This window comes from Phocaeicola faecicola, assembly GCF_013618865.1.
GTDB classification, from domain to species: domain Bacteria; phylum Bacteroidota; class Bacteroidia; order Bacteroidales; family Bacteroidaceae; genus Phocaeicola; species Phocaeicola faecicola.
The window spans coordinates 57,672-106,716 of record NZ_JABSOE010000006.1 but is presented as its reverse complement, the minus strand read 5'-3'; the positions used below and the strand labels follow the sequence as shown (position 1 = coordinate 106,716).

42 protein-coding genes and 1 pseudogene (1 of these 43 running past the window's edge) are annotated in these 49,045 nt (G+C 49.4%); 18 read left to right on the top strand and 25 right to left on the bottom strand.

Going from position 1 to position 49,045, the window contains the following annotated elements:
* Positions 1-113 (top strand): annotated as a pseudogene (locus H3001_RS19845) (ISAon1 family transposase); the annotation flags it as partial.
* A 134-nt stretch (positions 114-247) separates the two neighbouring features.
* Here H3001_RS19845 and H3001_RS03265 read toward each other — a convergent pair.
* From H3001_RS03265 to H3001_RS03250, 4 genes are all read right to left on the bottom strand, one after another.
* Positions 248-1,780, bottom strand: a complete 1,533-nt coding sequence (locus H3001_RS03265) for an arylsulfatase (protein WP_178244688.1) — start codon at positions 1,778-1,780, stop codon at positions 248-250.
* 86 nt (positions 1,781-1,866) lie between these two features.
* Positions 1,867-2,838, bottom strand: a complete 972-nt coding sequence (fmt, locus tag H3001_RS03260) for a methionyl-tRNA formyltransferase (RefSeq protein WP_181214066.1) — start codon at positions 2,836-2,838, stop codon at positions 1,867-1,869.
* Positions 2,839-2,857: 19 nt separating this feature from the next.
* On the bottom strand, positions 2,858-4,657 hold the full coding sequence (locus H3001_RS03255; protein WP_178244686.1) for a chloride channel protein: 1,800 nt from the start codon (positions 4,655-4,657) through the stop codon (positions 2,858-2,860).
* Positions 4,658-4,676: 19 nt separating this feature from the next.
* Positions 4,677-5,240, bottom strand: coding sequence for an L-threonylcarbamoyladenylate synthase (locus H3001_RS03250; RefSeq protein WP_178244723.1), 564 nt, complete (start codon positions 5,238-5,240; stop codon positions 4,677-4,679).
* Between the two features lie 110 nt (positions 5,241-5,350).
* Here H3001_RS03250 and dinB point away from each other — a divergent pair, with 110 nt between their 5' ends.
* The 4 genes from dinB (at position 5,351) to H3001_RS03230 (ending at position 9,243) form a co-directional block, all read left to right on the top strand.
* Entirely contained in the window at positions 5,351-6,439 is a 1,089-nt protein-coding gene (dinB, locus tag H3001_RS03245; RefSeq protein WP_178244685.1) for a DNA polymerase IV, read from the top strand.
* A 144-nt stretch (positions 6,440-6,583) separates the two neighbouring features.
* Entirely contained in the window at positions 6,584-7,444 is an 861-nt protein-coding gene (locus H3001_RS03240; protein WP_022278282.1) for a sigma-70 family RNA polymerase sigma factor, read from the top strand.
* A gap of 165 nt (positions 7,445-7,609) precedes the next feature.
* Positions 7,610-8,020: a hypothetical protein gene (locus H3001_RS03235; protein WP_178244732.1), complete on the top strand. Its 411-nt coding sequence runs from the start codon at positions 7,610-7,612 to the stop codon at positions 8,018-8,020.
* Positions 8,017-9,243: a clostripain-related cysteine peptidase gene (locus H3001_RS03230; RefSeq protein ID WP_181214065.1), complete on the top strand. Its 1,227-nt coding sequence runs from the start codon at positions 8,017-8,019 to the stop codon at positions 9,241-9,243. The genes H3001_RS03235 and H3001_RS03230 overlap by 4 nt, the downstream gene beginning before the upstream one ends.
* 211 nt (positions 9,244-9,454) lie before the next feature.
* Here the strand turns inward: H3001_RS03230 and tpx are convergent, their stop codons facing one another.
* Complete coding sequence (tpx, locus tag H3001_RS03225; protein WP_246368448.1) at positions 9,455-9,931, bottom strand: thiol peroxidase; 477 nt, start codon at positions 9,929-9,931, stop codon at positions 9,455-9,457.
* A gap of 138 nt (positions 9,932-10,069) precedes the next feature.
* Positions 10,070-12,001 carry an NAD(+) synthase gene (locus H3001_RS03220; RefSeq protein ID WP_181214064.1) on the bottom strand — a complete coding sequence of 644 codons (1,932 nt, stop codon included), beginning with the start codon at positions 11,999-12,001 and terminating at the stop codon, positions 10,070-10,072.
* 305 nt (positions 12,002-12,306) lie between these two features.
* Between H3001_RS03220 and H3001_RS03215 the strand changes: the two genes are divergently transcribed.
* Both H3001_RS03215 and H3001_RS03210 read left to right on the top strand, forming a co-directional pair.
* Positions 12,307-12,726 (top strand): Fur family transcriptional regulator, encoded by a 420-nt coding sequence (locus tag H3001_RS03215; RefSeq protein WP_178244736.1) that lies wholly within the window; start codon positions 12,307-12,309, stop codon positions 12,724-12,726.
* 68 nt (positions 12,727-12,794) lie between these two features.
* Positions 12,795-13,349 carry an NADH peroxidase gene (locus H3001_RS03210; protein WP_178244780.1) on the top strand — a complete coding sequence of 185 codons (555 nt, stop codon included), beginning with the start codon at positions 12,795-12,797 and terminating at the stop codon, positions 13,347-13,349.
* A 446-nt stretch (positions 13,350-13,795) separates the two neighbouring features.
* Here H3001_RS03210 and secG read toward each other — a convergent pair whose 3' ends face one another.
* The 10 genes from secG to rlmN all read right to left on the bottom strand — a co-directional run bounded on the left by secG (position 13,796) and on the right by rlmN (position 24,880).
* A complete protein-coding gene (secG, locus tag H3001_RS03205; RefSeq protein ID WP_178244737.1) occupies positions 13,796-14,164 on the bottom strand; it encodes a preprotein translocase subunit SecG in 369 nt (122 codons plus the stop codon).
* A 4-nt stretch (positions 14,165-14,168) separates the two neighbouring features.
* Positions 14,169-14,975: a tetratricopeptide repeat protein gene (locus H3001_RS03200; RefSeq protein ID WP_181214063.1), complete on the bottom strand. Its 807-nt coding sequence runs from the start codon at positions 14,973-14,975 to the stop codon at positions 14,169-14,171.
* A gap of 9 nt (positions 14,976-14,984) precedes the next feature.
* The gene (locus H3001_RS03195) at positions 14,985-15,512 is read right to left on the bottom strand and encodes an LptE family protein (protein WP_178244739.1); all 528 of its coding nucleotides are present in this window, start codon (positions 15,510-15,512) and stop codon (positions 14,985-14,987) included.
* Positions 15,499-16,800: a sigma-54 interaction domain-containing protein gene (locus tag H3001_RS03190; protein ID WP_181214062.1), complete on the bottom strand. Its 1,302-nt coding sequence runs from the start codon at positions 16,798-16,800 to the stop codon at positions 15,499-15,501. The genes H3001_RS03195 and H3001_RS03190 overlap by 14 nt, the downstream gene beginning before the upstream one ends.
* A 68-nt stretch (positions 16,801-16,868) precedes the next feature.
* Positions 16,869-19,502, bottom strand: a complete 2,634-nt coding sequence (locus H3001_RS03185; protein WP_181214061.1) for a DUF5686 and carboxypeptidase-like regulatory domain-containing protein — start codon at positions 19,500-19,502, stop codon at positions 16,869-16,871.
* A 233-nt stretch (positions 19,503-19,735) separates the two neighbouring features.
* Positions 19,736-20,425 carry a CDP-alcohol phosphatidyltransferase family protein gene (locus tag H3001_RS03180; RefSeq protein WP_178244742.1) on the bottom strand — a complete coding sequence of 230 codons (690 nt, stop codon included), beginning with the start codon at positions 20,423-20,425 and terminating at the stop codon, positions 19,736-19,738.
* A 206-nt stretch (positions 20,426-20,631) separates the two neighbouring features.
* Positions 20,632-21,663 carry a lysylphosphatidylglycerol synthase transmembrane domain-containing protein gene (locus tag H3001_RS03175; RefSeq protein ID WP_181214060.1) on the bottom strand — a complete coding sequence of 344 codons (1,032 nt, stop codon included), beginning with the start codon at positions 21,661-21,663 and terminating at the stop codon, positions 20,632-20,634.
* Positions 21,653-22,747 carry a 4-hydroxythreonine-4-phosphate dehydrogenase PdxA gene (pdxA, locus tag H3001_RS03170; protein WP_181214059.1) on the bottom strand — a complete coding sequence of 365 codons (1,095 nt, stop codon included), beginning with the start codon at positions 22,745-22,747 and terminating at the stop codon, positions 21,653-21,655. Before pdxA ends, H3001_RS03175 begins: the two co-directional genes overlap by 11 nt.
* Positions 22,748-22,756: 9 nt before the next feature.
* Positions 22,757-23,821 (bottom strand): DUF4837 family protein, encoded by a 1,065-nt coding sequence (locus H3001_RS03165; RefSeq protein WP_178244745.1) that lies wholly within the window; start codon positions 23,819-23,821, stop codon positions 22,757-22,759.
* Positions 23,822-23,836: 15 nt separating this feature from the next.
* Entirely contained in the window at positions 23,837-24,880 is a 1,044-nt protein-coding gene (gene rlmN / locus H3001_RS03160) for a 23S rRNA (adenine(2503)-C(2))-methyltransferase RlmN (RefSeq protein ID WP_178244781.1), read from the bottom strand.
* Positions 24,881-25,186: 306 nt separating this feature from the next.
* Here rlmN and H3001_RS03155 point away from each other — a divergent pair, with 306 nt between their 5' ends.
* A complete protein-coding gene (locus H3001_RS03155; protein ID WP_178244746.1) occupies positions 25,187-25,627 on the top strand; it encodes a hypothetical protein in 441 nt (146 codons plus the stop codon).
* 274 nt (positions 25,628-25,901) lie between these two features.
* On the opposite strand, the gene H3001_RS03150 is transcribed toward H3001_RS03155, so the two are convergent.
* The 8 genes from H3001_RS03150 to H3001_RS03115 form a co-directional block, all read right to left on the bottom strand.
* On the bottom strand, positions 25,902-26,426 hold the full coding sequence (locus tag H3001_RS03150) for a nitroreductase family protein (RefSeq protein ID WP_181214058.1): 525 nt from the start codon (positions 26,424-26,426) through the stop codon (positions 25,902-25,904).
* Between the two features lie 316 nt (positions 26,427-26,742).
* A complete protein-coding gene (locus H3001_RS03145) occupies positions 26,743-29,643 on the bottom strand; it encodes a chondroitinase family polysaccharide lyase (RefSeq protein ID WP_181214057.1) in 2,901 nt (966 codons plus the stop codon).
* Positions 29,644-30,093: 450 nt separating this feature from the next.
* Positions 30,094-31,137, bottom strand: a complete 1,044-nt coding sequence (gene ilvC, locus H3001_RS03140; RefSeq protein ID WP_181214056.1) for a ketol-acid reductoisomerase — start codon at positions 31,135-31,137, stop codon at positions 30,094-30,096.
* A 49-nt stretch (positions 31,138-31,186) separates the two neighbouring features.
* Positions 31,187-31,930 carry an acyl-[acyl-carrier-protein] thioesterase gene (locus tag H3001_RS03135; RefSeq protein WP_178244750.1) on the bottom strand — a complete coding sequence of 248 codons (744 nt, stop codon included), beginning with the start codon at positions 31,928-31,930 and terminating at the stop codon, positions 31,187-31,189.
* Between the two features lie 3 nt (positions 31,931-31,933).
* Positions 31,934-32,494: an acetolactate synthase small subunit gene (gene ilvN / locus H3001_RS03130; RefSeq protein WP_178244751.1), complete on the bottom strand. Its 561-nt coding sequence runs from the start codon at positions 32,492-32,494 to the stop codon at positions 31,934-31,936.
* Between the two features lie 19 nt (positions 32,495-32,513).
* A complete protein-coding gene (gene ilvB / locus H3001_RS03125; protein WP_178244752.1) occupies positions 32,514-34,214 on the bottom strand; it encodes a biosynthetic-type acetolactate synthase large subunit in 1,701 nt (566 codons plus the stop codon).
* 67 nt (positions 34,215-34,281) lie between these two features.
* Entirely contained in the window at positions 34,282-36,084 is a 1,803-nt protein-coding gene (gene ilvD, locus H3001_RS03120; protein ID WP_178244753.1) for a dihydroxy-acid dehydratase, read from the bottom strand.
* A 282-nt stretch (positions 36,085-36,366) separates the two neighbouring features.
* Positions 36,367-36,531 (bottom strand): hypothetical protein, encoded by a 165-nt coding sequence (locus H3001_RS03115; RefSeq protein ID WP_181214055.1) that lies wholly within the window; start codon positions 36,529-36,531, stop codon positions 36,367-36,369.
* A 154-nt stretch (positions 36,532-36,685) separates the two neighbouring features.
* On the opposite strand from H3001_RS03115, the gene H3001_RS03110 reads away from it, so the two are divergent.
* On the top strand, positions 36,686-37,276 hold the full coding sequence (locus H3001_RS03110) for an FKBP-type peptidyl-prolyl cis-trans isomerase (RefSeq protein ID WP_178244754.1): 591 nt from the start codon (positions 36,686-36,688) through the stop codon (positions 37,274-37,276).
* A 119-nt stretch (positions 37,277-37,395) separates the two neighbouring features.
* Here the strand turns inward: H3001_RS03110 and H3001_RS03105 are convergent, their stop codons facing one another.
* A complete protein-coding gene (locus H3001_RS03105) occupies positions 37,396-38,148 on the bottom strand; it encodes a TapB family protein (protein WP_181214054.1) in 753 nt (250 codons plus the stop codon).
* 603 nt (positions 38,149-38,751) lie between these two features.
* Here H3001_RS03105 and H3001_RS03100 point away from each other — a divergent pair.
* From H3001_RS03100 to H3001_RS03060, 9 genes are all read left to right on the top strand, one after another.
* A complete protein-coding gene (locus tag H3001_RS03100; protein ID WP_178244756.1) occupies positions 38,752-39,456 on the top strand; it encodes an SIMPL domain-containing protein in 705 nt (234 codons plus the stop codon).
* Positions 39,457-39,626: 170 nt separating this feature from the next.
* A complete protein-coding gene (gene rpsA, locus H3001_RS03095; protein WP_178244757.1) occupies positions 39,627-41,414 on the top strand; it encodes a 30S ribosomal protein S1 in 1,788 nt (595 codons plus the stop codon).
* A gap of 83 nt (positions 41,415-41,497) precedes the next feature.
* Positions 41,498-42,412, top strand: a complete 915-nt coding sequence (locus H3001_RS03090) for a ribonuclease Z (RefSeq protein ID WP_178244758.1) — start codon at positions 41,498-41,500, stop codon at positions 42,410-42,412.
* A gap of 71 nt (positions 42,413-42,483) precedes the next feature.
* The gene (locus H3001_RS03085; RefSeq protein WP_181214053.1) at positions 42,484-43,032 is read left to right on the top strand and encodes an RNA polymerase sigma factor; all 549 of its coding nucleotides are present in this window, start codon (positions 42,484-42,486) and stop codon (positions 43,030-43,032) included.
* Positions 43,033-43,079: 47 nt separating this feature from the next.
* Positions 43,080-43,454, top strand: a complete 375-nt coding sequence (locus tag H3001_RS03080; RefSeq protein WP_181214052.1) for a hypothetical protein — start codon at positions 43,080-43,082, stop codon at positions 43,452-43,454.
* A 12-nt stretch (positions 43,455-43,466) separates the two neighbouring features.
* Positions 43,467-43,898, top strand: a complete 432-nt coding sequence (locus H3001_RS03075; protein WP_178244761.1) for a PX domain-containing protein — start codon at positions 43,467-43,469, stop codon at positions 43,896-43,898.
* Between the two features lie 218 nt (positions 43,899-44,116).
* The gene (locus H3001_RS03070) at positions 44,117-45,406 is read left to right on the top strand and encodes a histidine-type phosphatase (RefSeq protein ID WP_181214051.1); all 1,290 of its coding nucleotides are present in this window, start codon (positions 44,117-44,119) and stop codon (positions 45,404-45,406) included.
* 200 nt (positions 45,407-45,606) lie between these two features.
* Positions 45,607-48,261 carry a TonB-dependent receptor domain-containing protein gene (locus tag H3001_RS03065; protein WP_178244763.1) on the top strand — a complete coding sequence of 885 codons (2,655 nt, stop codon included), beginning with the start codon at positions 45,607-45,609 and terminating at the stop codon, positions 48,259-48,261.
* Between the two features lie 36 nt (positions 48,262-48,297).
* Positions 48,298-49,045, top strand: the 5' portion of a protein-coding gene (locus tag H3001_RS03060) for a right-handed parallel beta-helix repeat-containing protein (RefSeq protein WP_178244764.1). The gene runs 641 nt beyond the window's last position; only the first 748 of its 1,389 coding nucleotides appear in the window; it begins with the start codon at positions 48,298-48,300; the stop codon falls past the right edge of the window.

Below are 49,045 nucleotides of genomic sequence, written 5' to 3'. Positions count from 1 at the left end.
TTGCTGAATCATTCAATGCTAAAATCAAACTCTTTAGAGCGAATCTCAGGGGAGTTGTTGACAAGAAGTTTTTCTTATTCCGCATTGCGAACTTATATGCATATCCCCACTAAAAAGCTACTGACCCCAAAAAAGCAGCGAAAAACCGATGTAATTCCATCACAACCGGTTTTCCGCTGCTTTTCTATTTATCAGACGATATTGCAATTATCAGACAATACCCCGGACTTCCTGCAACCTCATGTATTTACAGCGCAGGCAAAGTCACCGGGAAGAGTGCATTTTCACGATGCTCACGCAAAATGATGTCTACCAGTTCCTTTACGATTTCCGGATGACTGCCCGCCACGTCGGTATCCTCATGAATATCTGTAGACAAGTCGTACAAATGAGGCACTCCCTTTTTCACCACCAGCTTCCAGTCGCCCTTGCGCACCCCAATCTGGTCGGTCTCATGAAACTCCCAATACAGAAAATCGTGCTTCTGCTGCGCCTCATCCTTTCCCAGCAACGTAGGAGCAAAGGAGATTCCGTCAAAGCAGTCGTTCTCCACCTTCTTATTCAGGTATTTTTTCGGGAAACGCTTGTCTCCCATCAGTTCGCAGACCGTAGGCAGAATATCATAGAACGCAAGCTGATGATCGTTTACGCTGCCGGCAGCAATGGTACCTTTCCAGTAAGTGATGAACGGAATTCTGATTCCTCCTTCGTAACACTGCCTTTTCAATCCCCTCAGTTTGCCGTCACGACCGAAAAATTCAGGATCGGCCCCTCCTTCTTCATGAGGACCGTTGTCACTGGTAAAGATCACCAGCGTGTTCTCGTCCAGTCCTTTTTCTTTCAGTTTGGCAAGAATTTCTCCGACGTACGTATCCAGACGGGTAATCATACCGGCAAACTGAGCGTGGGTATGTACCACTGCATTGTAACGGCTGCCCTCACTGCCTCCCCAGGTCTTGTCTTCGAAGAACTGTTTCTTGTAGTGCGACAGGATGGAATCTTCCGGCTGAGCCAGCTCTGCATGCGGCAGGGTGTAGGTAAACAGACCGAAGAAAGGCTTCTCTCCGTTTTGCCCCTCCAGCCAGTGCATGGCCTCCTGATGAATCAGGTCGGCAGAATATTGAGTACGTTTCTTGTATTCGTCGCCAAACATCGGATGCGGGATATTTTCATCCAGCGTAATACGGATAGTAGCCGTATCTCCTTTCGATTTACTGTAACGGTTCAGGAAATTCGGATAATACAGATGAGCCTGGAACTGGCAGACATATCCGTAGAACTCATCCACCCCACGCTTGTCGGGAGTAGATACCGAGCCCTCATATCCTCCGGCCCATTTTCCGAACATACCGGTGGTATATCCGTTCTTCTTCATGACCTCAGGCAAGATAATATGGTTGGGATCATAAGGCTCCTGTCCCACTACTGTCCAGTCCTGATTCTCACCATAATACATTACAGGGGCATCCTTCCAGTATTCACGGTTGCCTCTCACATGTCCGTGGCCCGAATGCTGTCCTGTCATCAGGGAAGCACGAGACGGAGCGCTGACCGGACTGCCGGCATAGGCCTGGGTGAAACGCATTCCTTCCTGAGCCATCCGGTCCAGATTAGGAGTCTGGATGTATTTTTGACCATAGCATCCCAAATCGCCGTATCCCATGTCATCGCACATAATGATGAGAATATTCGGTTTTTTATTCTCTGCCGCATACGAGGTAACAGTGGCTACTGCACTTAACATACCGGCACTAAAAAGCCATTTTACAGAATTCTTCATGTATTAAATTTAAGTGATTAATGATTTGATACTATATTCAACAACCACAGTCGGCTTCCACGGAAAACCGACTGTGAAATAGGGTATTATTGCACAAACGCCTGTTCCGAATTGCGGTAACCGCGCAGGAAATCGGCTACAGACATCCGTTTCTTACCGGCCAGCTGCAAAGACAGCACGTTGACAAAACCGTCTGTCGAAGCAATCCGGAAATACGTCTTCCGGTCGGTATCGATGGTACCGGGCACCAGGGAATGATGCTCGAACTGTTTCTCTGTTTCGTAAATCTTCAATGTCACCGGTTCCATACCCTCCTGTCTCAGTTCCGTCCATGCAGCCGGATACGGAGACAATCCGCGTACGAAGTCGTACACCTTCTTCACTCCCGCACTCCAGTCGATGCGGCAAGTTTCCTTGAAGATTTTAGGAGCCGGACGCAAGTCCTCGAACCGTGCCAGTTCTTCCTGAGGAGTCGTCTTTACATTGCCCTCCAGGATGGCATCCACTGTTTTCAGCACCAGGTCGCCTCCCAGCGTCATCAGGCGGTTGTACACCACTTCCACATTGTCCTTGTCGGCAATCGGAACACGGACCTGATCAATGATCTCACCCGTATCAATCTCATGCTTCAGGAAGAAAGTAGTGATTCCCGTTTCCGTATCTCCGTTGATCACCGCCCAGTTGATCGGCGCAGCTCCGCGGTACTGCGGAAGCAGGGAAGCATGCAGGTTGAACGTACCCAGACGAGGCATGTTCCATACAATCTCCGGCAGCATGCGGAAGGCCACAACAATCTGGAGGTCAGCCTTCAGTTCCCGCAATTCGGCCACAAAAGCCTCATCCTTCAGTTTTTCCGGCTGCATGACCTTCAAGCCTTGCGAAACGGCATACTGCTTGACCGGACTGGGCTGGAGCACACTGCCGTGCCGCCCCATCGGCTTATCGGGCATGGTAATCACGCCGACTACATTATATCCTCCCTCTACCAGTCGCTTCAGACTTTCAACGGCAAATTCGGGAGTACCCATATATACGATTCTTAAATCCTTCTTGTCCATAAATCCGTTTTTAAAATGATTACTCTGCTGAAAAATCCACCAGTACCTGACGGTAAGCATTCAGCATTTTTGATTTTGATACGAATCCGATGTATTTCTCATCTTCATCCACCACCGGAAGGTTCCAGGCCTTGGTATCGTCAAACTTCTTCATGACGGTTTCCATAGAGTCAGTACTGATAATCTTGGCCTTAGGGGTTGTCATGAAGCTGTCTACACGGAACCGGTGATACAATTCCTGACGGAACATGATATTTCGGATATCGTCCAGCACCACCACTCCTATCAGTTTGTCGTGTCCGTCGACTACCGGAAAGAGGTTACGGCTGGATTTGGATATGGTCTTTACCATCGCTCCCAGATCCATGTCCGGACGTACCGTAAGGAAATCAGTTTCCACGATACTCTCGATGTTCATCAGGGTCAGTACCGCCTTGTCCTTATGATGGGTAATCAGCTCACCGTTCTTCGCAAGACGCATGGAATAAATACTGTGCGGCTCAAAGACGATGATGGTCAGATAGGCCGATACGGAAACAATCATCAGCGGGAGGAACAGTCCGTAACCACCCGTCAGTTCGGCAATCAGGAAGACCCCGGTAAGCGGTGCGTGCATCACTCCCGACATCAGACCGGCCATCCCCATCAGGGCAAAGTTCTTTTCAGGAATGTACGTATTTCCGATATTGAACTGGTTGCATACGTAAGAAAAGACAAATCCGGAGATACAGCCCAGAAAAAGACTCGGTGCAAAGATACCACCACATCCCCCTCCTCCGTTGGTCGCACTCGAAGCAAACACCTTGAAGAGGATGATCAGCAACAGGTAAAGCACCAGCAAGCTGCCGCTTCCGTAGAACAACGAATTGTTCATTACCGTATTCCATTCCGCCTGAGTCGTTCCGTTCAGCAGCAGACCAATGGTATCGTATCCTTCACCGTAGAGTGGAGGAAACAGGAAAATCAACACACTCAGCATCGTACCTCCGATGACAAACTTCACATACGGATTGGAGTAACGGCGGAAGATGTTCTCAATCCAGTTCATGGAGCGGGTAAAATACCAGGCAACCAGTCCGCAGAACACTCCCAGTGCAATGGCATAAGGAATACGCTCCAGTGCAAAAGGATAGTCCAGATGGAACTGGAACATCGCCTCGGTACCCGTAAGCAGGTAAGAAACGGAAGCAGCCGTCACACTGGTTATCAGCAGCGGCAGCAACGAAGCCATGGTCAGGTCAATCATCAGCACCTCCAGCGTGAACACCAGTCCGGCTATAGGCGCCTTGAAGATTCCGGAAACCGCTCCTGCGGCCCCGCAGCCCACCAGCAGCATCAGCGTCTTATGGTCCATCCGGAAAATACTTCCCAGATTAGAGCCGATGGCCGAACCGGTAAGCACAATCGGAGCCTCGGCTCCTACCGATCCACCACAACCGATTGTGATGGCCGATGCACAGACCGACGACCACATGTTATGCCGCTTGATACGGCTCTGTTTCCGCGATATGGCATATAAGATTTTCGTAACTCCGTGGCTGATATCATCACGTACCACCTTCCGGATAAACAGACTGGTCAGAAAAATACCCACTACCGGATACACCAGGTAAAGCCAGTTCACTCCGGTCGAATCAAAGTTCTCTGTCAGAAACTCCTTGATATATTCCACCAAAAACTTCAAGACATAAGCAGCCAGCGCCGTGAAAATACCTACCAGAAAACTCAGTATCAACACAAACTGTTTGTCTTTGATATGTGTCTCTCTCCAACGCAGAAAACGCTGGAGAAGACCAAAACGATCTCCTTCTGTCTTCATTAAAAGTATCTTTTATCTCTTATTCTCTGATTATTTTCACTTCACCCTTGCTTCCCAGTTTGATGATGCTGGAAGGCTTCGGATGTCCGGTTTCATCCCGGCGGAAATCCACCACATAATCTACTGCCTGCTTGATTTCCTCGCTGATTTCGCTGAATACAGCCGGGGCAGGCTCACCGCTGATATTGGCCGATGTAGAAACAATCGCCTTGCGGAAACGGAAACAGAGTTCCTTGGAAAAAGCCTCCGAAGTAACCCGGATGCCCACACTTCCGTCTTCGGCCAGCAAGTTGGCAGCCAGATTACGGGCACCGTCGTAAATGATAGTCAAAGGCTTCGTGGTCATTTCAATCAAATCCCACGCAACCGGAGGTACCTCACGGACATAAAAATCCACCTTTACCGGACTGTCCACCAGCACCAGCATCGCCTTGCTGTCGGCTCTCCGCTTAATGTCATATACACGCTTCACAGCTTCCTCATTGGTAGCGTCACATCCAATGCCCCACACCGTATCGGTAGGATACAATATCACGCCCCCCTTCTGCATGACCTCGCATGCTTTCTTAATTTCATCTTTCATCATAATGACTATCTTTGCAAGTTACACAAATCAGACAAAAGTACAAATCATTTTTATGATGACCTAAAAACTTTCCGTATTTTTGCAATCCGAGAATACAGAAAGCAACGATGAACCGAAAAATCATACATATTGACATGGACGCCTTCTATGCCTCAGTGGAGCAGCGGGACCATCCCGAACTACAAGGAAAGCCTGTAGCCGTAGGCCATGCCGAGAAGCGGGGAGTCGTAGCAGCCGCCAGTTACGAGGCCCGACGCTACGGGGTACATTCGGCCATGTCATCGGTCAAGGCCAGGCAACTCTGCCCGGAGCTCATCTTCGTTCCCGGCCGGATGGAAGTCTACAAAGAGGTTTCCGCACAGATACACCAGATATTCCATGAATACACCGACCTGATTGAGCCCATTTCACTGGATGAAGCCTTTCTGGATGTCACGGAAAACAAGAAAGGCATGGACCTGGCGGTTGACATCGCCCGGGAAATCAAGACACGCATCCGTCAGGAACTGCACCTGATTGCCTCTGCCGGGGTATCCTACAACAAGTTTCTGGCCAAAATCGCTTCCGACCTCCGGAAGCCCGACGGACTGTGCACCATCCATCCCGACCAGGCCGAATCCTTCATCGCCCATCTCCCCATCGAAGCCTTCTGGGGAATCGGCCCTGCCACTGCCCAGAAAATGCACAGTCTGGGCATCTACAACGGAGAGACCCTGCGCGCCTGTTCCGAAGAAATGCTGAAACGGCAGTTCGGCAAAACCGGTACGCTATATTACCAGTTTGCCCGGGGCATCGACCTGCGCCCCGTAGAAGCCGTCCGCATCCGGAAATCCATCGGTTGCGAACACACCCTCGAGAAAGACATCAGCCAGAAATCGGCCGTCATCATCGAGCTCTATCACGTAGCCTGCGAACTGACAGAACGGTTGCAGAAGAAACAATTTTCGGGAACCACCCTCACCCTGAAAGTCAAGTTCCACGACTTCACCCAAATCACACGCAGCACCAGTGTCGGCCACAACCTGTCTACCCTGCAGGAAATCCTTCCCCTGGCCAAGAAACTGCTGCAGGGAGTCGACTACCCCCAGCATCCCATCCGCCTGCTGGGCCTCACCGTATCCAATCCCAAAGAAGAGGCTGCAGACGAAAAAAACGGAGAAAAATGGATACAGTTGGAACTTCCGTTTAAAAAATAACTAAAAACTGCATAAATAACGAACAAATATCCATCCGAAAGCATTTTAATTATAAGAAAAAGATATTTATCAAAAAACTTTCGCTATAGAAAGTCAAATATCAAACTTTTTTCATAACTTTGTGACCAAATCCGTTATATAATAATGAGACAATTAAAGATTACCAAAAGTATCACTAACCGAGAGAGCGCTTCTCTGGACAAGTATCTGCAGGAAATCGGTCGGGAGGACTTGATTACTGTAGAAGAAGAGGTAGAACTCGCTCAGCGTATCCGCAAGGGAGACCGTGTTGCGTTAGAGAAACTTACACGTGCCAACTTACGTTTCGTAGTATCAGTAGCCAAACAGTATCAGAACCAGGGACTGAGTCTTCCGGACTTGATCAACGAAGGAAACTTGGGACTGATCAAAGCAGCTGAGAAATTTGATGAAACAAGAGGTTTCAAATTCATCAGCTACGCCGTATGGTGGATCCGACAGTCAATCCTTCAGGCTTTGGCCGAACAGTCACGTATTGTCCGTCTGCCGCTGAACCAGGTTGGCTCACTGAACAAAATCAGTAAAGCTTTCTCTAAGTTTGAACAGGAAAACGAACGCCGTCCTTCTCCGGAAGAGCTTGCCGATGAACTGGAGATTCCAGTCGACAAGATTTCGGATACACTGAAAGTTTCAGGACGTCACATCTCAGTAGACGCTCCTTTTGTGGAAGGAGAAGACAACAGCCTGCTGGACGTGCTGGTGAACGACGACTCCCCTATGGCCGACCGTTCTCTGGTTAATGAATCACTTTCGAGGGAAATTGACAGAGCGCTTTCTACGTTAACGGAAAGAGAGAAGGATATTATCCAGATGTTTTTCGGTATTAACACGCAGGAAATGACGTTAGAGGAAATCGGCGACAAGTTCGGGCTCACACGTGAGCGTGTCCGCCAGATTAAAGAAAAAGCTATCAGAAGATTAAGACAAAATTCTCGTAGCAAGCTGCTCAAATCTTATTTGGGATAAAATAAGATAAAGTTTCATTTCTCAAAAAAACAAGATGCAATTTCATGGATTCCACTCCTGAAATTGCATTTTTTATTTATACACGCATTCCATAAAAAACCTTTATTCTTTTTCAAATATTCAAGTTTTCGCTATTTTTGTACCCTAAATTCAACATTCAAAGTCATGAAATACATTAAATTAATTTGTTTACTGCTCATCGCTTCGTTTGTTCTCCCGGCCATGGCACGCAAGAACAAGGACAAGCGACACTACGGAGTATACATCAGTGGGGTATCCGCCTCTTTTACCGACTCATTGATTTACTTTACCGACATCCAATACCTGGACAGTGCTTCCCTGAACGACAAGGGACTGCTGGACGGACGTTCGCAATACAGCATCCAGCTGAAAGACTACCTTGAAAGCCGGATGGACGGAAAGAACCGTACCTGCTTCATCTTCTTCCACCGCAAGAAGAAAAACCTCCAGAAAGAAATGTCCAAGCTGAGACAGAAGTACCAGAAGAACAGCACACTGGTTGTAAAGGAGGTAAACCCCGATTTTAAATTTGAAAAGGCAGAATTATACGAATGAAAAAATTCCTGATATTCTTTCTGACTGTCGTCCTGCTGGCAGCATGCTCGAACGAGATTCCCGAACACCACCAGCCGGTTCAGGCCAAACGTACCATTCTGGCCTACCTGGTGGCCAACAACAACCTCGACGGAGACCTGATGGACAATGTAAAATGGATGTATGAGAGTCTGGCGACCGCAAAGGATACCTGTACCCTGCTGGTTTATTACAAACCCAACCAATATAACCAGTATCTGGACAAGACTACCATCCTGGAATTCCGTACAAACGGATTCGGGGAAATCAACAACCAACCGGTACTGCAGGGATACGATGCCACTGTGGGCAACATCCTTGCACAGGCCATACAGCATACGGCCGACCCGGGATCGGCGGTATCCCGACAGGCAATCATCAACAACCTGAGCATCATGCAGGAGATTGCACCGTCACAGAGCTACGGACTGATTTTCGGCTCACATGCCAGCGGTTGGCTGCAGGCAAGTCGCCGGGTATCAACCTATGCTTTCGGCGATGACGGAGGATATTCGATTGATATTCCGGAACTGGGAAGCGCACTGACAGCCAGTTTCCCTCAGCACAACCTTGACTTCACCCTTTTCGATGCCTGCATGATGGGTACTACCGAGGTTTTTCACGAACTGCGGGATGCCACTCACTACTGCATTGCTTCGGTGATGGAGACTCCTGCCATGGGATTCCCCTACCATCTTTTCCTGACTTCCCTGTACGAGAAGGAAATCGACTATGCGCAGTTGTGCAAGACGGTCATCGACTTCAACAAGCGGGAGAATTCATGGGGTACCTATGCCGTTGTCGACTGTACGAAGATGGATGACCTGACAGCTGCCATCCGTCAGGAACTGAGCCTCATACCGGACAAGCTCCAGAACATTCCCTACGAGGAAATCCAGCAATACGGTGTGTCTGATCCAGACAGAGACTACCGATATTTCTCATTCGATGTAGCAGATATCTTCCAAAGGTTGAACGGAGAGGTTCCCGCTTCCATACAGCAGGCACTTACCCAGACGGTTATCGCAAAGGAATGCATTACCGACTACACCAGTTCTCCATTTGGTCAGATACTGAGAGACAAGAACCGTTTCTGCGGCATCGGCATGTACCTGCCCTACACCATCGGAAAAAAACAGTGGGACCAGTATTACGAGACCCTCTCCTGGTATCAGGCAGCGGGATGGAACAACCTGAAACACTGAATGAATCATCGGGAGATATCCGATATACCGGACTGCCCGAACTGAAAACATAGGAACATAAAAGAAGCGGCAGCATCAGTATCCTTTCACGGAATTTCTGATGCTGCCGCTTTCTGTTGGCAGAGATACCCTGTGGGCTCTCTGTGTATTTCTCTTTATTCAATATCCTTCTTTACCGGCTGCTCCATTACGAAAGCCACTGCCTGCCCGATTACTTCAGCACGGCGATGGCCTGCTCATAATCCGGTTCGTCCGAAATATTGTGCACCAACTGCCGGTAGACAATCTTCCCATTCTCATCGACGACAATGACCGCCCGGGCCATCAGTCCCCTCAGAGGACCGTCCGCCAGCTGCAGTCCGTAGCCCTTCGCAAAGTCCTCACTCCGGAAGAGCGAAAGCGGAACCACATTCTCCAGTCCCTCTACCGTACAGAACCGCGACTGCGCAAAAGGCAGGTCCATGGAAAGACACAGCACCACCGTATTATCCAGTCCGGCCGCATCGGCATTGAAATGCCGGACCGAAGCCGCACAGGTAGGCGTATCCAGACTCGGGAAAATATTCAGCACCACCCGCTTTCCACGGAACTTACTCAGAGAAACTTCACTCATGTCTGCTCCCACGGCAGTAAAAGCAGGTGCCATGCTTCCCACCTCCGGAATCTTGTCTGAAGTATGCGCTTCCATTCCGCGACAGATTACCACTTCTCCCTGCACGCCCTCTGCGGCAAGAAGTCCGTTTCCACTCCATACTCCACAACCGGCAAACGCCAGCAGCCAACAAGCTAATTTTCTCTTCATAATCCAGTCTATTAATCGTTATTGTTATAAATAATCACATTCACGCAACCACAGTGCCACGCTGGCATCACTCGGCATACGCCAGTCGCCGCGCGGACTCAGTGAAACCGAACCCACCTTCGGGCCATCGGGCAGACAGGAACGCTTGAACTGCTGACTGAAGAAACGGCGGAAGAAAGTCGTCAGCCATTTCTTGATGGTCTCCTCATCGTGTACTCCCTCGAACGCAATCCGTGCCAGGTAATAAATCTTGGTCGGACGAGATCCATAGCGAAGGAAGTGATACAGGAAGAAATCATGCAGTTCATACGGACCCACCAGATCCTCTGTCTTCTGCTTGATGTTTCCGTGCTCATCCGCCGGAATCAGTTCCGGACTGATCGGTGTATCCACGATATCCAGCAGGGTCAGACGCGACTGCTCATCCACACCCGACTCAGCCACCCAGGTTACCAGGTAACGGACCAGGGTCTTCGGAATACTTGCATTCACCCCATACATCGACATGTGGTCACCATTATAGGTCGCCCAGCCCAAAGCCAGTTCAGACAAGTCGCCCGTACCGATTACCAGCGCCCCAATCTTGTTCGCATAGTCCATCAGAATCTGCGTACGCTCTCTCGCCTGACCGTTCTCGTAAGTCACATCGTGCTTCTCCGGATCCTGACCGATATCCTTAAAATGCTGGATACAGGCCTCCTTGATACTGATCTCGCGCTGAGTTACCCCCAGGGAAGTCATCAGGTCGAGCGCATTACGGTACGTACGGTCCGTCGTTCCGAATCCCGGCATCGTAATACCCACGATACCCTCACGCGGCAGTCCCAGCTTGTCGAACGTCTTCACACACACCAGCAGCGCAAGCGTAGAATCCAGTCCCCCTGAAATACCTACCACCACCGTCTTGCACGACGTATGCACCAGACGCTTGGCCAGTCCCGCTACCTGGATGGAGAAAATCTCCTCACAGCGTTCATCCCTCAGTCGGCCACCAGCCGGCACAAACGGATGCGCATCCACCTTACGTGTCAGCACCAGTTCCTTACCCGAACAAAGTTCGGTAGCTACATGCTTCACCGGCACCGCAGCATATTCCCTTACTCCGGCCGCATACGTCGTATTCACCAGACGTTCCGAACGCAAGTGCTCCACATCAATCTCACTGATCACCAGTTGCTCTTCAAAAGAAAAACGCTCAGAAGCCGCCAAAAGTTTACCGTTTTCATAAATTAACGCATTTCCGCCATACACCACGTCGGTCGTCGACTCTCCGAAACCGGCCGAGGCATACACATATCCCGACAGGCAACGGGCCGACTGCTGCGAGAGCAAAGCGCACAAATAATTATGCTTGCCGATGTTCTCCGTGCTGGCCGACATATTGAACACTACTTCCGCTCCCTTCAGGGTCAGCAGCGAACTGGGAGGTACCGTAGCCCACACATCCTCGCAGAGCTCAATGCCAAAACACATGCCCGTCATATCAAACAGCAGGTTCCGGCTCACCGGTACCGACTGTCCGCAGATACGGACCACCGTATCCTGACCGTGGGTGCTGGCCGAAGCAAACCAGCGCTGTTCGTAGAATTCCTTATAATTGGGCAGATACGTCTTGGGAACCGCTCCCAGAATCTTACCTTTCTGAATCACCACCGCACAGTTGAGCAACGTGCCCTCTACCACCAGCGGCATGCCTATAATCGAAATGATCTCAATTCCACGAGTATTATTGAGCAGCTGCACCAATGCCATCTCGGCCTCTTCCAACAGCAGATTCTGGCCGAACAGGTCTCCGCAGGAATATCCCGTCAGGTTCAACTCCGGAAACACAATCACCTCTACTCCCTGCTCATCGGCCCGGAATATCAGTTTCTCAGTCTGCTCCGCATTAAACAAACAGTCGGCCACCTTCACCGCCGGTACGGCAGCCGCCACTTTTACAAAACCGTATTTCATATCCGTTCATTAATTAATGTACAAGTACAAACTTACACAAAAATCAGCAATATTCCTGCCAGCCCATTTCACAAAATAAAGAAAAACCCGAAAAAATCTCCCCTGCCTTCCACACCCGCATACCACCGACACGCCCCGAAGATTCACCTCCCTCCGTACCGTCAGTCCCTCCTTCCATTCAAAAAATAAACTTTAAAAAGAAAATAAAGAAGATAAAAAAACAACTTATATTTTGGAGTTAAAGAAAATGTTTCTATCTTTGCCACAGAATTAAAATTGTAATAATTACAAATATATAAAACAAGATGAACGCTTACGAATATTTGCTCAGTTACGAAATAAAGCCATCCGTACAGCGAATAGCTATTATGGACTATCTGTTGAAGCACAAGACCCATCCGTGCATCGATGAGATTTATCTGGCTTTGAACAAAGACATCCCTACCCTTTCAAAAACGACAGTCTATAATACATTGAAACTGTTTGTGGAACACGGGGCTGCCCAAATGCTGACCATCGACGAGCGCAACGCTTGTTTCGACAGCGACACTTCGCAGCACGCACATTTCAAGTGCAAGTCGTGCGGTAAGATATACGACATGGAAGTCAGTGCACCGGAAGCAGAAAGCCTGTCTCTGACCAAGCAGGGATTCAAGGTAGAAGAAATTCACCACTACTACAAAGGAATATGTCCGGATTGTCTTGAAAAAGAGAAAAAGAATTAATATATTTGACAGAGAATTCAAAACGAGAAATCGCAATTTAAACTAATAACTAATAACTATTATTGATTATGAAAAAATTTATCTGTACAGTTTGTGGTTACATTCACGAAGGTGAAACAGCTCCTGAAAAATGCCCATTGTGTAAAGCTCCTGCTTCAAAGTTCAAAGAAATGGAAGAAGCAGCAGAAGGTGGTCTGCAGTTTGTTGACGAACACGTAATTGGCGTAGCTAAAGGTTGCGACGAAGAAATGATCAAAGACTTGAACAACCATTTCATGGGTGAATGTACAGAAGTAGGTATGTACCTGGCAATGAGCCGTCAGGCAGACCGCGAAGGCTATCCTGAAGTAGCTGAAGCTTTCAAACGCTACGCTTGGGAAGAAGCAGAACACGCTGCTAAATTCGCTGAACTGCTGGGTGACTGCGTATGGGATACTAAGACTAACCTGGAAAAACGTATGAACGCTGAATGTGGCGCTTGCGAAGACAAGAAGCGTATCGCTACACGTGCAAAACAGCTGAACCTGGATGCTATCCACGATACAGTTCACGAAATGGCTAAAGACGAAGCTCGTCACGGAAAAGGCTTCGAAGGTCTTTACAACAGATATTTCAAGAAATAATTTTTTCCTAGCCTAATATCTTGCAGGAAGATGTGCCCTCCGGTACATCTTCCTGTTTTTTTATCCCTTTCTGTACGAGAGGCTCGAATTGTATTGCCTCCGCCCTTTCTTCCGATTCTTTTCGCTGTACGGAAAAAGCCTCGACTGCAACGATGCAGACAGATGTTTCTCTTCTTATCTTCTTCAACCCGCGCACGGAGGTCCGACAACCCGCGGCTACAGGTTGTAAAACCCGCATACGGAGGTCGTACGACCTTCCACCGGAAGTTGTCCCCTTCTTTCAGAAGATTCAGACAATGCAAACCGAAGCTACTGCAAACCCGTATACTTATCTTCGCATTACCCGACCAGGCCTGTCCCTCCTCCTCCCTGAGCCTACGCCAAAGGACATAAAAAAAGCTGCCCCGATCATTGGGACAGCTTTCCTATCAATATCTTTCAAATTATTACTGAGCAACTGAGTCAGAAGCAGCAGGAGCTGGAGTTTCAGCGGCATCAGTCTGAGGAGCAGCAAAACCGGCAGGTGCATTCAGCGGGTTAGTAGCCTGTTCCTTGATAGCCTGCTCCATAATCACAGAAGAACTCTGTGTAGTTCCCGGGAGCACATACGAAGCAGCCACGCTGATCACTACCATGAAAGCAGCCAGACCCCAAGTAAGTTTTTCAATGAAATCGGTTGTCTTGCGAACCCCCATAATCTGATTTGAAGCAGCAAAGCTGGAAGAAAGACCTCCTCCTTTTGAGTTCTGTACCAATACGACAAAACACATCAACACAGCTGCCAATACTATTAATCCAACAAATAATTGATACATTTCTTTATTTTGATTTAGCGTTAATAATCAATTTCTCCAAAAACCTGATTTGGTCTGCAAAGTAAGCATTTTTTTTTGGATATTTCAAATTTAATTTTTTAATAATTTCCAATGCTTTATCATATCTTTTCTGTTTCACGTAGATTTTTGCCAGTGTTGCCGTGAAATAATCTTCTTCCTGACTCTCTTCTTCCGGTTTCACCTCTTCTTCTGCCGTTTCTTCGGGAAGGGCTTCCTCCGTTTCCTCTGCCGGAAGCGGTGCGGCCGCCTCCTCGGAATGCACCTCCTGCGAGGCCTCAATGAAAGAGTCAATCAGGTCCTGTCCCTTCATGCGGACCGGTTCTTCCGTCTTCTCCTCCTGCATCAGAAAGGCGGTATAGTCCATGCTGACCTCAAGCTTGATTTCATCGTCAGCGGCAGCCGGCTCCGTGTGCTGCCGTGCCGCAGCCGGAACGGCCGGAGAAGGCGTGGATGCCGAAAGAGACGAACCGGCCAGAAAACGGTCGATCAGTGCCAGCGTACGGTCGCCGCCCGACTGAAGGCTGTCGGCCTGTGTATCGTGCTTTTCAATGACAAAATGCTCCCCTTCGATGTAGTAGAACAACTGACTCAGGTCGGCCACGTACAGCACACTCCGCTTCAGTTCCTCCTTAAAGCCCGCATCCTTCAACAGAAACAGATTCTTCAGATAGAGCAGACGGGCCGTCTGGAAATAAGGATACCGCTTCAGTATCTCCCGAAGTTCAAACAACGAGTCCTCATCCAACGACTCGGGATGTAAAATCCACTCCTGCAAACGCTGCTGTATCATGACTGCTGCTTACCAGTTGGCCACAGTGGCATTGAATATCTGTTCCACAATCTCGTCGATCATCTGCGATACCAGGTCTTCCTGTACGGATGAAAGCTGCTGCTTGGAATCGTACTCACGGCTGGCAGAGAACTGCTGCTCAAAGTCTTCGGTATGGTTCGTATTGTTGACAAACCGCACGTTGACCGTCATGCGCAATTCCACCATCGTAGAATAACCGTCGGAACCCACACCCTTGTTGTAGGCATCGTACTTCACAATCTCACCCGCCAGTTCCAGGTCGCCTCCCTGACGCAACTGCTTCAGACGGGTCTGCTGCATATAGATATCCTGGAGTGCGATGTTAAACATAGACTCCATCGGACCCCATACGAAGGCATCGGAGCGGTTCGGGAAGTTCTCGAAAGATATCGTCTTTACCTTGTCGTAGTTGATGGAAGCTCCGTTAAACTTATACGAAACCGTACAGGCCACCAGCGCACACAGTGCTACCGACAAAAAAGCCACTCTTTTCCAACATTTCTTAATCAAGTCCATATTCCTTTATTTTTCTGTAGAGCGTACGCTCCGATATTTTCAAATCGTTTGCAGCATTCTTCCTCTTTCCCCGGTGCCGCTCCAGGGCCTTGCGGATCATCTCCTTTTCCACCTCATCGAGTGACAGGTTTTCTTCGATGTATTCCTCCGTATCCTGCACTTCCGAGGCTTCTTCGGGAGTCATCCGGGGAGCCGATATTTTGGCAGCCGGCGGTGCGGATACCGGAGTGGCCGGCACTTCCGTGACCGTAGGCACCACCACCGACGTATCGTGTATCAGCGGCAGGGCATTCTGGATATAATGTACCGGTGTGGTCTGCGGATGCGTATTGCCCTCGGCAGCCCGTTCCGTCATGATCTCGTGCACGAGTTTCTTGAGTTCCGTCACATCCCTCCGCATATCGAACAATACCTGATACAGAATCTCCCTTTCGCTCTCAAAGCCCTTTCCACCCGATGCAGGCTTGATACCCAGCATGGCCGGAAGTTTCGATACCGGCTGTGCCGGCAGGTAATTCTGCAGGATTTCGGCAGTAATGTCGCGGTTGGTCTCAATGATGGAAATCTGTTCCGTGATGTTCTTCAGCTGACGGATATTTCCCGGCCAGCTGTAGCTCATGAGCAACTGCCGGGCTTTCTCATCGAGCTGGATGGAAGGCATCCGGTATTTTTCTGCAAAATCGGCTGCAAACTTACGGAACAGCAGTACGATGTCGCCTGCGCGCTCACGCAAGGGAGGTACCTTGATGGGCACCGTATTCAGACGGTAGTACAAGTCTTCGCGGAAACGTCCTTCGGCAATGGCCTCCTCGAAGTTGACATTCGTGGCTGCCACGATGCGCACATCGGTCTTCTGCATCTTGGAGGAGCCGACCTTGATATACTCGCCCGATTCCAGTACACGCAACAGACGCGCCTGGGTAGACAATGGCAGTTCTCCCACCTCGTCGAGGAAAATCGTTCCCCCGTTTGCTTCGGCAAAATAACCGTTGCGGTCACTGATGGCTCCCGTAAACGAGCCCTTCTCGTGTCCGAACAGTTCCGAGTCAATCGTTCCTTCCGGAATCGCCCCGCAGTTGACGGCAATATAAGGTCCGTGCTTGCGCCGGCTGAACTGATGGATAATCTGAGGAAAACTCTCCTTACCCACACCGCTCTCACCGGTAACCAGCACCGACAAGTCGGTCGGGGCCACCTGCATGGCCACATCAATCGCCCGGTTCAGACCCTCCGTGTTGCCGATGATGCCGAAACGTAACTTTACATTCTGTATTTCTGATTTTACCATAGCCATCAATTTCTATCTATGACAAAATTACAAAAACTTTGCTTGTCTTTGCCATTTTGTCTGAAAAATTAAAATACAGTACGAATCATCAGACGGACTCCCCACTTGTTGGCCGTAGGAAGTTCATTGTAATTCAACCGTCGTACATACTCTACGTGCAGCAGTTTGAAGATGTTATGGATACCGGCCGTAATTTCCACATACGGCTTCTTGGGATCCATGACATTGCTGGAATACTGGTATACCCCGTTCATGTCGTAGTGGCCCGGGAACATCATCAGCGTATTGTCGTAACGGTTCTGCTCCAGGAAAGGATTGTTCTTGTCGGTGAGCGTACCCCAGAGGCACTTCACCCCGATGAACTCACGCCACTTCAGTTTCTTCAGCAGCGGAATACGGTTGAACAACTTACCCTGCATGTTCCATGACACATCGAGCGAAGCATAACGGTCGTTGAGGAACTCCATGTTGTTGATCAGGTTGAACGTCTCATCCTGAATGATGTACGACAGGTTGGCCGCCGGCATGATCAGCAGCGGGAAAGGCACCTTGTTCCACTGGATAGCTCCCTTCAGGTACACGTCGATGTTTCCCCACGAACTGAGCCAGAAACGCTTGTAGGCACTGGCTTCGGTCATGTTATAGGTATAGTCGCCTCCCAGCACTCCCTTCAGGGCCAGCGTATGCTGCAAGGTGAACTCCGGTGCATCCAGGTTCACCGGAAGACGGCGCTGCTTGGTATTGACGAATGTCTCTCCCGGAGCATAGCGCAGCCCGAAGGACATTTCGGTTACGGTAATATCGTGCGTATTGAACGGAGACTTCACCCATTTCTGTCCGGCCAGTTCCTGACGGTCGAGAGCTGACTGCAAGGCACTCTCCCCGGCCATGGTACGGTAGAACAACTCACCGCAGGGCTCGTAATTGGCATGGCGGAACATGGCTGTGGTCTTCAGTCCGAATTCGCGCTCACGCTCATACTTCAAGGTAGCCTTCCGCTCGTAGTTATACTGGTCTACCGAGCAGACCTTCAGTGCCGTAAACACGTTATCCTTATCCGTACTGATGAACTTGTCGGAAGGCAGCATGTTATCGTACTGGTACGTCAGTGTCAGTGAGTTCTTCGGGTATTCCCTGGGCAGATATTCCTTTTTATTGAAGGAATATTCCACCTCTCCCATATACTTCGACTTCTGGTCCTTGAATCCGTATGCATAATATCCCTTGAGGAAGAGATGCGGATGCAGCTTGGCCGTAGTCTGCAGCGAACCGCGCAGACGCAGTCCGTCGATATAGTTCGAAGAAATGATGGTATTGATCGGACCGATATCCACCTTACTGTCGGGGGTACTGGTCTCCACGAAGTTCTCAATCAGCGCCTTCAGCACAAAGATGATGTACTTGAAGCCCTTGATCTTTGTCAGGTCGTCGACAAAACTGCCCATCCGCGTTTCCGACTTGGTCAGTTCTTCCTGACGGTACTGGCTCCAGTACATTTCGTTACGCATCATGGCGTTCACGTCCTTTATCTCTTTCTCCTTGCGCTTGAACATCGATTCCGGAATCGGGTCGAACGAGAAGTCGAAATACCGCGTCGTTCTTCTTACCTGGTAGGAGCCCAGCACCTTCTTCAGGTAAGAGAGTTCGCAGAGCATGTCGTCTTCCAGCAGCACCCACTCTCCGGTAGGCAGTTCACCGAACTTCTGGTCGATGATCATGTTGTCCACAAAGTTGATATCGGTCTTCTTCGGCAGGTTCAGCTGACTCTCCTTTACCCGATACGTCGAGTCGGCGAGGATGTACAGGTGACCGGTAAAGCCGAAGTCCTGCGGATTGTTGGGTACAAACGACAGGTGGAAACATTTCTCCTTATCCACGTATACGGTATCCATGATATAGAACTTGTAGAAATTGATACCCGCCTCCGACACCGGACTGTCGAAAGGATACTGCAGGAAACGGAAACGGTCCTGGTAGATATCAATGTCCTGAAACACGTCCTTCAGTACCGTAGTCAGCATGTCTCCCGTACTGAAGAGTTCGTTGACTCCCCCCGAATTGATACCGCGTATGTAGGTCTTCTCCGAATGCGGCTCTTTCCGGTATACCTTTTCGGATACCGTCTCATCGATAGACAACGGAAGGATATTCTTGTTCGTGACATCGCACACCTCTACCTGGTCGCGGAAGAAAGGATATTTCTTGAACAACCACGACTCACGCAGCGAATCGGCCGTAATGTTGTTGACGGCCAGCGTAATCTTCTGATACTTGTTGTAACGGTAAAAATCATTCTGTTCCAGATTGGTCTTCTTCTTCGAAGCAATGACCTTCTTCATCAGCTCTACAGCCGGATTGTTCTTCCGGGAATACTTCTCTTTCTTCGGCTTGACAATCACTTCCTCCAGCATCAGGTCAGACCGCATCTTAATGTTCAGTTCCCGGGTCTGGGCAGAAACCTTTATCACCTGAGTGGTGTATCCTACCATGGAGAAAGTCAGTTCGTTCCATCCTGAATGATATTCAATGGAGTATCTTCCTTCCATATCGGTAATGGTTCCCATTCCCTTGCCATCATAGTATATGTTAAGATAAGGTATCGGATCTCCAGTCTCGGAGTCTACTACGGTTCCATGGATTTGGGCAAACGTACAAATTGTCCATATTCCCCAAAACATAAGCAACAACAATCGTTTTACCATAAAACTACCTATACACACTTTTCCAAATTCTTAAAACAAAAGCGAAGATACTGCTTTTCTTGTTTTCGGCAAAAAGCCGTTCCTCAAAAACGAAAAATAGACAGACTTTTATGCAGTATTAACCAATATTAATCGAAATAGACAATTACGGGTTATGCCCTGTCTTTCCGTCAAAAAAAGAGACCGCTCCGGGAAGGAAGCAGTCTCTTCATATCATAGATTTTCTATTTTTCTCAGGGGTTATAAGGCTTCACCGGATCCTGCTTGGCCAGAATCTTCCGGTCTTTTACAAACTGAGCGATATAAGCAGAGAACAGGAAGATGACGATGGCGATTCCGATCAGGTCGAAGAGGCCGAAGGTCTGTCCGCAGATGGTATAGCTCAGTTCCGACCATGAGGTATAGATCACGAGCGTGTTGATCAGGATGACTACCAGACGGAACTCTGTAGGACCGACACTGCCGTAAGTCAGTCTGAACTCTTCCTTGACGATGGCGCAGATATAAGTATATACAGACAATACCAGATAGCCGGCCAGAACCAGCAGGGCGATGTCAAAACGGAACATCGGTGACAGTCCCGCACCGATACACATGATTGAAATGGTGCCGGCATCCAGCGTATGGTCGATGAAGAAACCATAGATAGGGCGCTGCAACTCACGCACACGCGCCAATGTGCCGTCCAGGCTGTCTCCGTACCAATTGACTACCATTCCCAATGACGCCAACCACAAATACTGAATATTATCATTGGCTAAAAAACATCCCACTGCATACAAAACGGCTCCCAAAACGCCTAAATAGGTTAAAAAATCGGAGGTAACCCACCGGGGCTGCCTCTTGGCCAGCCAAACAAGAGCCACCTTCTCGGCTCTGTTAAGAATTGATGTCTGAATTCTCGTTGAAGATTCTTTTCCCATTTTAATACCTTTTATTTTTTTCAATCGGACAGCAAAATTACACTTTTTTATATTGAGAAGAAAAAGAAGAACTGATTTTAACCCGCATAAACGTAAAATAGACCTGAATTTCTATCAAATTGTCTATTTTTCAAAATTCCCCGTTGTCGCTTATGCAGAAACCTGTCCTTTATATCATCCGGCCGTACCGTCCATACGGCCCGGATTTATTCTTTTACAATCTGCTCTTTTCTTTCCGGAAGCAGTTTCCGGTTGCCGAATTTCATCAGCGCAATCCCCAGTACAATCCATAACAGCTCACGGATACGCATGATCAGCCCCATATATACCCCGTAACCGTAAGGCATGGCCAGTCCACCGACCGCAAGGGCAAAACCTCCTTCACGCCCTCCCAGCTGCATGGGCAGGAAGAACAGGGCATTGGCAAACAGGGAGGTGAATGCAAGAATGAGGATACAGTCCCAGTAACTGACGTCGCCGGAGAATATCTGCAGGATGAAATAAATCTCGGCACAAGAAAGTATACGGGCCAGAAACTCCGCACTCAGCGATGAATAGAACGTAATCCGGTGCTTGCTGTGCAGTTCCGCAATCTGCCGGTCAATCTGCTGCAGCGATTCCTGCTTGCGTTCGGCAAAAGAAATCGCCCATTTTTTCAGGAAAGGCATTTTCTGCAGCAAACGGATACAGCGCATGGCCAGTCCGGAGCGGTAACCTTTCATGAAGAAATAGATACCCAGCAGACAGAAGGCACCCGCCAGAGCGAAGAAGATGGATATACCTACTGCCAGGCGGTTGTAATAAAGCACCAGATAAAGCAGAATGGAGAACAGCCAGAAACAGAAGTGAGAGAATATGTGCATCATCACATATAGAATCACGCTGGAAGTGGCCTTTTCGACACCTACGTAAGGCGAAAGTTCCATAATGCGGTAGGGCTCCCCGCCCATCAGCCCCACCGGAGTGGTTGCATTCAGGGCAAATCCGGTCACCGTATATTTATATACTCTCCAGAACGGAACAATGCGCTCCCTGAATCCGTCGTGGATGATGATATACCAGGCCCCGGCATTCAACAAATAAATAAAAGCCCACAGGGCAACTACCACAGGAAACCAGATTCCGGCCCGTCGCAGGCTGTCGGTCAATTCATCGTATGATACGTCGAACGTCAAAAGCATGACGGCAATTGCCGCCACGCCAAACAACAAAAAAATATTTCTGTATTTATTCTTCATCTACGGCATCCAGTTTCAGTTTATCACTGTCATCTCTCTTCTCATAATACTGCTTGCGCAACGGACGGGCACTGATTTCGGCCTCTCTGCGGCGATTGCGGAACACGTCCAGTGCGGTATAGATAGCCTGACGGAAAGAGTCCTCCGACGCAATTCCCTTACCGGCAATATCATACGCAGTGCCATGAGCCGGAGAAGTGCGCACAATGGGCAGACCGGCCGTGAAGTTCACTCCCTCGTCCATTGCCAGCGCCTTGAAAGGAGCCAGTCCCTGATCGTGATACATGGCCAGGATACCGTCGAAGTATCTGTAGTTGCCGGCTCCCATAAAACCGTCGGCCGGATACGGACCGAAACACTGTACATGGCGTTTTACCATTTCCTCGATGGCAGGCTTGATAATCGTTGCCTCTTCCGAACCGATCAGTCCGTTGTCACCGGCATGCGGGTTCAGAGAGAAAACGGCAATGCGGGGATTGTCGATACCGAAATCCTTTTTCAGAGACTGATGGAAGATTTCCAGTTTCTGCATGATCAGTTCCTTGGTCAGGTGAGAAGTAATTTCCCCTACCGGAATGTGACCGGTTACCAGTGCCATGCGGAAATCGCCTTTCAGCAAAATCATCAAGGCCTTGTTGCCTTCCCCTACCCGTTCTTCAATATATTCGGTGTGTCCCGGGAAATGGAAGACATCCGACTGGATGGTATGCTTGTTGATCGGAGCCGTAACCAGTACGTCGAATACCCCTTCCGAGTAATCGTGCAGCGCTCTTTCCAGGGCAGACAAAGCTGCCTTTCCGGCCTCCACGGTCGGTTTGGTCAGTTCCACCTTCAGTTCCTCTTCCGAGCAATTAATGATGTTCAACCGTCCGTCCTGAATATCCGACGGAGAATTGACGATGCTGAAATTGGTCTGAATGTCCATTGCCTTGCAATGGTATGCGGCCACCTTGGGCGAACCGTATATGACAGGAGTGCATAAATCGAACATCAGTGAATCTGAAAAAGCCTTCAGAATGACTTCGTAGCCCACTCCGTTAATGTCACCGTGGGTGATTCCCACTCTTATTTTATTTCCTTCCATGAGTATATATTATTTGTTTAAAAGCGAATCTTTCTCCATTTTCTCTTCTGTCAGACTGGCGTCTACCGGGATTTCCGATACTTCTTTCTCAGTCGGCAGTTTCAAGGTATAGAGGGCGGCATTCAACCGGCGCATCTGGTCGCGCTTCATCTTACCCGGATTATATACGAAGGTCTCTACGACAATGACACGGGCATTGGCACGGTCGACACGCATGTGTGAGACAAACGGACCGCCCATCGCGTCGTTTTTCATTTCCCAAAGTCCGCGGGCTTCGAAGGCATAGTCGTTCTTTACCGAAATATTGCGTACATCCACCAAGGCAGAGTCGGCAGTTTCCATATACATTCCTTCACGGGCACCGGGGATATTGATTTTCATCACCGAGTCACGCTTGTGGATGAAATATGCCTTCGTAAAGGTATCCTTGTCACGGAACGGGAATGCATACATCACAAAGTTCATGTCATTCAGGTTGGTAGAGGCCCAGAGGAAATCTTTTCCTTCCTTGTACGATTCCATTTCAACCGGCATCCACACGTCACAGTCGAAGAGACTGCCCGCCTTTGCCGAAATCACATTATTGTGCTTTTCCTCCAGCAACTTGATTTCCCGGTTCATCTCCGCACGGGTAAAGAAATCGACGATTACCTGACCGTTCTTTGAAACGTATTCTGCGAAGTCGGTCTGACTGGGCGACTGGATGGTCATGATCATCTGCGGCGAAGCGTACACGTCGCGTGAGAACTTGAACTTAGTCTGCGTATATGCGGCAGGATCGATATCGACGATAATGATATTACGGAACAGGCGCATCGAACGGTCGTAGAAAGCAGGACGTACCCGCGAAATACGGAAAGACCGCTCCGGCTGGGGCAATCCGGGAACATCGGTATCCAGCACATGGAACAATGCACTGTCCGGACTCATCCAGCAGTTGTCATCTGCCACGACCAGAACCTCATAAGGGCGTCCGCTGGAATTGGGAGTTATCACACTTTTTCCGTCACTCTTACAAGAAGCAAGTACCAGCACCGCCAGTACCAGGCTCAAATAAAATGCAAAACGCTTCATGGTTATCAATGTTTATTAATTTTCTGTCTGTTTCTTTTCAGCCTGCTGCTTGGCCGTAGAAAGCATGCCGCAGGCAGCGAAAATATCTTCTCCACGTGAGGCACGGATAGTGGCAAAGACACCGTGCTGCGTAAGATAGTCGCGGAAGGCCAGCATGGAATCCATGTCGGTTCCTTCCAGGTCGACGCCCGGAATCGCATGGAAGCGGATGAGGTTGACACGGCAGTCCAGTCCCCGGAGAATCTTCACCAGTTCCTTGGCATAAATCATGCTGTCGTTGACACCCTTGAACACAATGTATTCGAAAGAAAGACGCCGCTGCTTGCTGAAATCGTACCGGCGGAGAATCTCCAGCATCTCCATGATGGAGAAAGCTTTCTCGGCAGGCATCAGTTCACGCCGCTGGGCAGGGAACGGAGAATGCAGGCTCACCGCCAGGTGGCAGTCGCTCTCTTCCAGGAAGCGTTCCATACCTTTCCGCAATCCCACGGTCGAAACGGTAATGCGCTTCGGACTCCATGCATATCCATAATCGGAAGTCAGGATGGTCAGCGCCTTCAGCACCGCATCCAGATTATCAAAGGGCTCTCCCATCCCCATGAACACCACATTGGTAAGCGTATCTCTTTCGGGAATGGAATAAATCTGATTCAGAATCTGAGTGGCAGTCAGGCTGTTGGTATACCCCTGTTTTCCTGTCATGCAAAACAGACAGTTCATCTTACAGCCCACCTGAGAGGACACGCACAAAGTAGCCCGGTCATTGTCGGGTATATATACGGACTCAATAAAATCACCTTCCGGGGTACGGAACAAATACTTTACCGTTCCGTCTACCGATCTCATCTCATGCACCGGTGCAGAGGCTCCCACTTCATAATGCTCTTTCAGCAGTTCACGGTTCTTCAACGACAGGTTAGTCATCTCATCAATCGAAGTCACTTTCTTGTCATACAGCCACGAAACAATCTGTTTGGCAGTAAATGCCGGCATCCCCAGGCCGCGCACCAATACTTGAACCTCCTCCAATGTCTTCCCCAACAAGGGAACTTTCTCCATGTCCATCATTCTCGATATATATATATATACAATTAGCGTACAAATTTAGAGAAAAAATAAGATATATCCGTCATCTTTCCGGGAATATTACACCAAATATTTCATTTTAAACAAATTATGCGAAATACGGAACAGCGGAAGAAAAAGCGTCATAAGTTCCGTAGGGAAAAGCAAATAAGGAAGCATCAGGTTAAAGAAAATAAACAAAATACCGTTTTTAACCCCGATAAAACGATGGAGGTATGGTTTTATTATTTATCTTTGTGAATGTTAAGAACAATAAAAAGAATGATAAAACAAGACCTTATGAAAAAAGCACACATTTTTCCATCATTGAATTTTCTCCGCAACCTGGAGCGCATTTTTCTGTTCCTGCTTATCTCGGCTGCCGTTGCCGGATGTACATCGGACGATGACCTGGGAGACATCACCGGAAAATACGGAAAACTGACTGGAGAAACCGATACGTATATCGAAATCACTCAGTTGAAAGACGGATACCGGATGAACTGCCGCTACCAGGAATACCTGGAAGACGAACAGAGAGAAGAAATCTACCGGTGGGAAGGTACTTTCCAGAACACTCCTTCGGACGTTGTAAAGGATGCACAGGGAAAGGAAATCGGAAACATCAGTTTCGCTTCGGGGGAGGTTACCTTCAAGGCAACTACCCAGCGCCCGGGTACTTACAAAGCCTATAAAGACGAACTGGCCGACTTGCCCCGCAGCCGCAAAGCACAGAAATAAAAGAGCTTCAGCCTCCCTCCGCAAAGTAAAGGCACTTTAAGGATACTGCCGGAAAAACATCGGGAAAGACGAAGCAACAGAAGTAATAAATGAATACATACAAAAAAAGCCGTATCAGACTTTCCGCAGAAAGCATGATACGGCTTTTTTGTATATCTGCCGGAACAGCAGATTCCGCACTCCAGTTCTACCCTCAATCCTTTCGGAAACGGAAACAGAAGCGGAATCCCCTGCTTTACCGGTACCCTCTCTCCACCTTCTTCTGAAGAAAGGTTTATTTGATAATGCGGAAATAATCTTCCTTGCGAGGCTTCGCCTGTCCGGCTTCAGCAGCAGGATAGCCCAGTGACAAAGCTCCGATACCGACCAGTCCGGCCGGCAATCCCCACTGACACATCAGTTCCTGACCTTCCGGAGAAGCGAACATCTCACGTTCCCGGTGAATCCAGCAACTGCCCAGTCCCAGTGAATGGGCCGCAAGCATCATGTTCTCCAAAATACAACTTCCGTCCTGAACCGGGTTATTGGCATTGGCAGGTGCAAACACCAGCACATAGGTCGGAGCATCGTAATAAGGATTGGAGGTAGCTCCCATGATTCTCGCATTCATGGATGCCAGCCGTTCCTGCTGTTCCTTATTCTGTACGGCCACAATATAGGCCGACTGCATTCCGCGTGAGGAAGGGGCATATGTACCGGCCTCCAATACTGCCTGCAACTCTTCGTCCGTAATCTGCTCGAGTTTATACTTCCGGCAACTGCGGCGTGTCCTGATAACGTTCAATACTTCATTTTCCATATCTTACCGAGTTAATTTATTTTTTCTTCAAAGATAGATTTTCATTCAGGATTCGGGAATCTTCCTCCGGCAGCGGGAGCGGAACCGGAAACTTTCGTCCTGCCCTGCCCGCCATGCCTTTCTGCCACATACGCAACCGGCAACGCCGGGCCCGACAACACGGCTCCGTATCGATTCCTTATCCAACAGAAAGACGATTTCCGTCGGATACTATTTCTGCCTAAATATAAGCAAAAAATACCATGTGCGGAGAGCAAAGCAGGAAAAATACCGCAATTATCCCACTTGACTCTCCGCACATCGGTCAATTCTCTGGTTATTTATTCAAGGTAAACTCCACTGGAAGACCGTGCTGACAAGTCACAGTCACCTCCGTCTGATCACCGTTCTGAGTCACTTTCACCCGGTCGGTATCCGTTGCCAGACTCCACTTTCCGTTCAGCACCAGCTTTTTCTGAGAAGGAGCACTCGGTTCCGGAGTGGTATAAGTCTTCTCCTCGATGTGGAGGTTCGGGTCACAGACACTGATGACAAGCTGCTTGCCCGATTCTTTCTTCATCACCATGGTTTCTGCCGGAATCTTTGCGATACAGTCGGTACCTCCTACCTCAGTCTGCTCAAATGCCGCATAAGCCGTAATACCAGTGGCATGATCCTTCACGATATGAGCCACGTTGTCCCGGCGAAGCACCGAACAAACCTCCTTCTTTCTGGCAGCCGCCAGTTGCTTACCGGTAGGCTGAATCCATACGGTATACGAATAAGTTGCATCCTTCGGAGCCTTGCCGTGCAGCAGATAAGCAGAAGCAAAAGTTCCCTTATTGGCCGCTTTGGTCCGCTCGTTACGACTCTCCTGTTCAGCAATCTGCACCTTGACAGTACCCTCGTTCACCTGGTAATAATTACCGTAACCATCGCCGATCAGGCACTTGCCATCGCCTTCCAGCTGCGTTTCAAATCCCACGGCATCGGCTTTCTTTCCATTTACCGAGATGGCATTCTTTCCGCTGCGGTATTCACTCTGGAAAAGCGTAGTCTCAGTAGGATACTCCGCATTGCTGTTGGAAATGCCCGTACCCAGGCAGACCATATGGTTATCAAAACAGAAGACCGACTTGCGTGCCACAAAATCGGGTGTGAAATTCGGATAATCGGCTTCCGACAGTTTCATGGCAAACATACCGTTCTTGTCCTCCAGGGAAGAAGCCCCGGCAAATTCCTCATCGGAACGAGCCATCAGCGTACCCGGACGAGGATTCTCCAGCAAGTCGAAAGGCAGATGAATGGTAGTCGTTCCCGGCAAACGGTTCCAGTCCCAGCCGTTCTCTACAAACCCGCTCGCACTGCGCGAAGGCTGTCCCATAATCTGTGCCGAGCCATAACTCTGATAACGTCCGTAACGGTTGTCCTTCGTATAAATCTCAGAACCCCACACATTGGTGTTATATCCTTTCAGCGTCACCATCCATTCTCCGCGACGGAAAATACCGGCCGCTCCATAATTGTATACAAAAAATCCTTCGGGAGCCTCAGCCGCCTTTACTCCTTTCTCCTTGAAGAAACGGGCTTCCGGCGTATCCTTGTCTCCAATCAGGCGCAGGTAATCGGCAGCCAGATGACGGTCGAAATCACCTCCTTCACCCGACAGGTCGCCCGAGAGGGCCAACTGGGCAAAAGCCTTGATATCCGCAGCCCCCATCTTACCGGTAAACGGATGACGTCCTCCGATTCCGGTACCCCATTCATACATATTACAATAATTGCGCATGGTCAGGAAGGCATTTGCAAGCCGCTGACGGGCTTCCAAAGTAGGTACAAACTCCGTACCGGAAGTCATCGCCACATAATCGGCCACGGTAGCCAGAGCCCCGGTCGTATATCCCGGATAGAAACCTCCGTGATGGAAAGTCGTTCCGTCGACCTTGATACCACCGATGGTACCCGGCGTATACTTCACCGAGCCCGAAACCCAGCGAGACAATCCCTGCAACGCCTGTACCCGGTCGCGTTCATCCACCAGCATCATGGCTGCAATCAGTTTGGCCTGCAGCAAGGTATTCCATGAATCCAGCATCTCATCCCTTACCTCCGGACAAGGACGGCGTGTTTCCTGCAAGGCAGACCAGAACGACAGTGTACTGATAATGTCAGCCTGCAACGGAGAACGGGCAATCCGGTCCCGCATCAGCCAGGCCGTTGTATAGATTTTACGCACCTGATAACCGTAATGATGATTGGTTCCCATTCCACTACCGAAAGCGAAACCCTGGTCCATCGCATACTTCCATACCGTGAAATAACGCTCCTCGCTCTCTTTAGACTGATTGCGTACCGCATCGAAGGCAAAACCGGAAAGCATCGTCTCCAGGTCATTCCAGGACAGTTCCCCCGCCTTCTTGTTCTGCTCATCCGGAGCCACGACAGGCGCACCGGCAAAACCGTTTCCGAACGGAGTGATGGCCGCCTTGGCATACACATCCTCTGCCTTCTTCAACAAGCCCGATACATTCGTCGGAGCGACAATCACCTTATCCAGGTTGGCCTCCACCGTCTTCAGGTCTTTTTTCTGAGCCGCAGAAAGCACCTCCGGACGAGGGATGTCCCAGGTATACTGTTCCCATTCCCACACGCGGCACCAGTGCCACAAGTCTCTTCCTACTGCCAGGTCGTTATAAGCAATCTGCATGTCGGGTGTCGTACGCAGGTTCATGTTGTTCTCAAACATCTTCCAGCGGTCCAGGTACACCCGTCCCTTACGCTTCGGAGCCACCAGCCGGCAATGTGTCAGCGTCATCTCATCTCCAGCCTGCAACTTGTCTCCACGCATGCTCTTAAACCCGATCCAGCACGCACGCCATCCCTGCGATGCCAGGCGATAGGTAAACCAGTAACGGACCTTTCCGGACTCATCCAGGAACTCAAAACGGACAGAATCCTGTGCCGGCTGCTCGTTGTACAACCACAGCGTGGTTCCCCCCTTCGTCTCGCTTTTCTTATTCAGAACAATCGGTTTTTTCAAGGCAATCTCCAAAGTCGATTCCGGACCGAAGTTCCATTCAAGACTCTGTTTTCCCTCCTTATACAAATTGCTTGTTACAGACAATTCACTCTGGGATGAAGTAAACCCCTCAGGCACGCCTCCCTCAAATCCGATGACCGACTGGGCATACGACGGAATACATGCCGCAATAAAAACAGGCAATAAAAGTTTTCTCATAAATCTATTTGTTCAAATAATCAATCGTAATCTCTCCATTACAGCAGGCATCGGAAGTCCCTTCTTCCCCACAGTCATTCCACCCTTTCCGGAGCCGGCAAACGTCTTTGCCACACGCTCAGGAAGACAGGTTTCCGACCGCTTTCCAGACATCTCCAAGCCACTGTTCTGCAAGCAAATTTAGAAAAAATCACAGACATAATCCAACAAAATCCTCCGGCAGCTTTTACAATACAGTTCATAAAAAATCCATAAAAGTCCATCCGGGTTCACGGCTCCGTCCCATCCGTTTTCCATTCCCGTTTCTGTCCCTTCCACCACGCCAAGCAAGTCGGCCGAAAGAGCCGGAAGGCCCCTCCGGAGAGAAGGTCCCAGCGACCTTCATCAACAAAAGAACAGCCACCTCCCCGAAAGAAGATGACTGTTTTCATTGCAGGAAAAATCCCCGTATCAGTTATTTTCCGGACGCAGTTTACGGACAACTGCACCTGTCTGCCACATTTCGCTTTCGCGCAACTGACGCAACTCTTCGTTCAGTTTGTCGCGATAGTCCGGCTGTGAGTTAGAGTCGATGGAACGCTGTGCTTCGATACCGTCGGCAACCGACTTATACAACTTTTCGAAAACCGGTTTGGTTGCATCGTGAAACGGACCCATCCAGTCGAGCGCACCGCGCTGAGCCGTTGTCGAACAGTTGGCATACATCCAGTCCATACCCTTGGCAGCAAACAGCGGCATCAATGACTGAGTCAGCTCTTCTACCGTTTCGTTGAAAGCCTCCGACGGAGTATGTCCGTTTTCACGCAACACCTCATACTGAGCCAGCAACAGACCCTGAATAGCACCCATCAACGTACCACGCTCACCGGTCAGGTCAGAATATACCTCACGCTTGAAAGTCGTTTCAAACAAATAACCCGAACCGACACCGATACCCAAGGCAATCACACGGTCCATGGCTTTGCCGGTTGCATCCTGGAACACCGCATACGAAGAGTTCAGTCCACGTCCTTCCAGGAACATCGTACGAAGAGAAGTACCCGATCCCTTCGGAGCCACCAGAATAACATCCACATCAGCCGGAGGCACGATGCCGGTACGCTCCTTATAAGTAATGGCAAAACCGTGAGAGAAATAAAGCGCCTTGCCCGGAGTCAGATGCTTTTTGATCAACGGCCAGCACTCAATCTGAGCCGCATCCGACAGCAACACCTGGATAATGGTAGCACGCTCACACGCCTCTTCAATGCTGAACAGCGTTTCGCCCGGTACCCATCCGTCGGCCACAGCCTTCTCGTAAGTCTTGCCCTGACGCTGTCCGACAATCACATTAAACCCATTATCGCGCAAATTCAATGACTGACCCGGTCCCTGTACACCGTAACCGATCACTGCTATTGTTTCATTCTTCAAAACCTCACGTGCTTTTTCCAATGGAAATTCTTCGCGTGTCACCACATTTTCGATCACACCGCCAAAATTCATTTTTGCCATATCGTTACAATTTTTTTCGCAGTCCGATAAACTGCCAGTTATCAAACAATTAGTTAAATATCATTTTTATCCGAACTACCACTTCCGTGTCGTTCTTCTTGATTTCGATGTCATACTCACCTTCCCCTACCTGTTCGCGGTAGAAACACAAGGTATCGCCGTAATAACTCTCGGCCACATAAGCCACCTCGAAGCGGCGAAGGCTCTTTTCCCTGAACATCTCGAGCGGGAAGAGATTCAATGCATGCTCGATGTACTTCACACTGTTCACATGACCGTTGAGGTCGATGTCACCGTATTTGGCCGTATACCGTGCCACCGGTTCCGCCTCATTCACCTTCACCCTGCCGGCCTTCTCAATCGGGCATTCCTTATCACAAATGTAATCCGTGATGCCTCCTCCGTGCAGTGCCAGCAAATCCGCCGGCTTACGGGTCTCCATGCTGATCATGGCCCAGATGGAACGGGCATATCCAATGGGCTTGCCCGCTGCATTCACAATCTCGAAATTACGGTCGGTAAACAACCGATACACGTTTTCCACCCATGTACGGATACTGAACTTCTCATAAGCCCGGGGCATCTCTTCCATTTCCACTGCCAGACGGGACAGCACCCAGGTATAATGATTCTCATTCAGTTCGGCAATACCGAAACCACGCTCCGCCGCATGAATCCCGGCACAGTTGAGCAAGTGGTTTCCCAGCACCCCCATCGTCAGCTTTTCCGTAAAATCGACATGGAAGGGCTCTGCCACAAAATCATAACTTCCTATCTTATTCTCTTTTTCCATAAGTCACTTCGTTTGTTTTTCAGCCTGATACCGTTCCTCGCGATGTGCCAGATACTCATTGACCCGTTCGAAACAACTGGTCGAAACCGCTACCCTGCCCGAACGGACAAACTGCAGTACACAGCCCAGCGCCTTCAGTTCCTGATACAGCGAAGTAATGTCATCGCTCATTCCCGTCAGTTCCACAGTGGCAAAAGTCGGATTCATCTCCACAATATGGGCACTGTAACGGCGGATGAGCCGGGATGCTTCGGGGTTCGACTGAAATTCGGGAGTAGACACCTTATAAAGCGCCACCTCACGCTGGAAAATCTCATCGTCCGTGAAATAATGCGCCTGGATGACATCCATCTTTTTCTCAATCTGACTCACCACCTTTGCCACGATGTCGGGAGTCGTCCAGCAAGTAATCGTATACTTATGTACCCCCTTGATCGACGAAGCAGACACATTCAGGCTCTCGATGTTAATCTGCCGACGGGTAAATACCGCCGTAACCTGATTCAACAGACCGGCAATGTTCTCCGAATGAACTATGATTGTATATAATATCTTATTTTCCATAACCATTTCCTTTCAGTTTTCAGCACTCCATAAGCATATAATCAACCGAATTTCCCGGAGGAGTCATCGGCAGGACATTTCCTTCTTCCACCACACACACCTCGAGCAAGAACGGTCCGTCGGTAGTCAGCATCTGCTCTACCGCCTTGTCCAGTTCCTCCCGCTGCTGTACACGGCAGGCCGGAATGCCATAGGCCGAAGCAATCTGCATGTAGTCGGGATTCATCATCGGAGTAAACGAATAGCGGCGGTTGAAGAACATGGCCTGCCACTGGCGCACATTGCCCAGGTAATTATTGTTCAGCAGAATAATCTTGACCGGAGCCTGCTGCTCCATTACCGTACCCAGTTCCTGAATCGTCATCTGCAGGCCTCCGTCGCCCATAAACGCACATACCGTACGTTCAGGAGCCCCGAAAGTAGCCCCTATGGCCGCCGGCAGACAGAATCCCATGGTACCCATACCGCCGGAAGTCACCACACTGCGGTTCTTGCTGAACTTGAAATAACGGCAGGCCATCATCTGGTTCTGTCCCACATCGGTCACCAGAATCGCCTCGTTGCGGGTGGCCTGACTGATGACATTCACCACCTCGCCCATATTGAGCGGTCCTCCTTCGGGATATACCTCCTTGCGGATCACCTGAGCAAACTCCTTTTCCTCGTACGTCCGGAAACTCTCGATCCACTCCGTATGCCGCGCTTCCGCAATCCGTCCGGTCAGCAGAGCCAGCGTCCGCTTGCAGTTTCCCAGCAGCGGCACATCCACCGGTACGTTCTTGCCGATTTCCGACGGATCCACATCCAGATGAATCACCTTCGCCTGACGCGCATAAGTAGCCAGGTCACCGGTCACCCGGTCGTCGAAACGCATACCCACAGCAATCAGTACGTCACATTCATTGGTCTTCACATTCGGCCCCAGGTTACCGTGCATGCCCAGCATACCCTTGTTGAGCCGGTGTCCCGAAGGCATTGCCGAAAGTCCCAGCAGCGTACAACCGCAAGGAATATCCGCCTTCTCCACAAAGTCAAGCAACTCCTGCTGCGCACCGCCCAGTTCCACGCCCTGGCCCACCAGTACAAAAGGCTTCTTTGCCCCGTCAATCAAGGCAACCGCCTCATCCACACAAGCCGGGTCAGTTTCCGGATCAGGATCATAACTCCGGATAAAGTCGATATCCATCGGCTGATAATCCTCAACCAATTCCACCTGAGCATTCTTGGCAAAATCCAGTACCACCGGTCCCGGACGACCGCTGCGTGCAATGAAAAACGCCCTTGCCACTGCCCAGGCCACGTCTTCGGCACGGCGGATCTGATAGCTCCACTTCGAAATCGGCTGTGTCACACCCACCAGGTCGACCTCCTGAAACGCATCCGTACCCAGGAGTCCTGCGCCCACCTGACCGGCAATGACCACCACTGGCGTACTGTCAATCATGGCATCCGCAACCCCCGTAATGGTATTGGTAGCCCCCGGTCCGCTGGTCACCAGACAAACCCCTACCTCACCCGAAACACGTGCAAATCCCTGTGCCGCATGAGCCGCACCCTGCTCATGACGTACCAATATATGATTCAGCGTAGCGCGATGGTCATAAAGCGCATCGAACACCGGCATAATGGCTCCGCCCGGATAACCGAACAACGTCTTTACTCCGGCATGCTCCAGCGACCGCATCAGCGCCTCCGCTCCTGTTATTTTTTCCTTACTCATGGTATCATTGTTTTTAATTCATTCACAAACAAGTTTTTTCATCGTCAGCCGCCTTCCGGCAAAAACCTCAGTCAATCAGTCTGACTCCGCCCTTATCGGCCGAACTGACCATTGCCGCATAAGCCTTCAGCGCCTTCGAAACCACCCGGTTACGGGTTACGGGAGCCATCGGCCGCGCCTCCAGTTCCGCATCACTCAGCCGCACATTGATGGAGCGGTTCGGGATATCAATCTCAATCACATCCCCATCCACAATCTTTCCGATATTGCCGCCGGCTGCCGCCTCCGGAGAAATGTGTCCGATGCTCAGTCCGGAAGTACCCCCGCTGAACCGTCCGTCGGTAATCAGGGCACACTCCTTGCCCAGGTGCTTCGACTTGATATACGATGTCGGATACAGCATCTCCTGCATGCCCGGTCCGCCCTTCGGTCCTTCGTGCGTAATGACCACCACGTCACCGCTGACTACCTTTCCTCCCAGGATACCTTCACAAGCTGCTTCCTGTGAATCGAAGACCTTCGCCGGTCCGGAGAATTTCCAGATACTTTCGTCCACTCCGGCAGTCTTCACCACACAGCCGTCCTGTGCGATGTTACCCTTCAGCACCGCCAGCCCACCGTCCTTGCTGTAAGCATGCTGCAGGCTGCGGATACATCCCGATACGCGGTCGGTATCGAGTTCGGCATACTGCTTGTCCTGAGAACCCATCCGGATACTGAACACGCCTGCCGGAGCACTGCTGTAGATACGCAAGGCTTCCGGATCGACCTTCTCCGCACAGATATCGTATTTCCGGATGGCCTCTTCGAGGGTCATTCCGTCTACCCGACTGACAGACACATCCAGCAGTCCCCCCTTATGCAGTTCGCCCAGGATATTCAAGATACCTCCCGCACGGTTGACATCCTGAATATGGTATTTCTGAGTATTGGGTGCCACCTTACACAAGCAAGGTACCTTGCGTGAAAGCCGGTCGATATCATCCATGCAGAAGTCCACTTCCGCTTCGTGAGCGATGGCCAGCAGGTGCAGCACCGTATTGGTTGAACCGCCCATGGCAATATCCAGTGTCATCGCATTCAGGAAAGCCGCACGCGTCGCTATGCTTCTGGGCAGCACACTCTCATCGCCCTCCTCGTAATAACGGTAGGCATTCTTCACAATCAGCTGGGCCGCCTCCTTGAAAAGCCGGGTACGGTTGGCATGAGTAGCCACTATCGTTCCGTTACCGGGCAGCGCCAGTCCGATGGCCTCGTTCAGACAGTTCATGGAATTTGCCGTAAACATACCCGAACAGCTGCCGCATCCCGGACACGCATGGCATTCAATCTCTGCCACATCCTCGTCGCTCACCGTCGGGTCGGCCGACTGGATCATCGCATCAATCAGATCCAGATGCTTTCCGTTCCACTCACCGGCCTCCATCGGTCCCCCTGAGACAAACACGGTCGGAATATTGAGCCGCATGGCAGCCATCAGCATCCCCGGAGTAATCTTGTCGCAGTTCGATATACAGACCATGGCATCCGCCTTATGCGCATTCACCATGTATTCCACACTGTCGGCGATAATGTCGCGCGAAGGGAGCGAATACAACATGCCATCGTGCCCCATGGCAATGCCGTCATCAATGGCAATCGTATTAAACTCAGCGGCAAAGCATCCCAGTTTTTCAATTTCCGCCTTTACCTGCTGACCCACTTCGTGCAGATGGGTATGTCCCGGTACAAACTGTGTAAACGAGTTGACAACCGCAATGATCGGCTTGCCCATCATTTCCTTTTTCATTCCGTTTGCTACCCACAACGCTCTGGCTCCTGCCATGCGGCGTCCCTGGGTACTCATCGAACTACGTAACTGATGTTTCATCTCTTTATTCCTTTCCTTTTGCTCCTTCATCTAACAAAAAAGCCTTTCTGCACACACGGTGAGAAAGGCTTTCGTTTTATCTGATTTCAGACATCCATATATGCACCCCCGCTCACCTCATGGGTTTCAAGACCACGACGCGAATAATAATATGCAGGACTGCCAGGTTAATAATATGGATAAACTGATTCATATGTTCTCTTTGTTTGTTACACATGCAAAGGTAAATGCTTTTTTGAAACAAACAAATAAAATGAAAGAAAAATTCAATAAAAAACAATATTAAGTAAGAGTTGACAATTCTGATTTTACAAAATGAAAATAACCGCTCTTGAATGCGGCCTCTTTTTTCAGCCGGCCGGCCCCCTCCGGAACCGCAGTCACGCAAAGGTCGTCCGCTGCCGGTCGGGCACCGCTGCTTCCTCCCGCCTCCTTCCCAGTTCTCAAAAAACCATAATATTCCCCGAATCATGCCAAAAATTCAGGACTTCTTCGTACCTTTGCAGAACAGGTAGCGACGGAAAGTTTCCATGCCGGGCATCCGTCGGCCCACCTTATTATATAACACATTTATATTATATCATTAATATCACATTAGATTATGGAAAATAAATACATTACTGTTGCATATAAACTGTATGCCATCACTGACGGCCAGAAAGAACTGGTAGAAGAAGCACCGGCCGCACATCCGTTCCAGTTCATTACCGGTGTGGGATATACACTGGACAGATTTGAGAAGGAAATCGCTGCCCTGAACCAGGGAGAACCGTTTAACTTCACTATCCCTTGTGCGGAAGCTTACGGAGAACGTAACGAAGACAACGTACGTCAGGTGCCCAAATCCATGTTCTGTGATGCCGACGGCAAGTTCGACGAAGAAAACATCTTCCCGGGAAACATCATCATGCTGAGCGATGCAGAAGGCAACCAGTTCTATGCCAACGTAGGTGAAATCACTGACGACAAAGTAGTGGTAGACCTGAACCACCCTCATGCAGGTAAAGACCTGATCTTTGAAGGTACTGTCATCGAATCACGCGAGGCAACCAACAAGGAAATCCAGGACCTGGTGAACATGATGAGCGGCGGATGCGGATGCAGCTGCGACAGTTGCGGCGGCGGATGCGGCGACCACGACCACGGTCAGGAAGAAGAAGGTTGCGGATGCGGTTGCGGTCATTGCCACTAATCCCATCCCGATACATACAGCATCAGCGTACACCGTCCGCAACAAGGACGGTGTTCATATAGACGACAGGCAGGAAAACTCTTTGAGCAGCTTTCCTGCCTGTCGTTTTGACTACCCGGTTACTCTATCCGGGTCAGGACACTGTCATACAGCAGATTTCCCTTTTTATCAGTCTCCTGCCGTTTGACCAGTCCCACATTCGGAGCATACCACTCCGTGACATACGACTTCTCGGAAAAGAGCATCACCTTATATTGTGCCCGGTAAGAAACCTTCAGGCAGTTAAAAGTCCCCGCAGGAGTCGTTATCGACTCAAAGCCTTCTACCCTGCCATTACTGAGGAAAGCCCGCAGCTTCATGGGACCGAGTTTATACAGAAAGTCGGATTCAGGCAATTTATCCCCCTCGGCAGCATTCGCATCCAGTATCAGAGACAAATCCCCCTCACACCGCACATGCTTCAGGTATTTCTGAAAGTCCGCCTCCATTTCAGCCTCGGTTCTGCGGTTCACATTTGCCGAATCGGCCGACTTCCATCCCTTCATGAATCCCTGACGGAGCACTTTTATCCCCTCCTCTGCACTCATCAGCGAAAGTCGCGTTTTCCCGTCCTTCGTATAACGGAACGTAAAGACTTCGTCTCCCTCCATCAGTTCCGACTCCTTTCCATAGTTGACCTGCTTCACGATTAGAGTATCCCCCACAGTCAGTACCTCCACGATGCGCGAAGTGTCGGTAGTCACCAGCGGAGTCTTTTCTTCAAAATCTTCACTCTTATAATACAAGGTAGTCCCCTTTTGTGAATTGAAAAACTGTGCATAGGCCATTTCGCCCATCAATGCCAGCAAAACGAATGACAGAATCTTTTTCATAATATCGGTTTTCTTGCAATTTACACATTTCAATCCAAATACATATTCTCCATCCTGATTTATTCTCCCTGCCTCCTGCTTTCAGTATGTCACGTTTATATTTATGCAAAATTAATGCAGACACACTCCCGCTTCAGGCAGGCAAACGGACACCCCTGACGGATTTACCCTTTTCGGAAATCCCCTGAACGACAGTCTCTCCACCCGCTATATACATTATCTGTCCCTCCACTTTCGAAAAGTCTTCACCCGTTTATCCATAAAGCCGCATAAGGAAAAGCCAATCCTGGATTCCGACGGAATCTGAATACTCAACGTCGTGGTTTTATTAATCAGCGGCGTTGATTAATAAAACCACAGTGCGGACTTTTCTTCGCAAAACGGGGAGGGTGAAAATTAAAAATCAACCGGAAAGAAATTCCCCGCAGCCGGATAATGAATTCAGCAATGAACCGCTTCTCCGCTTATTTACAGATTTTTACTCAGTTTAACTTACAATTCTACTTAATTCATTGTAAATCCGGTTCTTTTGTAGTAATTTAGTAAGAAGATACATACGCCGGAAAAAGTATGTAAAGTATAAACCCACAAAAATCAGAGAATATGAAAAATTTCAGACTGGAAGCAGCAATCCTGGCCATTGGCCTGATATTGCTCGGTGTTTTTATAGAAAGAGGTATTCATGCATTTGCCGAAAAAGACCGCAGTGTGAACGTAAAGGGACTGGCCGAAATGGAAGTGCCCGCCGATAAAGTGACCTGGCCGCTCATGTACAAGAATCTGGGGAACGACCTGAATACGTTGTACCAGCAGATCAAGCAGTCGAACCAGACCATCGTGACTTTCCTGAAAGAGAAAGGTATCGATGAGAAGGAAATCAGCATCAATGCGCCGGAAATCATCGACCTGCAGGCAGAACGCTACGGAAGCAACGAACGGAATCCTTACCGCTACAACGTGACTACCGTCATTACGGTCACCTCGAGCAAGGTGGACCTGGTAAGGGGACTGATTTCGGAGCAGGGCGAACTGCTCCGGAAAGGCATCGCCGTGACCGGTGGCGACTACCGCTATAATGTACAGTATGAATACACGGGACTGAACCAGATCAAGCCGCAGATGATTGAAGAAGCCACCAAGAATGCGCGCCAGGCAGCCGAAAAGTTTGCAAAGGACTCCGACAGCAAACTGGGCAAGATCCGCCATGCCAACCAGGGCCAGTTCAGCATCAGCGACCGCGACGCCAACACACCTTATATAAAGAAGGTGCGCGTGGTGACTACCATCGACTATTCTCTGGAAGACTGACTTCTTCCGGAGAAGTCCGGAAGACCGGCAGAGGGGACCGGAGGTCAAAAAACGCAAAAAAAATCCGCAATAGTTTTCACATTCAGGAATTTATTGTACCTTTGCGCCCGAAATTAGATATCAATATAAAGTCTAACACAATTAGTTATTTAAAAACAATTTATTAATTAATGGAAAACTTGAAAAATGTGGCTCCTATTGAAGATTTCAACTGGGAAGCCTATGAAAACGGCGATGCAGTAAGCAACGTAAGCAGAGAAGACTTGGAAAAGGCTTATGACAACACCCTGAACAAGGTAAACGACCGTGAGGTTGTAGACGGTACTGTTATCGCAATGAACAAACGTGAAGTTGTAGTTAACATCGGCTACAAATCAGACGGTATCATTCCTCTGAGCGAATTCCGTTACAATCCTGACTTGAAAGTAGGTGATACTGTAGAAGTATACATCGAAAACCAGGAAGACAAAAAAGGTCAGTTGATCTTGTCTCACAAGAAGGCTCGCGCTACTCGTTCTTGGGATCGTGTTAACGCAGCTTTGGAAAATGAAGAAATTATCAAGGGTTACATCAAGTGCCGCACTAAGGGTGGTATGATCGTTGACGTATTCGGTATCGAAGCATTCTTGCCGGGTTCTCAGATCGATGTTAAACCTATCCGTGACTACGATGTATTCGTAGGTAAGACTATGGAATTCAAGGTTGTTAAGATCAACCAGGAATTCAAGAACGTGGTTGTTTCTCACAAGGCTCTTATCGAAGCTGAACTGGAACAGCAGAAGAAAGAAATCATCGGTAAACTTGAAAAAGGTCAGGTACTTGAAGGTACTGTTAAAAATATCACATCTTACGGTGTATTCATCGACTTGGGTGGCGTAGACGGTCTGATCCACATCACAGACTTGTCTTGGGGCCGCGTAAGCGATCCTCGCGAAGTGGTTTCTTTGGATCAGAAGTTGAACGTAGTTATCCTCGACTTCGATGATGAAAAGAAACGTATCGCTTTGGGTCTGAAGCAGCTGACTCCTCATCCATGGGATGGTCTGGATCCTAACTTGAAGGTTGGTGACCACGTGAAAGGTAAAGTAGTGGTTATGGCTGACTACGGTGCATTCATCGAAATCGCTCCGGGTGTAGAAGGTCTGATCCACGTATCTGAAATGTCTTGGTCACAGCACTTGCGTTCAGCTCAGGACTTCATGAAGGTAGGTGACGAAGTAGAAGCTGTTATCCTGACTCTGGATCGTGAAGAACGTAAGATGTCTCTGGGTATCAAACAGCTGAAGGCTGATCCATGGGAATCAATCGAAGAAAAATACCCTGTAGGTTCTAAGCACACTGCAAAAGTTCGCAACTTCACTAACTTCGGTGTATTCGTTGAAATCGAAGAAGGTGTTGACGGACTGATTCACATCTCAGACCTGTCTTGGACTAAGAAGATCAAACACCCGTCAGAATTCACTCAGATCGGTGCTGACATCGAAGTTCAGGTACTGGAAATCGACAAGGAAAACCGTCGTCTGAGCCTGGGCCACAAGCAGTTGGAAGAAAATCCATGGGATGTATTCGAAACTGTATTCACTGTAGGTTCAGTTCACGAAGGTACTATCATCGAAATGCTGGATAAGGGTGCTGTAGTAGCATTGCCTTACGGTGTAGAAGGATTCGCAACTCCTAAGCACCTGGTAAAAGAAGACGGTTCTCAGGCTCAGCTGGATGAAAAACTGGAATTCAAAGTAATCGAATTCAACAAGGACGCTAAGCGTATCATCCTGTCTCACAGCCGTATCTTCGAAGATGCTGCTAAGGCAGAAGAAAAAGCTGAAAAGAAGGCTGCAAAGAAAGCTTCTTCTAAGAAAGAAGAAACTCCGATGATTCAGAACCAGGCTGCTTCAACTACTCTGGGTGACATCGACGCTTTGGCTGCTTTGAAAGAACAGCTGGAAGGAAAGAAATAATTTATTTTAAATAAATATTTCCGGAAAGGGATTGCTTCGGCAATCCCTTTTTTTATTGTCCATAATTTCCTACCTTTGCCCGTATGGAAAAATTCGAAATACACATATTGGGATGTGGATCTGCACTGCCCACTACCCGACATCAGGCTACTTCTCAGGTGATTAACCTGCGCGAGAAACTGTTCATGATCGACTGCGGAGAAGGCACGCAGGTTCAGTTGCGTCGTTCAAGACTGAAGTTCAGTCGGCTGAACCATATTTTCATTTCGCACCTCCACGGTGACCACTGCTTCGGACTCATCGGTCTGATTTCGACTTTCGGTATGCTGGAACGGACGGCCGACCTGCACATCCATTGTCATGCCGACCTGCAGCGGCTGCTGACTCCCCAATTGGAATTTTTCTGTCAGGGCATGAGCTACAAGGTCATCTTCCACCCTTTCAATCCGGGAGAAAGACAGGTTATCTACGACGACCGCTCGGTGAGCGTGGAAACCATTCCGCTGCGGCACCGCCTGCCCACCTGCGGCTTCCTGTTCAGGGAAAAACCGACGCCCAACCACATCAACCGCGAAATGATTGACTTCTATCAGATTCCGGTCTGGATGATGAACCGGATCAAGAACGGAGAAGACTATGTAAAGGAAGACGGAACGGTGATTCCGAACGACCGTCTGACCTTCCCTTCCGACCCGCCGCGGTCGTATGCCTACTGCTCGGACACCACTTATCTTCCGCGGATAGCCGAACAGGTGAAGGGAGTCGACTTGCTTTTCCATGAGGCCACGTTTGCAGAAAGCGAGGTGGTAAGGGCACGACAGACCCTGCATTCCACTGCCCGAGAGGCAGCTCAGATTGCCAAGGCAGCGGGAGTGAAACGTCTCCTGATCGGACATTATTCGGCACGTTACGAAGATGAGACCCTGCTGCTGAAAGAGGCACAGGAGGTATTTCCGGAGACCTTGCTGGCATTCGAAAACCAGAAACTGACGCTTTAAATCCTCCCCCACATTAAACTATCTACAAGGCCGGGAGTCTAACTATACACAAAAGACAAGAATACGATATCATGTATACATACAACGATGAAGAAATAGGCGAACAGTTACGCAACCCCGTGACGCAGCGCAATGCGTTCGAGCAGGTTGTCAGGCAATACAGCCAGCAGCTTTATTGGCAGATACGACGAATGGTGCTCTCGCACGACGATGCCAATGACTTGCTGCAGAATACGTTTATCAAGGCATGGAACAACCTGGAGTATTTCCGGGGCGATGCCAAACTGTCTACCTGGCTGTATCGGATTGCGCTCAATGAATGTCTGACCTTCCTCAACAAGCAACGGGCGCAGAACAATGTCTCCATCGACGATACGGAGGTCAACCTGGAACAGCTGGAAGGGGACCCTTATTTTGACGGGGATGCTACCCAGAAGCACCTGCAGGAGGCAATCGCTTCGCTACCGGAAAAACAGCGGATGATTTTCAACCTGAAGTATTTTCAGGAAATGAAATACGAGGAGATTTCAGAAATTCTGGGTACAAGCGTAGGGGCTTTGAAGGCTTCCTACCACCATGCAGTCAAAAAAATAGAGCAATTTTTACAACAGTTTGATTAAACCTTTGGCAGAAAGATCTATCTAACTCAATGAAAGGGGTAACAGATATGAAAGAAGAAAAAGAATTATTCCAGAAAATTGGAAAGGAAAATCCGTTCAAGGTTCCTGAAGGTTACTTTGAGAATCTGACGCAGCAGGTAATGGAGCGGCTTCCGGAAAAAGAGCCTCAGCCTACACAGGAAATCAGCATGTGGGAACGGGTGAAGCCGTGGGTATACATGGCTGCCATGTTCGTGGGACTGATGTTTACCGTACAGGTTTTCGTAGGTAAGCAGGAGCAGCAGGCAGGACCGGCTGAGTATGTGAGTCCGGTATCCGACTTGTCGGACGAGTATCTGGCACCGATCATCAATCAGACCATGCTGGACGATTACGAGCTTTATCAATATCTGAGTGATGCAGATAAAAGTATTTATAACTAAACCTAAGACAGTATGAAAAAAATATTTCTCTTTTTATTATTCACTTTCCTGCTCTTCCCCTTGGGAATGATGGCCCAGAAGCACTGCATGAACAAGCAGGAATTCAGAAACCGCCAACAGGCTTTTCTGACGGAAAGGGCCAATCTCACGGCAGAAGAGGCCAGACAGTTTTTCCCGCTGTACTTCGAACTGCAGGATAAAAAGGAAATCAAGAACCGGGAGGCCTGGCAGCAGATAAAGAAAGGTAAGGAGACACTTACGGAAAGTGAGTATGACAAGATCAATGAAGAGGTAGTAAAATGCCGGCTGGAATCCTGTCAGCTGGAACAGGAATATCTGCAGAAATACAAGAAGATTCTGCCGGCCAAAAAGATTTTCGACTTACAACGGGCTGAGTTAAGATTCCACCGTGAACTCTTGAAGCCAAGAAAAAGCAACAAATAATTTTTTCAGAAAAGGGACTTCCGCCGGGAGTCCTTTTTTAGTTTCAGGAAAATGGGAAAGACAGGAGTCCCGCGGCAGGGGCTTTTGTCTTTTTTGTTTCAGCCTGATTACAAAGCGGTTTCAGGGGCCTTCTGCAGGACATTCTTACCGCCCGAAAGGCAAAGCGGCAGGAGGAAAAGAGTTACTTTTGGGCAGATTTAGGATAAAAGAGTGAAGAAATGAGACAGTCTATCATTGCAATGTTATGTTTGTCCGGAAGCATCTGTCTTCCGGCAGCGGGACAAAGTGCCTGGAAAGAAATCTGTGAAAATCCTCAGTTGGCAGCCGGAAAATATTATGCGTATCAGGCTCCGGAAACAGCACTTACGCCGTCTCCCGAAGGGTACGAACCGTTTTATATCTCGACGTTCGCACGCCACGGTTCGCGTTATCTCACCAAGCAGAAGAAGTACGAGGAACCGCTCAGGGTGCTTGCCGAAGCGGAGAAACAGCACGGACTGACAGCGGACGGAAAGCGTGCGCTGGAAATTGTGAAAGAACTGGCGGCTGAAGCGGAAGGACGGTACGGGGAACTGACGCCGAAGGGGGCTGAGCAGCACAGGGAACTGGTCCGTCGCATGTATGCGGCCTTTCCTCAGATTTTTACCGAAGGGGTACATGTGGATGCACGGTCCACTTACAAGACGCGGGCCTTTCTGTCGATGGCGGCAGGATGCATCGAACTGAAGGGACTCAATCCGCGGCTGGTCATCACTACCGATGCCAGTGAACACGACAGCGACTTCATGAAATACAAGAATCCGGAGTATGAGCGGTTGCATCTGGCCGGCGCAGACAGCATTTACCGGTTGGCCGACAGTGTGTATGTACATCCGGAGCGACTGATGAAACAGTTGTTTACCCATCCCGCCACGGTGCAGCATCCGGTCAAGCTCATGACCGACCTGTTTGAGCTTGACGGCATCTGCCAGAGCAGCTACGGTCCGCAGCATCTCTCTTTCCTGTTTACCGACCGGGAACGGTACGACCTCTGGCAGCGGAACAACTTCGAATGGTATTATGAGAAAGGAGCTTCTCCCCTCAGCGGATCGTGCATGTATCAGCTGGAACGTAACCTGCTGAACAATTTCATTGCCGCTGCCGATACGGTGATTGCTTCGGGCAAGAAAGGGGCTACCCTGCGCTACGGCCACGATACCAACCTGGCTCCGCTGGCAGTGCTGATGGGCATCAATCACCTGGCGAAGGCAACGGACGACTGGCAGCAGATTGCGGAAACCTACCGCACCTACCGCATCATTCCCATGTGCGGAAACATACAGCTCATCTTTTACCGTCATCCGGAAAAGGACGACATCCTGGTCAAACTGTTGCTGAACGAACGGGAAGTCAGTCTCCCGATTGCTACCGACCGGGCTCCGTATTATCACTGGAAGGATGTCAGAAACTATTGGACACAAGTGGTCAGTTCCATCAACCTGCCTGAATGTCAAAAAGATACGGACTAACATTTAGGGTATCCGAATCATCCGTAAACGGATGAAATCCCCCACTCTCTTTACATCTGTCACGGCATTTCCCCTGCCCGGCTCTGGCCATGACCCATGTAAAGAGATTTTTTTTGTTTTGTATCAGTTTTGAAATATCTCCGAAACTATCATGAAAAAACCAAGGTCTACTTTTGCAGCGTCAAAATAAAAGGAGATAGATGAAAACAAATTGGGCATTAGGTGTATTGATTCTTGCCAGCGCAAATCTGAATGCAAGAGATATCAAAGGAATAGTAAAAGATGCACAGACTGGTGAAGAAATTATCGGAGCTTCCATTCTTGTGAAAGAAGAACCCGGAAAAGGAGCAGTATCGGGAATGGACGGAAGTTTCAATCTCTCCTCCATCCAGCCTAAGTATACATTAATCTGTTCGTATGTGGGTTATAAGAAGTGTGAGGTAACGGTTGACAGTAAGGATACGGAAATTATCATACCGCTCAAGAGCGACGATGTCGTACTGGAAGGGGTTACCGTGGTAGCCAGCAATCCGGGACGTACGGAAGCCGGAGCCCGAGGCATCGAACGGGCGGCAATGAACGTGGTCAATGTGATGAGCGCCAAAGCCATTGAACTGTCTCCGGACATTACGGTGGCCAATGTCATTCAACGCATGTCGGGAGTGACGGTGGAACGCAACAGCAGCGGTGAAGGACAGTATGCCATCCTGAGGGGTATGGACAAACGATACAATTATACACTGGTCAACGGAGTGAAAATTCCGAGCCCGGACAACAAGAACCGTTTCGTTCCTCTGGATATCTTTCCGTCGGAAATGCTCGACCGTCTGGAGGTTACCAAATCACTGACCGCCAACATGGAAGGCGACGGAATCGGAGGAGCCGTCAACCTGATTATGAAAGATGCCCCCTCGGAAAGACAGTTTACGGCCAATCTTTCTACCGGTTACAACTCCATGTATTTCGACCGGGATTTTCAGTCGTTCAACCACGGTGCCATCGCAAAGGAATCTCCTTATGAACGTATGGGAAAGCCCGAAAAATTCACGATAACCAACAATGACTTTACGCAGGACAACCTTCACATGAAGTGGAGCCGGCCGCTTCCGGACCTGACAGCCGGACTGTCATACGGCGACCGTTTCTTCGGTGACCGCTTGGGCGTAATGCTTGCCGGAAGCTTCCTGAATACTTACAGAGGAAAGGAAAGTCAGATTTTCTATCAGCCGGGAAGAGACAATGACAACGTGGAAGACCGTAATTACTCGGCACAGCAGACACGCATCGGTGCCCATGCCAAACTGGACTATCACATCAGTCCGCGCCACAAGCTGACCTGGTACAACGGATATATGGACATGCGGGAAGCGGAGGTGCGCGACCGGAAGGACAAGGAGGAAGAAAAGGTCAGAATGAAATGGAACCGCCAGTATATCATCAACTCTACACTGAAAGGGGAACATGGATTCCTGGACGACAACGCCCTGCGCCTCAGCTGGTCGGCAGTCATCTCAAAAGCATTCAGTGAAACTCCCGACAATGCGGAAATCAGTCTGCTCGACGGTGGAGACCGTGTAGCGGTCAACAAGGCACTGGTCCGCCGATGGGAACACAACTCGGACAACGACAAGGCCGGATACCTGGACCTGTCCTACAAATGGAAACTCGACGGAGGGGCTGTACTCGACTTTTCTGCCGGAGGTATGTACCGCGACAAGAAAAGGGACAGTTACTTCAATGAATATACCTTCCAGACGGAACTGGGAGCTCCGCAATACCGCGGAGAGGATTGGAACAATTACGATGAAATCCAGTTTGACTTCAAAAGCCGGAACATCAGCGGGGCATTGAACTACGATGCCACTGAAAAGATCGGTGCCGGATACGGTATGGTGAAATACACTTTCCCGAAATGGGAACTGATTGCAGGGGTACGTGTGGAACATACCGATCAGGGATACCTGCTGAAATACCCGGTCGGCGATGTTAAGGCAGAAAACAGTCAGGTGTATACGGATGTACTGCCCAGCTTCCACCTGAAATACGGGGTACACGAGAATGCCAACCTCCGGTTCTCTTATGCACGGGCCATCAACCGGCCGAGCTTCTTCGAAATCGTACCTTATACCATTCTGAACGAGGATTACGATGAGAAGGGTAATCCGGACCTGAAGCATACAGTGGCCGACAACATCGACCTGCGCTATGAGTTCTTCCCTAAATCTTCGGAACAGTTCATGGTAGGTGTCTTCTACAAATACCTGCAGAACCCGATTGAGTACGGACTGGAGATACAGGGCTCGGATGCTTTCTATATTCCGATGAATTTCGGAAATGCAACGAACCTGGGACTGGAAGTCGACCTCATGAAATATTTCAACTGGTTTGGCATTAAGGCCAACTATACGTACACACATTCCAAGATTACGACCGACAAGCGCACCATGAACGGCTCGGAAGTGATACGCGTCACACAGTCGAGACCGCTGTACGGACAGGCAGCCCACGTAGCCAATCTGTCGCTGCTGTTCAAGAGTACCAAGCATGGCTGGGAAGGACAGCTGGCCGGAAGTTATACGGGCAAACGCCTGAGTGAGGTTTCCAATTACCTGGACAACGATATCTGGGAAGACGGATACATGCAGCTCGATGCTTCGGTAGAGAAAAGTTTCAAGAACGGCATTTCCATCTATGCCAAGGCTTCGAACCTGCTGGATACTCCTTTGCTGAGATACACTCACAAAGGTCCTCAGACAGACGGTGTCACCGGATTTGAACGGAAAGACGGCAACCTGATCGAACGTAAGGAATGGCACGGACAGTCGTTCATGCTAGGAATAAGATACAAACTATAATAAAAATCGATAAACTAACTTTTTAAACTAAGTAACATGAAACTTAAGAATGTATTATTGGCGGGAACAGCTTTATTCTCATTGTCACTGACAACAGCTTGTTCAAACGAAGACTTCTCAAACGGCCCCGAACAGGGCGGTCAGGGCTCAGAAAACGATGACGTCATCATATGGCCGGCAGATACAGTTGTGGAATTGAAAGACCATTATGTAGTTCCCGAAGGAACTTCTCTTATTATCAAGGAAGGAGCGCAGATCATCGCTACTCAGAAAGTGGGTGTCAATGAACTTCCTATCGAATTTACTGTAAAAGGAAACCTGTACTGTGAGGGTACTGCTGAAAAGCCTATCCTCTTCTCGCTTCCGGAAGCCGAACGTACGAAGGAAAATATCTTTGCCGGAAAATGGGGCGGAATCGTAGCGACTTCTACTTGCCAGGAAATGCTGATTGACCATACCATCATTGAATATGCGGGAGGAGAAACCATCGAAGGAGCTCCGGCCGTAAATGCAGGTATCTATGAAGCCGGAGAGGATATGTATCCGCAGATTACCACTACCAATCCTCAGGGAAGATACGTCATCTGCAACTCTGTCCTGCGATACGGTAAATCGGATGCCATCTACATGATGGGTGGAAACGGTATCATCATGAACAATACGTTTGTCGGAAACGGTGAGACGGGTGAAGAGGCAGTCAACGTGAAATCGGGATGTATGGTGGACGTGGCAGGCAACATCATGTTCTCTCCCAACACCAACGGACTGAAACTGTCCAGCTCAG

Excerpts from the sequence above, each read along its gene's own strand:
- H3001_RS03265 (WP_178244688.1), bottom strand. The coding sequence starts at position 1,780 with ATGAAGAATTCTGTAAAATGGCTTTTTAGTGCCGGTATGTTAAGTGCA.
- fmt (WP_181214066.1), bottom strand. The coding sequence starts at position 2,838 with ATGGACAAGAAGGATTTAAGAATCGTATATATGGGTACTCCCGAATTT.
- H3001_RS03255 (WP_178244686.1), bottom strand. The coding sequence starts at position 4,657 with ATGAAGACAGAAGGAGATCGTTTTGGTCTTCTCCAGCGTTTTCTGCGT.
- H3001_RS03250 (WP_178244723.1), bottom strand. The coding sequence starts at position 5,240 with ATGAAAGATGAAATTAAGAAAGCATGCGAGGTCATGCAGAAGGGGGGC.
- dinB (WP_178244685.1), top strand. The coding sequence starts at position 5,351 with ATGAACCGAAAAATCATACATATTGACATGGACGCCTTCTATGCCTCA.
- H3001_RS03240 (WP_022278282.1), top strand. The coding sequence starts at position 6,584 with ATGAGACAATTAAAGATTACCAAAAGTATCACTAACCGAGAGAGCGCT.
- H3001_RS03235 (WP_178244732.1), top strand. The coding sequence starts at position 7,610 with ATGAAATACATTAAATTAATTTGTTTACTGCTCATCGCTTCGTTTGTT.
- H3001_RS03230 (WP_181214065.1), top strand. The coding sequence starts at position 8,017 with ATGAAAAAATTCCTGATATTCTTTCTGACTGTCGTCCTGCTGGCAGCA.
- tpx (WP_246368448.1), bottom strand. The coding sequence starts at position 9,931 with ATGGAAGCGCATACTTCAGACAAGATTCCGGAGGTGGGAAGCATGGCA.
- H3001_RS03220 (WP_181214064.1), bottom strand. The coding sequence starts at position 12,001 with ATGAAATACGGTTTTGTAAAAGTGGCGGCTGCCGTACCGGCGGTGAAG.
- H3001_RS03215 (WP_178244736.1), top strand. The coding sequence starts at position 12,307 with ATGAACGCTTACGAATATTTGCTCAGTTACGAAATAAAGCCATCCGTA.
- H3001_RS03210 (WP_178244780.1), top strand. The coding sequence starts at position 12,795 with ATGAAAAAATTTATCTGTACAGTTTGTGGTTACATTCACGAAGGTGAA.
- secG (WP_178244737.1), bottom strand. The coding sequence starts at position 14,164 with ATGTATCAATTATTTGTTGGATTAATAGTATTGGCAGCTGTGTTGATG.
- H3001_RS03200 (WP_181214063.1), bottom strand. The coding sequence starts at position 14,975 with ATGATACAGCAGCGTTTGCAGGAGTGGATTTTACATCCCGAGTCGTTG.
- H3001_RS03195 (WP_178244739.1), bottom strand. The coding sequence starts at position 15,512 with ATGGACTTGATTAAGAAATGTTGGAAAAGAGTGGCTTTTTTGTCGGTA.
- H3001_RS03190 (WP_181214062.1), bottom strand. The coding sequence starts at position 16,800 with ATGGTAAAATCAGAAATACAGAATGTAAAGTTACGTTTCGGCATCATC.
- H3001_RS03185 (WP_181214061.1), bottom strand. The coding sequence starts at position 19,502 with ATGGTAAAACGATTGTTGTTGCTTATGTTTTGGGGAATATGGACAATT.
- H3001_RS03180 (WP_178244742.1), bottom strand. The coding sequence starts at position 20,425 with ATGGGAAAAGAATCTTCAACGAGAATTCAGACATCAATTCTTAACAGA.
- H3001_RS03175 (WP_181214060.1), bottom strand. The coding sequence starts at position 21,663 with ATGAAGAATAAATACAGAAATATTTTTTTGTTGTTTGGCGTGGCGGCA.
- pdxA (WP_181214059.1), bottom strand. The coding sequence starts at position 22,747 with ATGGAAGGAAATAAAATAAGAGTGGGAATCACCCACGGTGACATTAAC.
- H3001_RS03165 (WP_178244745.1), bottom strand. The coding sequence starts at position 23,821 with ATGAAGCGTTTTGCATTTTATTTGAGCCTGGTACTGGCGGTGCTGGTA.
- rlmN (WP_178244781.1), bottom strand. The coding sequence starts at position 24,880 with ATGGAGAAAGTTCCCTTGTTGGGGAAGACATTGGAGGAGGTTCAAGTA.
- H3001_RS03155 (WP_178244746.1), top strand. The coding sequence starts at position 25,187 with ATGAAAAAAGCACACATTTTTCCATCATTGAATTTTCTCCGCAACCTG.
- H3001_RS03150 (WP_181214058.1), bottom strand. The coding sequence starts at position 26,426 with ATGGAAAATGAAGTATTGAACGTTATCAGGACACGCCGCAGTTGCCGG.
- H3001_RS03145 (WP_181214057.1), bottom strand. The coding sequence starts at position 29,643 with ATGAGAAAACTTTTATTGCCTGTTTTTATTGCGGCATGTATTCCGTCG.
- ilvC (WP_181214056.1), bottom strand. The coding sequence starts at position 31,137 with ATGGCAAAAATGAATTTTGGCGGTGTGATCGAAAATGTGGTGACACGC.
- H3001_RS03135 (WP_178244750.1), bottom strand. The coding sequence starts at position 31,930 with ATGGAAAAAGAGAATAAGATAGGAAGTTATGATTTTGTGGCAGAGCCC.
- ilvN (WP_178244751.1), bottom strand. The coding sequence starts at position 32,494 with ATGGAAAATAAGATATTATATACAATCATAGTTCATTCGGAGAACATT.
- ilvB (WP_178244752.1), bottom strand. The coding sequence starts at position 34,214 with ATGAGTAAGGAAAAAATAACAGGAGCGGAGGCGCTGATGCGGTCGCTG.
- ilvD (WP_178244753.1), bottom strand. The coding sequence starts at position 36,084 with ATGAAACATCAGTTACGTAGTTCGATGAGTACCCAGGGACGCCGCATG.
- H3001_RS03110 (WP_178244754.1), top strand. The coding sequence starts at position 36,686 with ATGGAAAATAAATACATTACTGTTGCATATAAACTGTATGCCATCACT.
- H3001_RS03105 (WP_181214054.1), bottom strand. The coding sequence starts at position 38,148 with ATGAAAAAGATTCTGTCATTCGTTTTGCTGGCATTGATGGGCGAAATG.
- H3001_RS03100 (WP_178244756.1), top strand. The coding sequence starts at position 38,752 with ATGAAAAATTTCAGACTGGAAGCAGCAATCCTGGCCATTGGCCTGATA.
- rpsA (WP_178244757.1), top strand. The coding sequence starts at position 39,627 with ATGGAAAACTTGAAAAATGTGGCTCCTATTGAAGATTTCAACTGGGAA.
- H3001_RS03090 (WP_178244758.1), top strand. The coding sequence starts at position 41,498 with ATGGAAAAATTCGAAATACACATATTGGGATGTGGATCTGCACTGCCC.
- H3001_RS03085 (WP_181214053.1), top strand. The coding sequence starts at position 42,484 with ATGTATACATACAACGATGAAGAAATAGGCGAACAGTTACGCAACCCC.
- H3001_RS03080 (WP_181214052.1), top strand. The coding sequence starts at position 43,080 with ATGAAAGAAGAAAAAGAATTATTCCAGAAAATTGGAAAGGAAAATCCG.
- H3001_RS03075 (WP_178244761.1), top strand. The coding sequence starts at position 43,467 with ATGAAAAAAATATTTCTCTTTTTATTATTCACTTTCCTGCTCTTCCCC.
- H3001_RS03070 (WP_181214051.1), top strand. The coding sequence starts at position 44,117 with ATGAGACAGTCTATCATTGCAATGTTATGTTTGTCCGGAAGCATCTGT.
- H3001_RS03065 (WP_178244763.1), top strand. The coding sequence starts at position 45,607 with ATGAAAACAAATTGGGCATTAGGTGTATTGATTCTTGCCAGCGCAAAT.